This window comes from Actinosynnema sp. CA-299493 (genome assembly GCF_050946825.1).
Lineage (GTDB): Bacteria > Actinomycetota > Actinomycetes > Mycobacteriales > Pseudonocardiaceae > Actinosynnema.
On sequence record NZ_CP191993.1, the window covers coordinates 3657153 to 3714823 of the forward strand.

Below are 57671 nucleotides of genomic sequence, written 5' to 3' on the forward strand. Positions count from 1 at the left end.
ACGTGGCACGCCTGTCCGGTGTGCGCACCGGTCGCACGATCGTCACCGCGCACGTGCTGTGCGCGGTCGCGGCGGGTCTGGCCGGGGTGTTCCTGGCCAGCCGGCTGGGGTCCGGTGCGCCGTACGTGGGCACGGACGCGGGGTATGACCTGGAGTCCATCGCGGCGGTCGTGCTGGGTGGCGCGGCGTTGGCGGGCGGTCGTGGCGGTGTCGTGGGCACGATCGGCGGGGTCCTGATCCTGGCGACCCTGGACACCGTCTTCGACGACCTCGCGGTGGACCCGTTCTTCAAGGACGTGGTGCGCGGGGTCGTCCTCATCGTGGCGGTGGCCCTCTACGCGCGCCGCAAGCTGACTTCCGGGAGGTCCGTGTGACCGCGCCGACCACGTGGCGTCCCCGTTTGGCGGAGGGCACCGCGCCGGTGCTGGCGGTGCTGGCCGTGCTGCTGGTGGCATTGGCCTTCACCGGCCCCGCCTACTCCGAACCGACCGGCTACCTGGCGCTGCTCAAGCGCGCCGCGCCGCTGGTGCTCCTCGCCATCGGTCAGTACTTCGTCATCGTCTCCGGCGGGTTCGACCTGTCGGTCGGCTCACTGGTCACCGCCGAGGTCGTCATCGCCGCGCGGCTGATCGAAGGGGACGACGCGAACACCCCGTGGGTGATCGCCCTGCTGCTCGGGTTCGGTCTGCTGGTCGGCCTGGTCAACGGCCTGATCACGACCAAACTGCTGGTGCCCTCGTTCATCGTGACGTTGGGGATGCTGCTCATCCTCGACGGTGCGGTGTTCCTGTGGACCGGCGGCGCGCCGCGTGGTGCGTTGTCACCGTCGTTCCGCGTGTTCGGCCGCGGTGGGGTGGACCTGCCGGTGCTGGGGCACCTGCCGTGGTCGGTGCTGATCCTGCTGGCCGTGTTGGTGGCGGCGGTGTTGTTCATGCGCGGCGGCACCGGCCGGACGCTGGTCGCGGTGGGCGACAACGAGAACGCCGTGCGCCTGGCGGGTGGTCGGGTGGATCGGCTCAAGGTGCTGGCGTTCGTGTTGTCGGGTCTGCTCGCGGCGCTGGCCGCGATCCTGCTCGGCGGGTTCGCCGGCGTGTCGGCCCAGGTCGGGGAGGGGCTGGAGTTCCGCGCCATCACCGCCGTCGTCCTGGGCGGCGTCCTGCTCGGCGGCGGCAAGGGCTCGGTCGTGGCCGCTGCCGCCGGCGCGCTCACCCTCGAAGCCCTCTTCTCGCTGCTCAACCTGCTCGGCGTGTCCGGTGCGCTGGAGTCCGCCGTGCAGGGCGTGATCATCATCGCCGCCGTCGCCTACGCCGCCCTCGGCGTGAACCAGAAGCTCGGGTTCCGGCGTCGCACCGGCACGCCCGAGTCCGCTGCCCGTCAGTCACCGCCGCTCAAGGAGATTCGATGAACAGGAAGTGGTCCGTCGTGGCCGTCGCGGGCCTGCTGGCGCTGGCCGGTTGCAGTAGCGATCTGCCCGCCGACACCGGCACGCCCGGCACGACGGGCGCGTCCGAGGACGCCGGCGCGAAGTCGGAGTTCTTCGACCAGGCGGAGTACGAACGCCAGTTGGCGTTCCGGTCGGCCACCGCCGAAGGTCCGGCCGACAAGCCGTGGGAGCAGATGCTCGACCCGGAGTTGGTCGACACCACGACGTTCGCCAAGCCGGGCGGTGACTACCACCTGTGCTTCTCCAACGCGGCGGTCAACAACCCGTGGCGGCAGGTCGGCTTCACCACCATGAAGGAGGAGGTGAAGCTGCACCCCGAGATCACCAAGTTCACCGTGCTCGACGCGGAGGGCAAGGACGACAAGCAGATCAGCGACATCCAGTCCTTCGCCTCGCAGGGGTGCAGCGCGCTGATCGTGTCACCGAACACCACCGCCACCCTGACCCCCGCCATCGAGGCGGCGTGCAGGACGAACGTGCCGGTGGTCGTGTTCGACCGCGGCGTCAACACCTCCTGCCCGGTCACCTTCGTCCACCCGATCGGCGGGTTCGCGTTCGGCGCGGACGGCGCGGAGTTCCTCAAGGAGAAGGTCAAGGCGGGCGGCAAGGTCCTCGCCCTGCGCATCCTGCCCGGGGTGGACGTGCTGGAGCAGCGGTGGGCGGCGGCCAACGAGATCTTCGCGGGCAGCGAGCTGAAGATCGTGGGGGTCGAGTTCACCGACGGTGACGCGGCCAAGACCAAGACCATCGTCAACGACTACATCCAGCGCGAGGGCGAGATCGACGGGGTGTGGATGGACGCCGGCGCGACCGCCGTCGCCGCCGTCGAGGCCTTCCAGGACGCGGGCGTCCCGATCCCGGCGTTCGTCGGCGAGGACCAGCAGGACTTCCTGCGGATGTGGGCCGACCAGAAGATGACCGCCGTCGCCCCGACCTACCCGACCTACCAGTGGCGCACTCCGGTCATCGCGGCGCTGAAGGTCCTCACCGGTCAGCAGGTGCCCAAGGAATGGGTGCTGCCGCAGCCGAAGGTCACCCAGGACACCCTCCAGGACTTCCTCCGGCAGGACATGCCGCCGCTGCACTACGCCATGTGCGGGTGCGAGTCGATGGCCGGCTACCCCGCCCCCTGGAAGTAGTCCCACCACACGCCCGAACGGAGCAACAGTGCACGCGATCGGTGTGAGCACGTGGGTCTGGACATCGCCTCTGCGCGACGTGACGCTCGCCGAACTCGCCACCCGGGTGGCCGGTTGGGGGTTCGACGTGCTCGAACTCCCGGTGGAGCAGGTCGGCGACTGGGACCCGGCGCACGCCGCACGGGTCCTGGCCGACCACGGGCTCACCGCCACCGTGTGCCTGGTGATGCCACCGGGCCGGGAACTGGTCGCGGCCGACCCCGCGACCGTCACCACCACCCAGGACTACCTCCGACACGTCGTCGACATCGCCGCGGAGGTCGGTTCGCCGGTCATCGCCGGCCCCGCCTACGCGTCGGTGGGCCGCACGTGGCGCATGTCGGAACAGGAGCGGCGCGACGCGGTGGCCGAACTGCGCGACAACCTGGCACCGGTGGTCGAGCACGCCCGCGCCGCGGGCGTGCGGGTCGCGGTCGAACCGCTCAACCGCTACGAAACCAGCCTGCTCAACACCATCGGGCAGACCCTGGAGGCGTTGGACGGCCTACCGGTCGACGGCTGCGGCGTCGCGGTCGACGTCTACCACCAGAACATCGAGGAGCGGCACGTCGGTGACGCGATCCGGTCGGCCGCCGGCCGGATCGCGCACGTCCAGGTCTGCGGCAACGACCGCGGCACACCCGGTGCCGACCACCTCGACTGGCCCGACGTCGTCGCCGCGCTCGCCCAGGCCGACTACACCGGGCCGCTGTGCATCGAGTCCTTCACCGGTGAGAACGCCAGCATCGCCACCGCCGCGTCCATCTGGCGACCCCTCGCACCCACTCAGGACGCACTCGCCGTCGACGGACTGAAATTCCTCCGGGAGGTGACAGGCACCAGTTGATCGGCGTCATCCTTGAATCGTGAGCGAGTTGGTGGAGGAGGGTGGCCAATGACGGACGAACCCACCGGGCTGTGGCTGATCGGGGCCCGCGGATCGGTCGCGACGACGGCGATCGGGGGTCTGCTGGCGCTGCGCGCGGGCCTGGCGCCGCCGACGGGCTGCGTCACCGAACGGCCCGAGTTCGCCGGCGTCCCGCTGCCGGGCTGGCACGACCTGGTCGTCGGCGGGCACGACGTGGTGGACACGCCGCTGGTCAAGCGCGCGGAGCAGTTGGTGGACGGTGGCGTGCTGCCGCACCGCCTGCTCGGCGCGATCACCGACGGTCTGCACGCGGCCGACGCCGAGATCCGGCCGGGCTACCACCCGGTGACGCACCGGGGCGGTCAGGCGGAGGCGGCTGACCGGTTGGCCGCGGACATCGCCGACTTCCGGGAGCGGCACGGTGTGGCGCGGGTGGTGGTGGTCAACGTGTCCTCGACCGAACCGCCCGTGCCCGCCGCGCCCGAGCACGACGACCTGGCCGCGTTGGAGGCGGCGTTGGCCGATCCGGGACGTGCGGTGCTGCCGCCCAGTTCGGTGGCCGCCTACGCGGCGTTGCGCGCGGGGTGCCCGTTCGTGGACTTCACCCCGTCCACCGGTATCGCGCTGCCCGCGCTGGACGAGCTGGCCCGCCGGGAGCGGTTGCCGTACGCGGGGCGGGACGGGAAGACGGGGGAGACGTTGTTGCGCACGGTGCTGGCGCCGATGTTCACCGCGCGGGCGTTGCGGGTGCGGTCGTGGGCGGGCACGAACCTGCTCGGCGGCGGCGACGGGGCGACCCTGGAGGACCCCGCGCACGCGAACAGCAAGCTGGAGTCGAAAGCGCGCGGGTTGGCGGCGTTGCTGGGCGAGGGCGTCACCGCGCCGCTGCACATCGACAACGTGCCCGACCTGGGCGAGCAGAAGACGGCGTGGGACCACGTGTCGTTCGAGGGTTTCCTCGGCGCACGCATGTCGCTGCAACTGACCTGGACCGGGTTGGACTCCGCGCTGGCCGCGCCGCTCGTGCTGGACCTGACCCGGCTGGTCGCGGCGGCCCACGCGAACGGCCGGGTCGGTGCGCTGGGCGCGCTCGGGTTCTTCTTCAAGGACCCGCTGGGCAGCGACGAGCACCGGTTCGCCGAGCAGACCCGGGAGCTGTACCGGTGGGCGGGGGAGCTGGCGTGAGGGCTTACGCGGAACTGGTCCGCGCACCGGCCGCGTTGACCGTGCTGGGTGACACCCTGGCCGGTGCGGCGGCGGCCGGTGTGCCGTTGCGGGGCAGGCGCTTGTTGCTGCCGCTGTCGTCGGTGGCGTTGTACTGGTCCGGGATGGCGCTCAACGACTGGGCCGACCGCGAGCTGGACGCGGTGGAGCGCCCCGAGCGTCCGATCCCGTCCGGCCGGGTCAGCCCCCGTGCCGCGTTGTCCGTCGCGGTCGCCCTCAGCGCGACCGGGCTCGGCCTCGCCGCGTTGGCCGGTGGCCGGGACGCGGTGTCGGTCGCGGTGCCGGTGGCGGCGGCGGTGTGGGCCTACGACACCTTGCTGAAGGACACGGCGGCCGGACCGTTGGCGATGGCCGCGTGCCGAGGGCTGGACGTGGTCCTCGGCGCGGGCCGCGAACGGGCGGTGAGCGCGCTGCCCGCCGCCGCGGTCCTGGCCGGTCACACGCTCGGTGTGACGGTGTTGTCGCGTGGGGAGGTGCGGGGCGCGTCCTCCGGCGCGGCGAGGGCGGTGCTCGGCGGCACGGTGGTGACGACGTTGGCCACGATCGCCCGACCGGGGCGGACCTGGCGGCACCGACTGGGCGCGGTCGCCGGCGCGGCCGCGTACGCCGCCACGGTGGGCCGTGCGCAGCTGGCGGCGGTGCGCGACCCGGGCGCGGGCACGGTCCGCTCGGCCACGAAGTCCGGCATCCACGGCATGGTGCCGTTGCAGTGCGCCCTCGTGGCGCGAGGCGGGTCGCCCGCCGTCGCGGCCGGTCTCGCGCTGGTGCTGCCGCTGGCGCGCAAGCTCAGTCGGAAGGTAGGGCCGACATGACGTTCCACCTGGGTTACGGCACCAACGGGTTCGCCAACCACCGGCTGGACGACGCGCTCGCCGTGATCGCCGACCTCGGCTACACCGGGGTGGCGCTCACGCTCGACCACCACCACCTCGACCCGTTCGCCCGGGACCTGCCGCAGCAGGTCGAGAAGGTGGCCGCGCGGCTGGACCGGCTCGGGCTCGGCGTCGTGGTGGAGACCGGCGCGCGGTTCCTGCTCGACCCGTGGCACAAGCACCACCCGACGCTGGTCAGCGACGCGCAGGAGGTCCGGGTGGACTTCCTGCTGCGCGCCGTGGACATCGCGGCCGACCTCGGTGCCGACTGCGTGTCGTTCTGGTCCGGCATCGTGCCCGCCGGCGTGGACGACGACGAGGCGTGGCGGCGGATGCGGTCCGGCGTCACGGCGGTGCTGGCCGGCGCGGTCCGGCGCGGCGTGCCCCTCGCGCTGGAACCCGAACCCGGGATGCTGGTCGAACGGCTCGACCAGGCCCTGCGGCTGCACGCCGACCTCGGCTCGCCCGAGCTGCTCGGGATCACCCTGGACGTGGGGCACTGCGTCGCGGTCGAACCCGAGGACGCCGCCGCCTGCATCCGCCGGGCCGGGGACCTCCTGCTCAACGTGCAGCTGGACGACATGCTGCCCGGCGTGCACGAGCACCTGGAGTTCGGCGAGGGCGACCTGGACCTACCCGCCACCCTCGCCGCACTGGACGACATCGGCTACACCGGCCTGGCGGGGGTCGAACTACCCCGCCACAGCCACGCCGCGCCGGACGTGGCGCGCAGGGCGATGAGCGCCCTGCGCGAGGCATCACCCAGACGGGAGGCGCCATCCGAGCCGGTGGCCCCGCCCAGCCGGGAGGTGTTGCCCGGCCCGGAGGCGGTGCACCCGTGGTTGGCGGAGGCCGAGCGTTCGGTGCGGGCCGATCCCACGGCGATCCGGTCGTTGTTCCCGGCGGTCGGTCGAGCGGTGGGCAAGCAGGCGCTGCGCGGCGAGGCCGACCCGCTCGGCGTCGTGCACGGGACCGTGGACGACGCGGCCCGCACCAGGCTGCTGGCCGTGCTCGCCTCGGTGACCGGCCCGGAGGAGTTGGCGGCGGAGCTGGCCTCGCTCTACCGCTTCGGTGACGACGCGGAACGCCGTGGCGTCCTGCGCGCGCTCACCGACATCGGCGACCAAGCGGCCACGGCCGGTGTCGACATCGTCAAGGACGCGTTGCGCACCAACGACACCCGACTGGTCGCGGCGGCGCTCGGGCCGTTCGCGGCCGACCACCTCGACGCCCACACCTGGCGGCACGGGGTGCTCAAGTGCCTGTTCCTGGGCATCCCCCTCGTCGCCGTGGCCGGGCTGGACCGGCGCGCGGACGCGGAGCTGCGGCGCATGGTCGGCGCGTTCGCCGACGAACGCCGCGCCGCCGGCCGCGCCGTGCCCGACGACGCGCTCGACCTGCTGAGGAGCCAGACCTGATGCGCATCTTCGACCCGCACGTCCACATGACCTCCCGGACGACGGACGACTACGAGGCGATGCACGCCGCCGGTGTGCGGGCGGTGGTCGAGCCCGCGTTCTGGTTGGGCCAGCCCCGCACGAGCGTCGGCTCCTTCACCGACTACTTCGACGCCCTGATCGGCTGGGAGAGGTTCCGGGCGGCGCAGTTCGGCATCGCACACCACTGCACCATCGCGCTCAACCCCAAGGAGGCCAACGACCCGCGCTGCGTCGAGGTGCTCGACGTGCTGCCGCGCTACCTCGCGAAGGACGGCGTGGTCGCGGTCGGCGAGATCGGCTACGACTCGATGACGCCGGAGGAGGACGAGGTGTTCGCCCGGCAGCTGGAACTCGCCGTGCGGCACGACCTGCCCGCGCTGGTGCACACGCCGCACCGGGACAAGGCGGCCGGCACGGCGCGCACGCTCGACCTGGTCCGGGAATCGGGGCTGCCTCCCGAACGGGTGGTCGTGGATCACCTGAACGAGATGACGGTGCGCGCGGTGGCCGACTCGGGGTGCTGGATGGGCTTCTCGATCTACCCGGACACGAAGATGGACGAGACCAGGATGGTGGCGCTGCTGACCGAGTACGGCACGGACCGGGTCCTGGTGAACTCCGCCGCCGACTGGGGCCGGTCCGACCCGCTCAAGACGCACAAGACCGGTCTGGCGATGCTGGCGGCCGGCTTCGAGGAGTCCGACGTGGACAAGGTGCTGTGGCGCAACCCGGTCGAGTTCTACGGCCAGAGCGGCAGGCTGGCGCTGGACGAGCCGGACGCGTCGCCGACGTTCGCGGGCAACTCGATCCTGCGGGGTGGCTCGTGATCCCGGCGTACTGCACCAACGTCCACCCGGCCGAGGACCTGGCCGGTGTCGTCGCCCAGCTGGACCGCTACGCCGTCCCGGTGCGGGAGGCGCTCGGCGTCGACACCCTCGGCCTCGGGCTGTGGCTGGCCGAACCGGTCGCGCGCGGCCTCGCGGAGGACGTGACGGCCAGGCGGCGCCTGGCGGCGGACCTGCGGGCCAGGGGACTGGAGGTGAGCACGCTCAACGCCTTCCCGTACGGCGGGTTCCACCACGAGGTCGTCAAGCACTCCGTCTACCACCCGACGTGGACCGACCCGCGACGCACCTCCTACACCCTCGCGTGCGCCACCGTGCTCGCGGACCTGCTGCCCGACTCCGCGTCCTACGGCAGCATCTCGACGTTGCCGCTGGCCTGGCGGGAGCCGTGGAGCGCGGACGACGACGCGCGGGCGCAGGCGGCGCTGGACACCGTCGCCCGTTCCCTGCGCGAGGAGGCGGCACGGCACGGCAGGCCGATCAGGCTGGCCGTCGAGCCGGAGCCGGGCTGCGTGCTCGACACCGCGGCCGACGCCGTCGCGTGGCTGGCCGACCGCGTCGACCACGACCACATCGGGATCTGCCTGGACACCTGCCACCTCGCCGTGTCCTTCGCCGACCCGGCCGAGACGGTCAAGGCGATCCGGCACAGCGGGCTCTCGGTGGTCAAGGTGCAGGCGTCGGCGGCCCTCGAGGTCGCCGAACCGGGCACGGAGGAAGGCAGGCGGGCCATCGCGGAGTTCGTCGAGCCGCGCTACCTGCACCAGGTCCGGGAGAACACTCCCGCCGGTGTGCTCGCGGCCGACGACCTGCCCGAGGCGTTGACCGACCTGCCCGCCGAACACCCGTGGCGGGTCCACTTCCACGTTCCCCTGCACGCCCGACCCGCCACCCCGCTCACCTCCACCACCGACGTGCTGCTGACCGCGGTCGAGGCGGTCCGCTCCACCACGGACGCCATGCCGCACGTCGAGGTCGAGACCTACACCTGGACCGTGCTGCCCGGCGCGGGCGACGACCTGGCCGCCGGCATCGCCGCCGAACTGCGCTGGGCATCGGAGAACCTCGGAGGCACGGCATGAAGCCACTGGTGGTCATCGACGTCGTGGGCCTGACCCCGCGTCTGCTGCCGCACATGCCCAACCTGACCCGCCTCGGCCGCCGGGGCTGGCAGGCCGAGCTGGGCACGGTGCTGCCCGCGGTGACGTGCAGCGCCCAGTCCACGCTGCTGACCGGGCTCACCCCGGCCGAGCACGGCATCGTCGGCAACGGCTGGTACTTCCGCGACCTCGGCGAAGTGCACCTGTGGCGGCAGCACAACCGGCTCGTGCAGGGCGAGAAGCTCTGGGAGACCGCCCGCCGCGCCCACCCCGGCTACACCGCCGCGAACGTCTGCTGGTGGTACGCCATGGGCGCCTCGACCGACATCACCATCACCCCGCGCCCGATCTACCACGCCGACGGCCGCAAGTCGCCCGACGCCTACGTCCGCCCACCCGCGCTGCACGACGAGCTGGTCGGCGAACTGGGGGAGTTCCCGCTGTTCCAGTACTGGGGACCGACCGCGACCCTGAAGTCCAGCGAGTGGATCGTCGGCGCGGCCCGCCGCGTGCTCGCCGCGCAACGCCCCGACCTGCTGCTGGTCTACGTCCCCCACCTGGACTACGACCTCCAGCGGTTCGGACCCGACAGCCCGCAGGCCGCCCGCGCGGCGGCCGACGTCGACGCCGCACTCGCACCGCTGCTCACCGACGCCGACGCGGCCGGCGCCACGGTCGTGGCGCTCTCGGAGTACGGCATCACGGAGGCGCACCGCCCCGTCGACGTCAACCGGGCGCTGCGCCGGGCCGGGCTGCTGGAGGTCCACACCCAGGCCGGCATGGAACTGCTCGACCCGTGGACCTCCCGCGCGTTCGCCGTCGCCGACCACCAGATCGCCCACGTCTACGTCGCCGACCCGGCCGACCTCCCCCGCGCGCGGGCGGTCCTGGAGGAACTGCCCGGCGTGGACGTGGTGCTCGACCGGGAAGCGCAGGCAGGCGTCCACCTCGACCACGAACGCTCGGGCGAACTGGTCGTCGTGGCCGAACCCGACGCCTGGTTCACCTACTACTACTGGACCGACGACGACCGCGCCCCCGACTTCGCGCGCGGGGTGGAGATCCACCGCAAACCGGGCTACGACCCGGCCGAGCTGTTCTTCAACCCCCACGACCCGCTCGTCAAGGCCAAGGCCGGGCTGAACCTGGCGCGCAAGAAGCTCGGCCTGCGCTACACGATGAACGTCGTGCCACTGGACCCGTCCTGCGTGCGCGGCACCCACGGCAGGCTGCCCGACCGCCCCGAGGACGGCCCGGTGCTGCTGTGCTCCGACCCCGCCGCACCGGCCGCGGTCGAGCGCACCGGCCGCATCGCCGCCACCGACGTCCGCGACCTCCTGCTGGACCTGCAAGGCCTGTCCGCGCCGGTCGCCGGAACCGGGCGGTGAGCCGATCAGGGCCAGGGCACCCGTGACCCGAAGCGGCGCTGCCGCCGACCAGCCTCCTGCCGGCGCCGTACGCGCGACCCACCCGCCCCGAAGGGCGGGTGGCGCGCTATCCCCCCTGCACGAGTGGCCCCGGCTCCCCACCGGAACCTCCCGACACCAGGGAAGAGCGGCGTGGGCGGCGCTGGATACACCCGGCTGAAGAATTTCACCGGGCAGGCTCGACGGCGCGCACCCGCTCGCGGCCCGGCGTCCACCAGGTGAGGTCGCCGAGCATCGCCATCGTGGCCGGGACGAGCAGGCAGCGGACGACGGTCGCGTCCACCACGATCGCGACCGCCATGCCGAGGCCGAACATCTTGATCGTCGGGTCGTCGTTGGGCACGAACGCGAGGAAGACCCCGACCATGATCGCCGCCGCCGCCGTGATCACGCCGCCGGTGCCGATCAGCCCCTCGCGGACCGAGCTCAGGTTGTCCCCGGTCAGCCGCCGGCGCCGGCGGATGTCGCTGAGCAGGAACACCTCGTAGTCCATCGACAGGCCGAACAGCAGGGCGAAGAGCATGAGCGGCACGAAGCTGGGGATGGGCACCGGACCGGAGAGCCCGATCCACGTGACACCCCACCCCCAGGTGAACACCGCCGTCAGGACGCCGTAGGCCGCCCCGATGGAGATCAGGTCCACCACGGCGGCCTTGAGGGCGAGCAGCGGCGCGCGGAAGGCGAGCAGCAGCACCGCGACCGACAGCAGCAGCACGACCCCGATGACGAGCGGCAGCTTGTCGGTGACCCGGTCGGCGAGATCCGCCCGGGCGGCGGCGCCACCGCCGACGTGCACGGTCATGCCCGGCACGGTCTGGGCCCGCAGGCGGTGGACGAGGTCCGCCGTCGCCGGGTCGCCGCCCGAGGTCGACGGGACCAGCTGGACCGTGACGACCCGCCCGTCCGCGGTGGGCGTCGCCGGCCCGACGGAGGCCACCCCGGGCTGGGCCCGCACCACCGCCACGAGCTGGGACAGCCGGGGGTCCCGGGCGTCGACGGCCGGCGTCGACAGCCGGCCCAGCACGGTGAGCGGCGTGCCCGCGCCCGGCCCGAAGGCCGCCGAGACGGCGTCGTCCGCCTGGCGGACGGCGGTGGACGTGGGCGAGGACCCGGCGTCGAGCTGGCCGAGTCGCAGGTCGGTCGCCGGTGCGGCGAGCAGGGCCAGCAGCACCAGCGCGGACCCGCCGGCAGGCCAGGGACTGCGGGTCACCCGGTCCGCCTGACGTGCCCAGTAGCCACCGGAGCCGGCCCGGCGGCCCCACCGGCGGTGCAACGCCCCGCCGCGCGCGAGCCGACGGCCGGCGAGCGACGTCAGCGCGGGGAGCAGGGTGAGCGCGGCGAGCACGGCGAACAGGACCGCGATCCCGCACGTCCAGGCGAGCGTCCGCAGCAGCGGCACGTCGGTCAGCACCAGCCCGGCGAGCGCGAGGGCGACCGTCACACCGGCGACGACCACCGCCGTGCCCGAGTCGGCGGCGGCGCGTTCGACGGCCTCCGGCACCGTCAGGCCCGACCGCGCCAGCGAGCGGAAGCGGTTGAGCAGGAACAGCGAGTAGTCGATGCCGACGCCGAGGCCGACCATGAGCGCCAGGGTCGTCGCCACCGCCGGCATCGAGGTCAGGTTCCCGGCGAGTCCCACCACCTGCAGCGTCGCGAGCACCGAGAGCGCCGAGGTCAGCAGCGGCAGCACCGCGCCGACCAGGCCGCCGAGGGCCAGGAAGAGGATGACGGCGGCCAGGACCAGGCCGAAGTACTCGCCGCCGGTGCTGCTCGAGCCGTCGACGGCCTGGGCGAGCGCCCCGCCGGGCAGCACCCGCAGGCCGGCGTCGGCGGCGGGTCGGGCGGCGTCGACGACGGCGTGCGCCACGTCCTCGGTGAGCTCCGCCCGGCGGACGTCCAGGCCCACCGCGAACCAGCCGGTCCGCCCGTCCTCGGACAGCGACCCGTCCCGCGTCGAGGGAGGTCTCACGGTGGTCACGTGCTCGGCTCGGCGCAGCGAGGCCGCCGCGTCCGCCAGCACACCGGAGCGGGCCTCGTCGTCCAGCCGCCCGTCCTCGGCCACCAGGATCACCGTGCCGGACGTGAGCGGGGCCTCCGGTGACGCGATCAGGTCCCGCACGAGCTGGGCGTCGGTGCCGGGCAGGCTCACGTCGTTGTCCGTCGGCGTGCCGATCACCCTCGACGCCGTCACCAGCGCCAGCACCAGCAGCACCCACGCGCCGATCACGGTGAACCGCCGCCGGACGCACACCCGGCTCACCAGTGCGACGGCTCGGGCCGCCCGACCGTCGGGTGGCGCAGTGCTCATCGATCCCCCAGACCTCACCGGCGCCCTCGCGGACCGGGCACGCCACCGAGATCATCCCGACAGCCGGTGAAATGCGCGTGCGGTCTCGGGTACGGTCGCTCACCGTGTCCGGGCAGGCGGCGTCCCGGACCGGACGACCTCCTGACCCGCCGGTCACGGGGTTGACCCTGACACGGTGACAAGGTGTCCACTGGGCGCAGGAGGTGGTCCCGATCCCCACGACAAGAGGAACCCCGCAGCACAGCCCGGTGGCCGACGCCCTCGGCGCCGAGGACTCGTCGGTCCGGCTCCAAGCGGCCCTGGCGGTCGGCACGAACCCGGACCCCGGTCTCCTGGAGGCGCTCGTCGAGCGGTGCGCGGTCGAGCCGGACTTCTTCGTCCGGGACATGCTGTCCTGGGCGCTGACCCGCCTCGCGCCGGAGATCACCCTGCCCCGGATCCGCCGGGAACTCGACTCCGGGCGCACCCGGGCCCGCAGCCAGGCGTTGCACACGCTCTCCAAGATCGGTGACAGGAGCGCGTGGGCCTGGATCACGCGCGACGTGCTGCGTGACGCCGACGAGGAGGTCGCGCGGACCGCGTGGCGCGTCGCGGTGGCCTTCGTGCCCGAGGACGAGAAGCCGGGCCTGGTCGAGGAGCTGGTCACGCAGCTCGCCCGCGGCGACCGCGAGGTGCGGCTGAGCCTGAGCCGGGCACTGGTCGACCTCGGCGACGTGATCACGCCCGCCCTGGAGCGGGCGGCGGCCGACCCGGACCCGGAGGTGGCCGCGCACGCCCGTGCCACCGAGGTGCTCCTGGGTGACCCGGACGCCGGTTTCGACCTGGCCGTCGCCGAGGCGACCCGGGTCGTCGCCCTCGGCCCGGCACGAGCCGCCGCAGCGGCAGGGAACGTCGAGCCGGAGGCCGCCCCGGAGGCCACGGCTTGCTGATCGGCGACGTGGCCCGTCATTCCGGGGTGAGCACGCGGATGCTCCGGCACTACGACGCGCTCGGGCTGGTCCGGCCGAGCGGTCGCACCGTCGGCGGCTACCGCGAGTACTCCGCCGAGGACGTCCGCAGGATCTTCCACGTGGAGGGCCTGCGGTCCCTCGGGCTCTCGCTCAAGCAGGTCGGGCGCGCGCTGGACGACCGGGCGTTCACGCCGTCCGCCCTGGTCGGCGACCTCATCAAGTGGACGGAAGACCGGGTGGCGCGGGACCGGGAGCTGCTCGAACGGCTCCGCGCGATCGACGCGTCGGCGCCCACCGGCTGGCAGGACGTCCTGCGCGTCGTCGGCCTCATGCAGGGGCTCGACTCGACCAGCGCCGCGCGCCGGCAGCAGGCCGTCCTGTCCCGGCCGGACGACGTGCCGGTGGCCGCCGAGCTGCTGGCCGGCGCGGTGCTGACCGAAGCCGACACCAACGTCGCGGGCGCGTTGCGCTGGGCGCTCGCCCGTTCGGGTGGCGACGGCATGGCGACGCTGGCCGCCGGGGCGCGTTCGGTGGATGCCGAAGTCCGGCGGCGCGCCGTGCTGACGATCGCCGAGATGCCGGAGGCGCCGGGTGCGGGCGCGGTGCTCGCGGACGCGCTCGGCGACCCGGACCCGGCGGTGCGCGGGCCCGCCGCCCTGGCGTTGGGCAGGCGTGGCGCGACCGAGGCCGTGCCGACGCTCGTCGCCATGGTGGTCGAGGGCGTCAACGACGTCGACGCGGCGGAGGTCCTCGGCACGCTGTCCCGGGATCCGGGGCACGCGGACCGGATCACGACCGCGCTGGTCGGCGAGCTCGCCGAACCCACCGCGGGCTCCGCGATCCGGATCCGCCTGACCCAGGCGCTGGTCGAGCTGTCAGGGGCCGCCGCGCGGGAGGTCCTGCGCCGACTCGCCCACGACGACGACCACGCGGTGGCCCTCGTCGCGACGGCCCTCGTCGGGGTTCTCGAGGAGCGGTCCGCCGACCCCCGGGACGGACCCGGTCAGCGGAAGTAGCCGTCGAACATGATCCGGCTGATCCCGGTGGTGGTTTCCAGGCCCACGTCGTACCCGTTCTCGACCACCCTGGTGTTGTTCATGATGGCGAGGGTGTAGCGCTCGTCGGGGCCGACGAAGCCGACGGAGTTCATCAGCCACGAACCGTCGTCGTTGTCGTCGGACCAGCCGTTCTTGTTCCCCGGGCGAGCGGCGGCGCCGGCGCCCCAGACACCCCACCGCTGGTTGGCGTCGACCGAGCGCATCTCGTTGACGATGTAGTCGCGGTGGGCGACCGGGAGCTTGGTCAGCACGTAGTTGATCAGGCGGTCGAGGTCGTCGGCCGTGGTGAGGATCCAGCCCCAGTGGTGCGGGTGCTCGTCGGTGAACCGCATGTCGGTCATCCCGTAGGACGGGAAGCGGGACGCGAACTCCCGCTCGCCGCCGTAGCGGGTCCACAGCGCGTGCGCCGCGTTGTCGTCGCTGGAGTTCAGCATCCGGTGCATCAGGTCGCGGTCTTCCGCCGTCAGGCTCACGGTGCCGGCGTCGTCGCGCAGCAGCAGGTCGACGACCATGGCGAGCTTGGGCGTGGAGCAGGCCCAGACGAGCGCGTCCGAGTGGCCGTTGCGCCAGACCGCGCCGGTCTTCCGGTCCCGCACCACGATTCCGGCGAAACCGGGGCGGCTTTCCGCGTAGGCGTTCGCCCGCCGGATTCTGTTCAGCAACGTCCAGTCGAAGTGCGTCTTAGTGGCCACCTGATTGGCGTAGGCCGTGCTGGACGCGGTGGCGGGAGCGGCGACAGGAACGACGTCGGGAGCCGCGGTGCTGATCGCCGGAGCCACCAACGGGGTGAAGCCCGCGACCACGACCAGCGCGGTCACGGTCATGCGTTTGTCGAGTGCCCTCATGTCGACGGAAGGTAGCAGGGTGGGGGCCGACCCAGTGGGGAAGTCGGGTGACCATGGTCATCATAACGGAACAATCACGAGGACAACCCGAGAGCGGGCACTCCGGTTATCAGCGGAAATGTCGGATTCACGGCACGTTATCGGGATGCGCGGGTGGTGCGGGCCTGTCCCGCCGGCAGGAAATCAACTGATCGGATGCCGCGGAAATGGACGACCCGGCCCGCGCCCCGGTCAGCGCGGCAGTCGGGCCGGCACCCGGACATCGGCGACGGCGGCGGTCAGGAACAGCGCGGTGACGGCGGCCAGGGCGAGCATCAGGCCGTCCGGCGGGAGGAGGTTCAGCGCGGCGCTGCCGATCAGCGGGCCGATCAGGCTGCCCAGGGCCCACAGCACGGTGGCGCCGGCGTTCGCGTCGACGAGCTCGTCCTCGGTGAAGTCCTGGCCGATGCGCACCAACCCGAGCGTGTAGACGCCACCCGCCGCGGCGCCCAGCACCACCAGGGCGGGCCACACCAGCACCGGCACGTCCAGCAGCAGCGGCATGCCCAGGGCCGGCAGCAGCACGAGCACCGCGCACCCGATGTGCAGCCGACGGCGGTCGACGTGGTCGGCCCACCAGCCCAGCGGCACCTGGAGCAGGGCGTCGCCGGCGAAGACCGCGCCCACCATGAGGACCGCGACCGCCTCGGTGTGCCCGTGCGCCATGCCGTACAACGGCAGCAGCGCCAGCACCGCGCTGTCGAAGAAGGAGAACATCAGCACCGCGAGCGCGACGGTCGGCGCGGACCGCGCGAAGGCGAGGGCAGCGGCCGGCTTCCCGGCCTTGAACCCGTCGATCCGGCACGAGCTGACCGCCAGCAGGGCGATCCCGGGCAGGTGCGTGAGCACGGCGACCAGCAGCGACCACTGGGCGGCCGAGCCGAACAGGGCCAGCAACCCCGGGCCCGACACCTGGCACAGCGTGAACACCGAGGTGTAGAGGGCGATCCAACGTCCCCGCGTGGCCTCCGCCGTGACGGCGTTGATCCAGGTCTCGCCCAGCACCAGCAGCAGCCCGGCGAACACGCCGACGGCGAACCGGAGCACCAGCCACACCGGGACGGCGTCGGTCACCGCGAGCAGCCCCGTGCTCACCGCCGAACCGAGCATCCCGGTGATCAACAACGGCTTGACCCGCCACCGCCACGTCAGCGGGCCCAGGCACATCACCGCGGCGAGGATGCCCACCGCGGGCAGCGCGGCGGTCGTCCCGATCAACGCCGACGACGCGCCGCCGCCGCTGAGCCGCAACGACATCAGCGGCACGGTCAGCCCGGTGACGAGCCCGACCACCGCGACGGTGCAGATCGCGGCGACGGGCTCCCAGCGCCCGCTCAGCACGTGCTGCCCCGCCGCGCGACCGGGGCCGGGCGGGCTGCGGATCGGGGCACGGCGAACCACCTTCGCGACGGTCGGAGGGGGAACGGGGGAGGGACAGCGCGTCCCGGGGAAGCGAGCGCGGGGTTCCGGTGATCCAGCCGCGCGGACCGCGTGCTCACACCTGCCTTCGCGTGCTGCCCAGACCGGCCCGGGAGCGGTCTTGTCCGTCCTGGTCGCCGGTCTCGGTGGCGATCCGCGCGTCGACCGGTTCGGCCCGGGTCACCGGCTTGCCGTGCGCGAGGGCCGGCAAGACGAGCACGGCCTTGCGCCCGGCGGACCGAGGGCGGGCGCGGTCCCGTCACGCCAGGCCCTGATGGGACCGAGCACCTGGACGGCCAGCACCCGCCGCTCCCCACCTGCCCGACCCGACACGATCCGTGACCCCATCGTGGCACGGCGTGCGAAGCGGCTCCACCGGCCATCCAGCCGATTCCTCCCGGCGAGCGAGGAGCGTGGCAGTCCGCAGGGAACGGCCGCGTGCGGGCCGGCCGTACCGCAGCGTTCCCGTTGCGGGCACGGGTGTTGCGGGGTAGCCGCCTGTAGTCTGCGACGGTTGCGAACCGGTCCGCCCACTGCCACCGAACGACCGCGTGACCGGTTCGGCACCTGGGGCACGGACGAACAACGCGGCGCATGGGGGAACATTGCGTGTGGTGACGTTACGGCGGAGCGACGTGGGTCCATCGCGAGCCGGGCGGAGGGCCGGGACATGACGTCCACGAGGACCGCGACGGGGTGGTCGCTGCTCGGCGGGTTACCCGAGCGGGTCGTGTCCGGTTGCCTGTACGACTCGGCCGGTTGGCTGCGCATGTGGGAGACGACCGACATCGAGCGCCGGACCCGGCACGGCTACGTGAGCGCCGAAGGGCAGGTGCTCCCGCTGTACGCGCTGAGCGGCTCGCCCTTCTGGCACGGGTACATCACCCAGGCCGGGCAGGAGCACCTCGGCAGCCGCCACGTCTTCGCTGGCTCCACCTATTCCATGTACACCAAGCGCGACGCCTTCCCGGCGGACCTGGCACGCGGCGCCCACGCCACGGCGATGGAGTGGATCGCCGCCGGCGAGGCGGACCTGCTGATCGCGCCGAACCTCACCGACGCCGCCGCCGCCATGTGGGAGGACGCGGTCGGACCGCCGGCCGGTCGGGTCCTGCTCGACCGCACGTACAGCTCCGACCTGTCCGGCGGCTTCGACGACCACCTCGGCCGGTTGCCCAGGAAGCTCCGCATGGACGTGCAGCGGCGGTTGCGGCGCGCGGAGGAGCGCGGACTGCGGATCGACGTGGTCGACGGGCCGGAGGCGCACGGGTTCGTGCCCTCGGTCCTGCCGCTGGTCGTCGGCACCACCGACGAGCACGGCTGGCCCGCGCTGTACGACGAGGACACCCTCCACGCGCTGCTGCGGACGCCGGGCGCCCTGCTCGTCGTCGCCCGGGTGGACGACCGGATCGCCGGTGTGTTCTTCGGCTTCCGGCAGGACGACGAGGTCACGTTCCTGTGCGGCGGCGTCGACTACTCGGGCCTCACCGAGCTGAGCACGTACGTGGCGATGATGTACCGCTGCACCGAGTGGGCCTACGCCGGCGGGTTCCGGCGGATCGAGTGGGGTCGGGACAACTACCGGTTCAAGGAGCGGCACGGGCTCGTCGGCGCCGACCTGTGGGCGCTGGTGTACTCGCCGGACCCCGGGCCGGCGCTGGCCGAGGCCCTGACCGAGATGCACCGCGTGCTGGCGGCCTACGTCGAGGGCAGTGGATGAGCCCCGGTCGGAGCCGCGTCGCGCTGTTGTTCGGCGCGCTGCTGAGCGTCAACGCCTCCTACACGCTGCTCATCCCGTTCGTGCCGGACCTGGAGGAGCGGGCGGGTGCGAACCCGACCGTCGTCGCGTTGACCTTCGCCGTGTTCGCGGGCGCGAAAGCGGCGGCCCAGCCGTTCGGCGGGATGTGGGTCGACCGGTGGCGGCCCGGTGACGTCGGGTGCGTCGCGCTGCTCGTCGCGGCGGCGGGCATCGTGGTCACGGCGATCGCCCGCGACCCGGCGACGTTGCTGGCCGGGCGCGCCCTCTGGGGTGTCGGCGAAGGTCTGGTGACCCCGGCCCTGTACGCGGGCATGGCCGCGCTGTGCCGCCGCTACGACCTGCCGACCAGCCGGATGATGGGCAACTTCGGGACCTTCGCGGTGGCGGGCTTCCTGCTCGGCCCGTTGGCGGCCGGCATCGCGGCGCCGTTCGGTCTGGACGCGTTGTTCCTGTTCGGCGCGGCGGTGACCGTGGTGACCGCGTTCGGGCTGCGGTGGGCCGTGCCGCGCGACGTGCCGGCGCCGGTCGACGAGGAGCAGGCGGACGACACCGCGACCGGCCAGGGGGCGACCGGCGGCCGGTGGTGGACCTGGGTGCTGGCGCTCGGCGCGCTCGACCTGTTCACCAACCTCACCTACTCGGCGCTGGAACCCGTGCTGCCGCTGTACTTGAGCGCCGACGGCACGGAGTCGGCGCGCGGCGCCATCTCGCTGGTGTTCGCCATCGGCCTGGCCGCGTTCGGGGTCGTGAGCTGGCTGCTCGGCCGCTACGCGGGCAAGCTCGGGCTGGTGGCGATGGCCGTGCTCGGCCTGGCGTTCGCGGCCGTCGGCACGGCCGGGCTGTACGCCAGCGCCGAGGTGTGGCCGGTGGCGGCGTGCTTCGTCGTGCTGATGGTCGGCCAGGCCGCGCTGTACCTGACCGCGCGGCGGGGCGTCGTCGAGCTGCGGTCGGCCATGACGAGGCAGGGCAAGGCGTTCGGGCTGTTCGGCCTGGTGTCCGACATCGGCAACATCCTCGGCCCGCTGCTGGGCGTGGCGCTGTACCAGCTGACGGGCCGGGTGTCGTTCCTGGTCATCGGCGCGCTCAGCGGACTGCTCCTCACCGCCCTGCTGGTGGGCGCGCGGAGGTCCCGCGCCGTGCCGGGCACGTCCGGTGCCGTGTCGGGTCCGGGCGTCGCGGACGGCCACGTGCGGACGGTGGTGCTGTTCGACCACGCCAACCCGCTGGAACTGGAGTCCGGCCGGACGCTCGCGCCCGTCACGGTGGCGTACGAGACCTACGGCGAGCTGAACGAGGACCGGTCGAACGCGATCTTCGTCTGCCACGCGCTGACCGGCGACTCGCACCCGGCCGCCCACCACCCCGACGACCGGCCCGGCTGGTGGCGGGACATGGTCGGACCCGGCCGCCCCGTCGACACCGACCGGCACTTCGTGGTGTGCGCCAACGTGCTCGCCGGCTGCTCCGGCACCACCGGCCCGACCTCGCCGGGTCCGGACGGCGGGCCGTGGGGACCGGACTTCCCGCTGATCGGCATCACCGACATGGTCACGGTGCACCGCGCGCTCGTGGCCGAGCTCGGCGTCGGACGGCTGCGCGCCGTCATCGGCGGTTCGCTGGGCGGGATGCAGGTCCTCGAATGGCTGCTGCGCGCGCCGGACGACGCCGACGACTTCCTGATCGTCGCCGGCACGGCCAGGCACACCGCGGAGAACCTCGCCTGGAACGCGGTCGCCAGGACCGCGATCCGGTCCGACCCGGCGTTCCGGGAGGGCCGGTACCCGCCGGGCGGCGGACCGGCGGCGGGCCTCGGCACGGCGCGGATGATCGGCCACCTCACGTACGTCTCCGAAGACATGCTGGCCCGCAAGTTCGGCCGCGAACCGCGCGCCGCGAACGGCACGGGCACTTCGGTGACCACGGGCCCTTCGGCGACCACCGGGCCGTTCGCCGTCGAGGGCTACCTGGAGCACCAGGCCGCGAGCCTGGTCGACCGGTTCGACGCGAACAGCTACCTGTGCCTGATGAACGCGATGGACAGCTTCGACGCGTTCGCCGACGACCGCCCGGTCGCGCCGTTCCGGCGCAGGCCGCGGGTGCACCTGTTCAGCTTCGACTCCGACCGCCTGTACGGGCCGGACCACGCGCGCTACATCCAGGCGAACCTCGCCGCCCGCGGCCTGCCCGCCGAGCACCACCAGGACCACACGACCGACCGCGGCCACGACGCGTTCCTGCTGCACGTGCCGTCGTACCTGCGCCAGGTCGCGGAGGTGCTGGCCCGGGAGTCGGTCGTGCGCGGCGCGGACGACGCGGGCTGACGCGCCGTGGCGAGCTGGTGGGCGACGGCGTTCGACAGCGATCACGGCCTCCGCCGCCTGCACGAGCAGGCGGCGGAGAGCACGGACGGCCAGGTGGCGCTGATCGAGCGGGAGCTGGGCCTGGCGGCCGGCTCCCGCGTCCTCGACGTCCCGTGCGGCACCGGGCGGCACGCCGTGTCGCTGGCGGCACGTGGGCACCGGGTCACGTGCGTCGACCTGAGCGAGGACTACCTGGACGCCACCCGGCGGCGGGCGGCGGAGCGCGGCGTGACCGTGGACGCGGTGCGGGCCGACATGCGCGAGCTCACCGCCCTGCCGGCGGCGTCGTTCGACGCGGCCGTGAACATGTACACCAGCTTCGGCTACTTCGACCGCGACGAGGACAACGTCCGCTCGGTGGCCGCGGTCGCGCGCGTGCTGCGGCCCGGCGGGCGGCTGCTCGTCGACGTCGTCAACCGGGACTGGTTCGTCCGCAACCTCTTCCCGTCGGAGTTCGCGCCGGGTGCCGGGTTCGTCGTCCGGGACTACGAGGAGGTCGACGGCGAGCTCGTCCTGCACCAGAACGTGTTCGACCCGCGCACGAGCCGCCTGCGGTGGACGTGCCGACCGGTCGGGGTGGAGCGGGAGCGCGTGGTGGTGGACTACCGGATGTACAGCTTGCACGAACTGCTCGCCGTGCTGCGGGCCGGCGGGCTGACCCCGGTGCGCACGCTGGGCGGCTACGACGGCAGGCCGTACGAGCTGTTCTCACCGCGACTGCTGTGCGTGGCCGAGGCCGGAGGCGGCCTGCCCGGGGCCTGACGCCACCGCCTCCGGCGACCAGGTGCTCGACGACGGACTCGTGCTCGCGGACACCGGCCCGTCAGATGACCGCGCGCCGCTCCGCACGGGCCGCGACCGCGGCGCCGAACCCGGTGAACAGCGCCACCGACACGAGGTCCGTGGCCGCGTACCACTCGGGGTGCCACTGCACGGCGAGGCAGAACGTCGCCCCCTCGGCCGACGCCGCCTCCACCACCCCGTCCGGCGCCACCGCTTCGACCCGCAGGCCGGGCGCGAGCCGGTCGATCGCCTGGTAGTGCAGCGAGTTGACCTCGACGCTCGGTTCGCCGAGCAGCCTCCGCAGGACGCCGCCCTCGGTCAGGCGCACCGGGTGCGCGGGCAGGTACTGCTCGTCCCGGGGCAGCGAGAGGTCCTCGGTGTGCCCCGGGACGTCGCGCAGCGTCCCGCCCAGCGCGACGTTGAGCTCCTGCAAGCCCCGGCAGATGCCGAGCACCGGGACGTCCGCGCGCAGTGCGGCGGGGATCACGCTGAGCGCCAGCTCGTCCCGGTCGGGGTCGGAAAACCCCGAGCCCGGCTCGCCGCCGTACCACCGGGGCAGCACGTTGCTCTGGTGGCCGCCGAACACCACGCCGTCGAACCGGTCGACCAGGTGCGCCAGGTCCGGGGCGGGTCCGCCGATCACCACGACGTGGCAACCGGACACCTGCTCCAACGCCCGCACGTACACCTCGCGCACCGCCAGGTGCGGCACGCCGTCCACCTGTTCCGCGGCTGCCGCGAGCGCGACGAGTGGCTTGCCCGTCACCCGGTCACCGCCGGGCGGGGCACGTCCGCCTGTTCCGCCGCCGCGACCGGCGGTCTGCCCGTCACCCGGCCACCGCCAGCGCGCCCGCCAGGTCGGCGAGCAGGTCGTCCACGTGCTCCAAGCCGATGGCCAGCCGGATCGACCCCGGTGTCACCCCGGCGGCGAGCCGGTCCGCCTCGGGGAGCTGGGCGTGCGTGGTGGACGCGGGGTGGGTGGCCATCGAGCGCACGTCACCGATGTTGGTCACGTGCGAGATCATCCGCAGCGCCTCGATGAACCGCGTGCCCGCGGTCAGCCCGCCCGCCAGCTCGAACTGCACCAGTGGACCGCCGTTGCCGCCCGTGTACCGCCGCAGCCGCTCGACCTCCTCGGCGTCGCCGAGGCCCGGGTGCCGGACGGAGACCACCGACGGCTGGTCGGCCAGGTACCGCGCCACCACCTCGGCGTTCTCGCCGTGCGCCCGCATCCGCAGCGGGAGCGTCTCGATGCCCTGGATCAGCAGGAACGCGTTGAACGGGCTGAGGCACGGCCCGAGGTCGCGCATCAGCGTCTCGCGGGCCTTGAGCAGGAACGGGCTGCGGCCCAGCGAGCTGTCCAGGTTGGCGCCCGCCTCGGTCCACACGATGTTGCCGTGCGCCGGGTCCGGCGCGGTGAGCAGCGGGTGCCGGTCGGCGTGCCGCGCCCAGTCGAACCGGTCGGAGTCGACGATCAGGCCGCCGAGCGCGCTGCCGTGGCCGCCGATGTACTTCGTCGCCGAGTAGACCAGGATGTGCGCGCCGAACTCCAGCGGGCGGCACACCAGCGGCAGCATGGTGTTGTCCAGCACCAGCGGCACGCCGACGTCCTCGGCGATCGCCGCGACCTCCTCGATCGGGAACAGCCGCAGCTTCGGGTTGGGCAGGGTCTCGCCGAAGTAGCACCGGGTCCGCGAGTCGGTGGCGTCGGCGAAGTTCTGCGGCTTGTCCGGGCTGACGAACCGGGTCTCGATGCCGAACCGGGCGAACGTGTTGGCCAGCAGGTTCCACGTGCCGCCGTACAGCTCGTTGGAGCTGACCAGGTTGTCGCCCGCCTGGCACAGGTTGAGCAGCGCCAGGGTGATCGCCGCCTGGCCGGAGGAGACGGCCAGGGCCGCCGGTGCGTCGTCCACCGCGGCGATCCTGGCCTCCAGCACGTCGCACGTCGGGTTGTTCAGCCGCGTGTAGGCGTGGCCGTCGACGCGCAGGTCGAAGATGTCGGCGGCGGTGGCCGCGTCGGGCAGTTCGTACGCCGCGGTCTGGAAGATGGGCGTCACCACCGGGTCGGTGATGCCCAGGCGCAACTCGGCGCCGCCGTGCACGACGCCCGACTCCACCCGCCGGTAGACCTTCCCCGACGACCTCGGCCGCTCAGGCTGCGACATGCGGCTGCTCCGGCTTGTAGGTCATCGACTCCACGATGGCGCTGATGGCGCTCTGCTGCCCTTCCGGCCCCTTGGTGAACAGCCCGCCCAACTGGCGGTCCACCTCCGCGTAGTTCGGGTCGGCCAGCCGCACCTGCCGCGCCTTGCCGAGGTTCCAGAACGGCGTGCGCGGGTCCAGGTGGTGCTCCAGGTGGTAGTTGTCGTTGTGGATGCCGGTGAGGAACTTCTCCCACGTGCGGCTCTTGCGGTTGCGCGTCATGTAGAGGTCCACGTTGGAGTCCCGCACCAGGGGGGTGTGCTCGGACAGCTCGATGTACCAGCCCAGGATCTGGAAGCTGGTCAGGTAGGGCACCACCCAGAACAGCAGCAGTTCGAGCAGCCAGCCCTGCGACGCGCACACCGCGACGACGGTCGCCCAGAACGCCCAGAAGCCGACGCGGTCGAGCACCCGCTTGCGCTTGCCGATCGGGGTCTGCGGCGTGTCCGCCGACCGCACGCGGCCCTGCTTGAGCAGTCGGTAGCGGTTGCGCACCAGGTACTTCAGGTAGGCCCACGTCTGCGTGCCGAACAGCGGCATGATGACCGTGCGGAGCACGTACGCGCGCGGCGAGGACATCTCGTAGGCCCGCTGCTCGATGAAGAACCTCAGGTCCGGGTCGCCCTCGGGGTTGCCCAGCTTGGGGTGGTGCGTGAAGACGTGCGAGATCTTGTACGCGTAGTGCTGCTGGAAGATCGGGTAGGCGGTGAGCACGGTGCCGACGAACATCTGCACCTTGCGGTTCGACGCGCCGATGCCGTGCGCGCAGTCGTGCAGGATGGTCGACAGCCCCCGCTGACGGGCGCCGATCACGAGCACCGCCACCGGGTAGAACCAGTAGGACACACCGACGCACAGCCAGGTGCAGAAGGCCATCCACACGAGGTCTTCCAGCCAGGCCAGCGCGGCGTGCCAGTTGTCGCTGCGGTTGAGCTCCTTGAGGCCGCTCTCGACTTCCTTCGGGAAGCGGTACATCCGGTAGCGCTTCCCGTCGAACGCCCAGGTGTACTCGTCGGACATCAGCGGCTCCTCTTCAACACCAGGCTCGTTGCGGCGCACCGGTCTCAGCGGTCGGTGGCGCGGAAGCAGTGACTGGGCAACGGCGGGAAGCCGTTGAACCCGACGGACGCGTACGGCGTCGTGTAGGCGCCGGTCGCGAGGATGTCGATGTGGTCGCCTGGTCGCAGGTCGACCGGCAAGGACACCGGTGTGCGCTCGTACAGGACGTCGGTGCTGTCGCACGTCGGCCCCGCGAGCACGACGGGGACCGCCTCGTCGGCGAACCCGCCGTCCGCGCGGACGGCGACGACGGGGAACGCGATGGCCTCGTCGTCGGTCTCGACCAGGCCGTTGTACCGGCCGACGTCGAGGTAGACCCAGCGCAGGCCGTTCTCCCGCTCGGTCACCAGCACGACCTCGGAGCGGATCATCCCGGCGTCACCGGGCAGGTACCTGCCCGGCTCGACGATCAGCGTCGGCCGGGTCGGGAAGGACGCCGTGACGGCGCGGTCGATCGCCGCGAAGTACGTCTCCAGCGACGGCACGGTCGCCTCGTAGCGGACGGGCAGCCCGCCGCCGAGGTTGAGCAGGTCCAGTTCGACGCCCTCGGCGGCCAGCTTGGCCGCGACGCGCGCGGCGGTGGCGACACCGGTCGCCCAGCTGTCCGGCTCGCGCTGCTGGGACCCGACGTGGAAGGTGGTGCCGCGTGGCGTGAGCCCGAGTGACACCGCGTCGCGCAGCAGCACGACCGCGTCCTCCTCGGTGCAGCCGAACTTGCGGCTGATCGGCCACTGCGCGCCGGTCGTGTGGACGATGAAGCGGCAGCAGACCTCCGCGCCGGGCGCGGCCCGCGCCACCTTCTCCAGCTCCGCCGCCGAGTCGACCGAGTAGAGCCGGATGCCGCGCTCGTGCGCGTAGCGGATCGCCGACTCCTTCTTCACCGTGTTGCCGAACGAGATCGACACCGGGTCGGCGCCCGCGGCGAGGCAGGAGTCGACCTCGCCGACGCTGGCGACGTCGAAGCCGCAGCCGAGTTCCACCAGGTGCCGCAACAGGTCCGGGTCGGCGTTGGCCTTCACGGCGTAGTAGACGGCGGCATCCGGCAGGCCGGCGCGCAGTTCCCGGTACCGGGCGGCGACGATGTCGAGGTCGAGGAGCAGGCACGGCGTCTCGGGCCGGGTGGCGTCGAAGAAGTCTCGGTGCGCCGCGTAGAGCGCATGGTCCACCGGTCGGTCGTCGATCAATGTGAAGCCTTCCACCCCAGGCGGCGACGTGTGGTCCGACCTCGGCAACGTGGCTGCTGACACCGCCGTCGTGACTGGCGGTCATCATGCCGACGCGCCGGACGCGGTGTCAACGAATGCCGACGCCGTGACTTCGGAATACCCCTCGGGTGGAATTTCCCCGTGTCGGCACGGGTGTCGGCCCGCTCGACGGCGGGCCGGCCGGACCGGCGGTCAGCCCTCGGGCAGCACACCGCGCACGAAGGCGGCCTGGCCGACGTGCTGGAGGTCGTCCTCGATCACGCTGAGCAGCCTCACGGCGAGCGTCACGGGCGGGTCCCACGACTCGTCCACGACCCTGGTCAGGTCCTGGCCGGTCAAGCCCCGCAGGTAGGCCTCGGTGCGCTCGTGCACCGCCCGGTGGTAGTCGCGGAGCAGGTCGGCGGGCGCGTCGACGGCGGCGACCTGCTCGCCGCCGTGACCGTAACCGGTGTCGTCGGCGGGCAGCGGCAGGTCGAAGCGCTCCACCCAGCCCTCGGCGGTCCAGACCTGGTCGGTGCCCGCGACCTCCGCCACGTGGTCGTCCTGCACCCGGGTCAGGTGCCAGACCAGCCAGGCGATCGAGTTGGCCGAGCCGCCCACCCGGTGGGTCAGCCGCGGTCCGGTGAGGCCGTCCAGCACGCGTTCCACGGACTCCCGGACCCGCTCGAACCCGTCCACCAACACGTCCACCGCGGTGACCTCGGCCATGAACGCCGCCTCCCGTCCGTCGTCGTCCTCCACCGCGGCACGCTACCGCCCGGCCGTGATCCGCGCGGGCCGGGCGGTGGCGCCGGAGGGAGGCCGACGAACGGTCACTCGAAGAACTTCAGGCTCCAGCCGGTGTCCGCGGTCGCGCCCGGGACGTTGGCGCGTCGATAGGTCGTATTGCCCCACCAGGCGAACGTGCCGGTGTACCAGTACCGGTTGTCCCAGTGGTACGCCGTTCCCTTGGGCACCGCGTGGTACACCAGCGGGAACCTCGGGCCGGCCGGCGGACTGGTGGCGATGTCGCCGTCGAGCAGGACGAACGAGTGGTGACCGGGTCCGTTGACGTGCAGGGTCGGGTCCCAGCCGGCCATCATGGTCGCCCGGTTCGAGCCGAACAGGCACCCGTTGGACTTGTACCAGTCCCACACGTGCGTGGGGTCGCCGCCGACGCGCAGCCGCAGGTCCGCCAGGCAGTACTGCTCGCTCCAACTGCCGTTGGCCGAGTACACCACGTGCAACTGGCCGTTGGGGTCCTTGATGACCTCGGGCGCCTCGTTGACGAACGGGTTGCCGACCACCCGTTCCCACGGCTCGCGCGGCTGCGAGATGACGTAGCGGTCGCCGACCGGTGTCAGCGGGTCGGCCATGCGGGCGAGGTAGAGGTTCTGCTCGACGTTGGTGGCGCACTCCCAGCCCGACCAGATGAAGTAGCGCCGACCCTCGAACGTCACCGGCACGCCGTCGATGGCCCACCGGCCACCCGGCAGGGCGAGTTCGACCTCGCCGGTGTAGCCGGCGTCCGGCGAGGTCGAGCTGATCGCGTACATCCGGTGCGCCGCGTCGTCGCCCGCCGTGAAGTAGATGTAGTACCGACCGCTGTCGCGGACGATCTCGGGCGCCCACACCGAACCCAGGTTGCGCGCGTCGCGCCAGACGAGGCGGGCGGGTGCGGCGGCCAGGCCGTCCGGGGACGACGCCTGGCGCACCTGGATACCGCCACCGCCGACCTGCGCCGAGATGTAGGTGGCGCCGACGCGGATCACGCTCGGGTCGGCCGCGCGCAGGCCTGTCCGCCCGAGCGTCGACATCCGGCAATCTTCGGCCGCGGCCGGTTCTGCGGCGGAGGCCGGCTGCCCGGCGAGGGCGAGCGCGAGGGCGGTGACGACGGTGGTCGCGGCTGCCGTGAGCCGCCTGATCGGGGTCGGGGGTGTTCCTTCGGTGCCGGAGGAGAAGCGCATGGGGGCTCCTTAGCGGTGCCTCGGACGCCGGTGGGGCGGTAGGGCTCGTCCCACCGGCGTCCGAGGGCGGTGCGTCAGGTCACGGGTAGTTCACCAGGTTGCTGGGCACGGTGCCCGGCTGCGTCACGCCTCCCGCGTCGTTGATCACGCGGGTGATGAGGCCCTGGTAGTTGAGCGAGACGGTCGCCATGTTGTGGAACTTCACGCCGGCCGACCGGGGCGCCTCGAACGCGTGGTACGAGCTCACCGAGGGGTTGACGTTGAAGAAGCAGTAGCTGCCCAGCCCCCACGCCTCGTGCGTGGTGACGTTGTCGCCCACCTTGTAGGCCGCGTACCCGTTGACCCCCGGCGCGCTCATCCAGGACGCCTGGTTCGGCACGTCGTAGGGCATCTCGTTCTGGTAGAAGATCGTCCGCCCGCCCTGGCCGTTCCAGATCACCTGGTGCTTCTGGTAGTGCTCGACGAACAGACCGGTCGCCAGGACGTTGTTCCCGTTGACGACGAGCCCCGTGTCGCCCGTCGCCTCCGTCCACCCCCACGTGCCCGCGTTGCCGTGGTCGGCGCGCCAGGCCCAGATGTGGTCGATGATCACGTCGTGGCTGTTGACGACCAGGCTCGTGGTCGCCTTGCCCGCGATCGCGCCGCCGATGCGGAAGAACACGTCCTGCAACGTCGTCGGATCGGCCGCATGACCGGCGTTCGAACCCGCCGGGCCGACGGTCAGCAGCGCCGCCGAGTTGGTGGTGCCCGCGTCGAACAGGATGCCCTTGATCCGGACGCCGTCGACGTCGGCGACCCGCATGGCGTCGACACCGTTGTCCGGGATCAGGGTCGGGTAGCCGATGCCCAGCACGACGGTGCCGGCCCGAGTCACGTTCAAGGTCTGGTCGAGGTGGTAGACGCCGGGGGTGAAGAACAGGTGGCAGCCGGCGGCCAGCGCGGAGTTGATGGACGACGCGGTGTCGCCCGACTTCACCACGTAGAACCGGCTCATCGGCAGCGACGTGCCGGGGGTGCTGCCGTTCGCCCAGCTCGCGCCGGAGGCGTTGGTGCGCAGCGCGGGCTGGAACACCCGGTACCTGCCCGAGCCGTCGAGGTAGAGGTAGGGCACGTCGCGGGAGACGGGCGTGGTGGCCAGGGTGGTGTGCGGCGGGTTCGGGAACGCGGTCGGCGGTGCGCCGGGCGTGCCGGAGAACACCATGTTCCACACGCCGCCGGCCCAGCTGCCCAGGTTGCTGTCCCTGGTGTACCACTGCTGCTGCGAGACCGACGAGGCCTGGCCGGAGACCTTGGTGTCCGCGATGTACCCGCCGCTGGCGAAGCCGTAGCTCGCCGGGTAGAGCTGGAGGTTGCCGCGGATGTCCATCCGGCGGAACGGGGCCGCCTGCGCCACCGCCCACCGGTTGGCGCCGCTGCTCGGGTTGACGGCCATGTTCTCCGCCGACCGCCAGAAGTTCTGCAGCGCCACGCCCTTGTCGGACTCGTTGAACGCGTCCACCGTGATGTCACCGTTGATCACCACGTCGCCCGGGTTCTGCCCCAGGCCCGCGACCGAGGTGTAGTAGCCGACGTCGTCGTGCACGCGGTAGCTGCCCGGCTTGAACAGGTGCGCCACCCGCCGGCCGGCCATCTGGGCGGTGATGGTGTCCTTCTGCGCGGCGAAGTCCGCGTCGAGCTGCGCCTGGATGGTCGTCGCGGGCATGCTCGGGTCGAAGATCCGGGTGTTGGGGCCGAAGTCCGGTGTGTCGGACTGGGTGGGGCACCCCGTCGAGGTCCCGATCGTGTAGGTGGCGCCGGCCACCGCCGAGTTCGCCAGACCGGACTTCAGCGCGATCGCGTTCACCGTCCTGGTGGTGGGCACGCTGATCGGTCCGCTGTACGGCGTGGAGGACGCGGTGGGGGTCGAACCGTCCACTGTGTACCGGATGGTGGCGCCCGCCGTGGCGGTGGAGATCGTCACCACCTGCGCCGTCGGGTAGGTGCCCGTCCCGGGGCTGAACGTCGGCGTGGCGACCTGGGAGCCGGTGCCGCCACCGTGGGTGTAGGTGAAGTGCGGCGTGTCGTACTGCGGACCGCTCTTCTCGTAGGTGAACCAGTAGTCCAGCACGGTGCCGGTTACCAGGGAGCCGACCGTCCGCTGCCACGTCCCGGCGTTGTTCGTCATCCGGAAGTTCTGCTGGCCCGCGCCGGTGGCGATGTAGTGGACGTCCACGTAGAGCGCGGCGGTCGTCGGCGTGAAGTCGATGCGCGCCTGCGTGGCGTCGACCCGCGTGACGCTCTGGGTGTAGTCGGCCTCGGCCTCGGCGGCGCCCGTCAGGGACAGGAGGGCTGTGAGGACGGCGAGGAGGAGCGCGGCCGGGCGGGAACGCCGGCGGGTGGGGTGGTGAGGGCTCCGGATCACGTTGGTGCCACCTCCGTGCAGGGGGGAACAGCCGATGACGTGCGTGAGAGCGCTCTCACGGATGAGCGTAGTACGGCGACCGCCCCTCGGGAAGGGGTGTCGGGGGACCGGGCCGGAAAGTCGGCCGGAACACGACGCGGGGGCGGCGCCGCAGCACCGCCCCCGCGTCATCGCTCCCGCTACGCCCGCGGCGACTCCAGGGCCTGGATGATCCGGGGCCGGAGCTCGACGGCCGGGACCACGGCGTCGACCGAGCCGACTTCGACCGCACGCCCGATGCTGTGGATCCGGTCGAACTCGCGCGCGATCTCGCTCTGCTTCTCCGCGCGGATCGCGGCGCGCAGCTCGTCCAGCTCCGCCGTCAGGGCGGCCCGGTCGGCGCCGGTCGCGGCGGCGCTCCTGGCCTCCAGGTCGCGGACCCGGGGGTCGGCCGCGGCACGGGCCGTGACCTCACGCGTGAACACCACGGCGGCGGCCGGCGCGCCACCGAGCACGGAGGCGAACGAGCCCTCCACCGCGAGCACGGTCATGTTCGGGTTCAACGCCTTGGAGAACACCACGAACGCGCCGCCGTGGTACCGGGAGATCACGCAGAACACGATCGGGCCCCGGAAGTTCACCACGGCCCGGCCGATCTCCGCGCCGTACTCCAGCTGGAGCTTGCGCATCGACTCGGGTGAGCCGTCGAACCCGGACAGGTTCGCCAGCACCACGACCGGCCGGTTGCCGCTGGCCGCGTTGATCGCCCGCGCCACCTTCTTGGACGACCTCGGGAACAACGTGCCCGCGGTGTAGGTGTCCGGGCCGTCGGTGGGCGGGAAGCCGCGCCGCTCCACCGGACGGGACTCGATCCCCACCAGGCTGACCGGGATGCCGCCCAGGTGCACGTCCTGCACGACCGCGGTCTCGGCGTCGGCCATGCCCGCCCACCGCTCCAGCACCGGTCGGTCCTGGTCGGACAGCGCGCGCATGACGACCCGGATGTCGAACGGCTTCTTGCGGTCCGGGTTGTCCTGGGCGGAGAAGATCTGCCCGACCGTGGTGAAGTCGCTGCCCGCCGCCTCGTGCGGGTAGCCGGTGACGTCGCGGTCGTGCGGGTCGGTCGTCGCCACCCGGCGCGGCCCGTCCTCGCCGGGCTCGACGTAGGTGTGGTCGTAGTAGGCCATCAGCAGGTCCCGGGCCGAGGGCAGGTCCGGCGCCCAGTACTGCGCCTGACCGTTGGGGCCCATGACCCGGTCGTAGCCGCCGATGCCGAAGTTGTCCTCGGCGGACACGCCGCCGGAGTAGTCCAGCGACTGCTTGCCGGTGAGCACCATGGCCGAGTCGGGCGTCATGACCAGGACGCCCTTGGTGTGCATGAGCATCGTGGCCTCGGCGTTCCAGTACGGCTGGGCGCCGACGTTGATGCCCGCCACCACCACGTTGATCTCGCCGCCGCCCTGGGTGAACTCGACGATCCGCTTGAGCGCGGCGGCCACCCAGTCCATGTTCTCGGTGCCGGACTCCATGGAGATCCGGGCGCCGGCGGACAACGCGTACCACTCCACGGGCACCCGGAGCCGCTCGGCCAGGTCCAGCGCGGCGATCACCCGGCGGCACTCCGGCTCGGACAGCGCGCCGAGGGAGTCGGTCGGGTCGCCGAGCAGCACGACGCGCGTGACGCCCTGCGGGTGCCGCGCGGTCGGGGTGCGGACCACGCCCGCGACCACGGCCGCGGTGTTGCGCCCCTTGGGTCGGTCCACCGGCGCCAGCGCGTGGGTCTCGTCCAGGTCGTACTCGGTGAACTCGCCGATCATGCCGGTGATCTCGTACGGGTACACCGTGTTGCGGCTGCTCGCCCGCAGCACCTTCTGCCGGTAGCCGTCCAGCGGCGGGATCGGCTCGTCGGAGGGCTCGCCGATGGTGAGCGCCGGGGTGCCGGTGGCGTCGAAGGAGATCCGCAGCGCGACCCGCGCCAGCTCGCCGGACTCGCGCCGCTGCCGCAGGATGAACTCGATCTCCTCCAGGCCCGCGCCCGCCGTGGTGGGCAGGATCCGCTTCGCCAGCATCTCCAGCTCGTCGCGGGTGATGTCGCTGGCCGGCCAGACGTAGACCACGATGCGGTTGGTGTTGAACCGCGCGGACGACGACCGCAGCGACTGGGCCCGCCGGATCGAGTCCAGGCAGGTGGCCAGCGTGTTCTCCGCGGTCGGCAGCGCCGCGAGGCGTCCGTCCTGGTCGCGCAGGGCCACCAGGTCCCGGATCTGGCTGAAGGCGACGATCCGCTCGTCGGCGCGGTTGCCGCGGGCGACGCAGTGGAACAGGTAGACGTCCTCGTCGGAGGACGGCTGCCGCGTGAGGTCGAACTCGCGCAGCCGTTCCAGGTGCATCCGCTGGGCGATGTAGGGGTGCAGGCCCCGGATCAGCCGGTCCTCGACCATGCCGGCCCCGACCACCCCGGTCCCGACCACCCCGGTCCCGGCCGTGCCGGACTCGGGCGTCGCGGCCTCGACCGGGCGGAACGTGACGTGCTGGTGCACGACCGCGCCGCCGCGCCCCGCGACGGTGAGCGTGAGCCTGCGGACCTGCTCGGGCAGCGGGTGCGCGCCGACCACGGCCGCCAGCGCGGCGGCCAGTTCGGTGGCGTCCTCCGGCTGGTCGCGCCACGCCAGGTAGACGTCCGCCTCCAGCGTGCCGGTCCTGGACGCCAGGGCGCCGAGGCTGCGCAGCGCCTCGCCGAGGTCGTCGTGGCCGGTCGCCGTGGACACCACGGTGAAGTCGGTGCGCTCGGCGATCACGAAGGTGCGGTCGGCGATCGTCTCGGTCCGGATGCCGACCAGGCGGTTGTTGCCGTAGTACCGCCGGGTCAGCACCTCCAGCATCAGCGCGTCGTCGAGCGGGCTGCGCTCCAGGTACTGGCTGAACAGCCGCACGAGCGGCTCGGTGGTCCGCACCATCCGGGCGACCCGCTCGTCGCGGTCCGCCGCGTCCGGGTGCTCGGTCAGGTACCGCACGTGCTTGCGGACCTCGGCGTAGGCGCGGGCCCGGTTGCGGCGCAGCAGCGGCTGGCCGAGCCAGGCGAACACGACACCGCGCGCGAGGTCGGCGACGGCGGGGAACCGCACCTGGGTGGCCGAGACCAGGTGCTCCAGGGCGAGCCCGACCGTGTCGCGCAGCGCGTCGTCCGGCGGCGCCTCGCTCAGCCAGGACCGCAGGATCGCCGCGACGACCCCCGCGTCGGCGGTGGCCCGCTGGAGCGCGAGGAAGATCCGGAACACGGCGGCTTCCAGCTCCGGGGTGCGGTCCAGGCTGGTGACGCCGTAGTGGGCGAGCGCCTTGGCGAGCCTGCGCTGGAACCGCTCCGGCAGGCCGGAGCGCTCCACGTCCAGGCTTTGAAGATAGGTGTGGAAGAACTCGCGGGCGCTGTGCACGTGGCCACCGCCGCCGGCGTCCTCGCCGGCGGGGCGGTTGCGGCTCAGCTCGGCCAGGTCGGCGAAGGCCGTGAGCAGGGCGACTTCCCCGGTCAACGGTCGCCGACCCGCGTCGGTGGCCTCCCGCCGCGCGTCGAGGTAGTCCCGCAGCACCTTCGCGTCGTCGTGCGGGTCCACGTCGAAGCCGAGCAGCTGCCCGCGCAGCTCCTGCAGGCCGCGGTCGACGCGGTCGGCGGGGGAGGCGTCCGGGAGCGGGGCCAGGTCGAGCTCGACCGGCTGGTCGGCCGCGGTGTCGGCGACGTCGTCCTCGGCCAGGGGTTCCAGCCGCAGCAGCGGGGCGCCGCTGGCCACCTGGCTGTTGACGGCCACCGCGCATTCCTTCACCCGGGCGCGGAACGGCGCGCGCAGCACCGTCTCCATCTTCATGCTCTCCAGCACGAGCACCGGCGCACCGGCCTCCACCTCGTCGCCGACCCCGACCGGGGTGGCCACGACGAGCGCGGGCGCGGGGGAGCGGAGCACGCCGCCCTCGTCCCGGCTGACCCGGTGCGCGACGCCGTCCACCTCGATCAGCACGACCGGCCCCGTGGTGCCGATGAGCAGGCGGTGACGGGTCCCGTTGACCCGGACCTGCCCGGAGTGCAGGTCGAACCGGTCCAGCTCGACGTCGGCGGTGCGGACCTGCGAGCCCGCCTCGATGCCCACCCGGAACCGCTGCGCGCCGACCCTGGTCACCCGGACCCGGTAGGTGACGCCCCGCAGCTTGAAGTCCAGGCTGCGGCCGTACTCGTGCCGCACCTGCGGCCTGCCGCCGAACGCGGTGGACAGCAGGCGCTGCTGCTCGGCGCCCTCTTCCTCCTCGTAGGCCTGGATCGCGGCGGTGGCGACGGCCACCGCGGCGTGGCGGTGCGCGACGAGCCTGCCCTCGCCCCGGACCCGGTCGATCCAGCCGGTGTCCGCGCTGCCGTCGAGGACCTCGGGCTGGTCGAGCAGGTCGAGCACGAAGCTCTTGTTGGTCGCGCCGCCGTCGATGACCACCGTCGTGTCGGCCATGGCCCGGCGCAGCCTGCCCAGCGCCTCGGTCCGGTCGCGACCGTGGGCGATGATCTTGGCGATCATGGAGTCGAAGTCGGCCGGGATGGTGTCGCCCTCCCGGACCCCGGTGTCCACCCGGATGCCGGGCCCGGAGGGCAGGGCGAGCCGGGCGATGCGCCCCGGCGACGGCGCGAAGTCGCGGTCGGGGTCCTCGGCGTTGAGCCGGGCCTCGACGGCGTGGCCGCGCTCGACCGGCGCCGCGCCTTGCAGCCGGTTGCCGGCCGCCACCCACAACTGGGCCTTGACCAGGTCGAACCCGGTGGTGGACTCGGTGATCGGGTGCTCGACCTGGAGCCGGGTGTTGACCTCCAGGAAGGCGAACGCCCGGTCGCCGGGGTGGTAGAGGAACTCCACGGTGGCCGCGCCCCGGTAACCGACCGCGTTGGCCAGCCGCTCGGCGGAGGCCTTGAGGTCGGCGGCCTGGTCGGCGTCGAGCACCGGGGACGCCGACTCCTCGATGATCTTCTGGTTGCGCCGCTGGACGGAGCAGTCGCGGACCCCCAGCGCCCACGCCGTGCCCTGGCCGTCCGCGATGACCTGCACCTCGACGTGCCGGGCGCCGGTGACCAGGCGTTCGAGGAAGACGATGCCGCTGCCGAACGCCCGCGCGGCCTCCTGGCTGGTGCGCTCGTAGGCGTCGGACAGGTCGGCCTCGTTGGTGACCACCCGGATGCCCCGCCCGCCGCCGCCGGCCGTGGCCTTCAGCATCAGCGGGTAACCGATCCGCTCGGCGGCGGCGAGGGCCGCGTCCAGCGACTCCACCGGACCCCGGCTCCACGGCGCGACCGGGACGCCGACCTCCTCGGCGAGCAGCTTGGCGCCGATCTTGTCACCGAGCCTGCGCATGGCGTCCGCGCTCGGGCCGACGAAGGCGACCCCGATCTCGTCGCAGAGCGCGGCGAACGCCGGGTCCTCGGCGACGAAGCCCCAGCCCGGCCAGGCCGCGTCGGCGCCGGTTTCCACCAGCGCCGCCTTGAGCACCTTCAGGTCGAGGTAGGGGCGGTTGGACGCGGGCCCGAGGTCGTAGGCGACGTCGGCCTCGTGGACGAACGCGGCGCCGCGGTCCACGTCGGTGTGCAGGGCGATCGTCTCGATCACCGCGCCTGTCTCCTCGGCCAACTCCCGGGCCGCGTGGATGAGCCGCATCGCGGCCTCTCCTCGGTTGACGATCGCGATACGGCGGAACATCCGACCGGTCATTCCCTTCTGTACGTGCCCTCGAGCCCTGTGGTGCTGGTTCAGGTCGCGTCCATGCTCTCCTGAACCGACCCGCGCGGTGCCGGGTCGGCCTGGGAAGACTACGGCCAACGGGCCGGTCCCACCGCGACGGGGAAGGCCGTCGTCGCGGTCACAGGTGCCTCTAGCAGCGCGTTCGCCACGACCGCGGTCAGAAGCCGCGCCGCACCCACCGCGAAAACCATACCCGGAGAAGTCTCGGGCTTTCGTGGTGACCACGTGGTGAGCAGCGGTCGTCAAAGTCGCGGGCCAATGGAATTCGGTGGGCCCGGAGGTGGTCGCCGCGTTTCTTTCCGGAACACCACCCGGTCCATTTTCCGGAGGGCCGCCTCAGCGCTCGAAGTCGAACCGCATGACGACCCGGCGCAGGGTCGGGTGGCTGACCTGCGTGAACCCGGCCTCCTCGAACACCTGGCGCGCGCCGACGCGCAACTCGCCCCAGATCACGTCCCGGCCCGGCTCGGTGATCATCGGGTAGGCCTCCAGCGCACGGGCGCCGCGGTCACGGGCGAAGTCGACCGCCGCGCGGGCCAGCAGGTAGGTCAGACCGCGGCCCCGGAAGCCCTTGCGGACCACGAAGCAGGTCACCGCCCACGTCGTGCCGTCGTCCTTGTCCTCCTCGCGCCCCTTCCAGGGGATGCGGGACGTGCGCAGCTTCGGGTACGCCGTGCGCGGCTCCACCGCGACCCAGCCCGCCGGATCGCCGTCGACGTAGGCCACCAGACCGCTGGTGACCCGCGCGTCCGGGGCGCCGCACCCGGTCTGCTCGCGCAGCATCGCGTCGCGCTCGCCCTGGGTGGTGTCGCGCCAGAACCAGCCGACGACCTTCAACCGCTGGCACCGGCACTGCCCGGGTTCGGAGGCGCCGAAGACGTCCCGCAGGTCGTCCCACGACGCCTCGTTGGCGGGGACGACCCGGACCTGCCCGTCGGTGATCGGGCCGGGCGTCCCGACGCCCGGTGCGCGGAGTGGGGTGTCGTCGGTCATGCGCGGCACGCTAGCGGCGAATCCGGACGATCTGCTTCCGCAACCGGGCAAACCTGGGACCGGTAGGGCCTCCGGCCGCCGCACGATGTGATCACCACGTCAGCGTCTCGGGAGGCAGGGCACCGTGTTCAAGAAGATCCGCGACAAGATCGACAACGCCACGCGGCAGGCGACGGCGGCGGCCGAGCAGGACTTCCAGCGGCACGCGGCGCGGTTCCAGCGGGAAGCCGCCGCGCAGGGCCACGACATCCGGCCGCAGCTGCCGACGCCCGGCATGGTGTCGCACGCGTTCGGGACGATGACCGACGACCCGGCGATGGCCGAGTTCCTCGCGCTGCCTGCCGAGGAGCAGCTGCGCCAGCAGCGCGAGGTCACCACCTACGGCCTGAACCTGCGGTGGCTGCACGAGTCCGGCGTGCCCGCCACCGCCGTCGTCCGCACCCTCGACCCGACCGGCCGGGCGGTCGCCGGCCAGCTCCAGTACACCTCGACGATCGACGTCACCCGGGTGGACGGCACGACCTACCAGACCACGATCACCCACCTGGTGCCGACCACGGCGTTCTCGCAGTACACCCCGGGCACCAAGCACGACGCCCGGATCGACCCCGCCGACCCGGCCAACGTCGCGGTGTTCGGGCTCGTCGACTGAGCCACCGGCCGTTCGACGACACCGGACGAGGAGGTCTCGTGTTCCCCTACGGGAAGCTGTGGTGGGGCGGCTGGGGTCTGCCGGACGACCCGGACCGGGACCGCGAGGTCCGCCGCAAGGCGTGGCTGCTCAGCGTGCCGACCGCGCTGAGCTGGGCCGTCGTCGGGTGGTCCGGCGCGCTCGGGCTCCTCGACGAGCTCCGGCTGATGTCCCTCAACCGGGCGGGCTCCTGGGAGCAGGCCCCCTCGGCGATCTCGCTGATCGTGATCTTCAGCGTCTCCGTCACGATCGCGTCCATGCTCGGGTTCGCCATGAGGTGGGCCGACTGGAGCGCCTCCGGGTGGCCGGGCACGGGGTTCGGCGTCGGCGGTTTCGCCACGTGCCTCGGCCTGGCGATCGGCACGGCCCTCGCGGCGACGTCCTGGACGGCCCCCGAGTCGGTCGGCGAGCGGTTGCCGCTCGTCGCCGGCCGGCCGGCGGAACCGTGGACCTCCGTGGACTGGGTCGTCTACTACGAGCCGTACCTCCTGCCCGGCGTGTTCGGCGAGCTCGCGGTGGTGGCCGGCGCGCTGCTGGCGCACAAGGCGCGCCAGGCGCGGAAGACCGCGAAGCGGCAGGACGCACCGCCCGACCTCGAACAGCGGGGATGGCGGGTCACCGGGCGGATCGAGCACGTCGAGTTCACCCGGGACTGGGGGATGGGCAACCCGCGGTTCGCGGTGCACGTCTCCTACCAGGGCACCTCCGGTCCGCGCACCGCGGCGGCCACCATGGTCACCTCGATGTTCGCCGCGCCGGTGGTCGGCGCCGCGGTCGACGTCTTCTACGACCCGGACGACGACGAGTCGATCGTCGTGCGGGCACGGCACGACCAGTCCTGGCGTTTCCCGTACTGACGCGGTCCCGCGTTTCCCGGGCCGACATCCGACATGATGTCCCGATGACCGCACTCACCTTCAGCCACGAGGACGCGCTGATCATCGTCGAGGGCCAGGTGCTGGAGGTCTTCCGGCGTGGCAGCGAGGGATCCCTGCGCGTGCCGCTCGCGTGGCTCGGCGTCTGGCTCGACGCGGGCGAGCCCGGCCGGACGCGGATCGCGATCGGCGCCCGGACCTCCCCGGGAGGGCCGGTCCGCACCGAGCGGCCACAGGAGCTCTACCCGTTCTGGCGGCTCTCGGTGCCCGCGCAGGACGTGACGCGGTACCGGGACTTCTTCACCGAGGTCGCCGCTCTCGCGGGCCGTCCACCAGTCTGACGCCGCCGGTGGGCGGACTGATCGGATCGGTCCGCCGCGATCGGGCGCGACCCCGCCGCCGTCGGTCAGGGTTGAGGTCGAAGGGAGGCCACGTGATCTCGGCACTCAACCGGCTCGTCGACCTGGTCGAGGAGCGCCTCGGCGAGGAGGCGGACGTCGACGGGTTGGCCAGGGCGCTCGGCACGACCGGGTACCACCTGCGCCGGATGTTCTCGTCGCTGGCGGGCATGCCGCTGTCGGAGTACGTGCGGCGGCGTCGCATGACCGTCGCCGCCGCCGACGTCGTCCGGGGCGAGGACGACCTGCTGGGCATCGCCGTCCGGCACGGGTACGGCTCGACCGAGGCGTTCGGACGGGCGTTCCGGGCGGTCCACGGCGCCAACCCCGGTGACGTCCGCCGTGACGGAGGCCCCCTTCGCGCACAACCGCAGCTCAGGTTCCGCCTGACCGTCGAAGGGAGCACCCCCATGGACACCCGCATCGTCGACCGGCCCGCGTTCCGGCTCGTCGGGCACGCGACCCGCGTGCCGCTCATCCACCACGGCGTCAACCCGCACATCCAGGAGCACATCACCGCACTGCCGCCGGAGGAGCACGTGCGGCTCAAGGCCCTCGGTGACACCGAGCCCCGGGGCCTGTTGCAGGTCAGCGACGACCTCGACCCCGACGCCACCGAGGGCAGCGAGCTGACCTACCTGCACGGGGTCGCCGTCACCCGGGACACCCCGACCCCCGACGACCTCGACGGCATCGAGGTGCCGGCGGGCAGGTGGGCGGTCTTCCGCACCACCGGGGCGTACCCGCGGGCCTTGCAGACGACGTGGGCCGCGACCGCGACGGAGTGGTTCCCGTCCAACCCGTGGCGCCTGCGGCCGGGACCCTCGATCGTCACGGTCCTCGACCGCGCGGACGACTTCAGCACCGCGACCTGCGAGCTGTGGCTGCCCGTCGAACCGAACTGACCGGCACGCGGACACAACCGTCCACTGTGGAGAAGCCGGCCGGGCGTCCGCCCGGTCGGCTTCTCCGGCGTGCGCGCACCGAAGCGCCGGAGTGGCCGCGGCAATCCCCGGATACCGGTGCCGGAAAAGGCGATGCGGTAGGTCCGTCGAATATTCGACGGGTCGCCCATTCGAGATGCGGCCGTTGACCGCGGCGCGAATCCGGCGCGACCATCGGACCGGAGAACGTCCTCCCGTCCGGCGGCTCCGCCGCTGTGCAAACTACAGGTGAAAGGCACGTACATGACATTGTCGTCATGCGGTGCGGTCGCGCGATCGGCGCTGGTGGGCGTGGTCGCGGCCCTCGCCCTCGCCCTCGCGCTCGCGCCGACCGCGCCGTCCGCCCAGGCCGCGACCGTCGACACCACGGCCACGTACGTGGTGGTGGCTCGGCACAGTGGTAAGGCGATGCAGGTGGGGTCGATGGTGGATGGTGGTGCGGTGGTGCAGGCGACGAGGTCGGATTCGTCTGCTCAGCAGTTCCGGTTCGTGGACTCGGGTGGTGGGTTCTACCGGTTGATGTCGCGTCACAGCGGCAAGGTGGTGGACATCGCGTCGGCTTCTACGGCCAATGGTGCGGAGGTGGTGCAGTGGACCGATCGTGATGCGGTCAACCAGCAGTTCGGTCTGGTCGACGTGGACAGTGGTTATGTCCGGTTCGTGAATCGGAACAGTGGTAAGGCGTTGGACGTGTGGGAGCGCTCGACCGCGGACGGCGCGCGGATTTCCCAGTACGACGTGAACTCGGGCGCGAACCAGCAGTGGCAGCTCGTCCGGCTCGGCACCACCACGCCGGGCGGCGACGGCTCGCCGACCGACCCGAACGTCAAGTACTTCGGCCGGTGGAACACCGCCGACCCCACCGCGTACGTCTCGGAGTGGGCGGGCGCCTACGTGACCGTCGGGTTCACCGGGCGGACGGTGCAGCTCAAGCAGCGCAACGCGATCGACTTCTTCGTCAGCGTCGACGGCGGCCCGGACGTCTCCTACGTCAACCGCAGCGGCACGGTGAACCTCACCCCCACGCCGCTGGCGGCGGGCAACCACACGCTGCGCGTGTCCTACCGGCCGATCGCCGGCTCCTACCGGGGTGACGCGGTCTTCCGGGGCGTCCAGCTGGACGCGGGCGCGACGACCTTCGCCCCGCCCGTCCCGGCGAAGCTGATCGAGTTCGTGGGCGACTCCATCACCGTGGGCCAGCAGTCGTCCAAGCAGGCGCTGACCGCCTACGGCTGGCTGGTCGGCGAGCGCCTCGGCGCGGCGCACACCCAGATCGCGGTGGGCGGCGCGTGCCTGGTCTCGGCGGCCGACGGGTGCATCGGCATGAGCGACCGGTTCCTGCGCACCGGGTTGCAGGCCACCGCGACGAACTGGGACTTCTCCCGGTACCGCGCCGACGCAGTGGTGATCAACCTGGGCACCAACGACGTCGGCCACAGCGTGACCGGGGCGCAGTTCCAGAGCGCCTACGTCACCCTGGTGCAGCGGGCCCGGCAGAAGTACCCGAACGCCACGATCCTGGCGATGCAGACCTTCCGCAAGCGCTTCATCCCGGAGACGCAGGCCGCGGTGAGGATCGTCAACGACCCGAAGGTGCGGTTCGTGGACACCACGGGCTGGATCGTGGAGTCCACCGACACCACGGACAACGTGCACCCGAACGACCAGGGCCACCGCAAGATCGCCGACCGGCTGGCGCCGATCCTGTCCTCGGCCCTCTCCACCGGCTGAGCCGGCGTCTCCGGGCACCCCTGCCCGTTCCGCGTCCGGGCCTGCCTCCTGGCCCGGACGCGGAACGGCCTCCGGGCCGTGATCGGCGAGTTCGCCCGGTGGCGCGGCGCGGTGGTCATGGGATGCTGGGTCCGGGAACGCATCCGGGGGTGTGCATGGCGTCGAAGCGCAGGGGTGGTGTCGCCCCGTACGTGGCGCTGCTGGTGGCGGTGGTCATCTTCGTGCCCGCGGTCCGGGAGGTCGTCGTCGACCTCTTCGGCCCGCTGGTCGACCTGATCAAGGACGTCAACCCGTTCCGCGGCTGACCGGACGTGCCGGGGTCCCGCCGGTGGTGGCTTGACGGGCCGAGTCAGGGCAGGATGGCTTCTTGACCGATACACCTGGTGTGAGGAGCGACATGACCGCGATTGTGCGCGTCGTGGGACGACAGGTCCTGGACAGCCGCGGCAACCCGACCGTCGAGGTCGACGTGGAACTGGCGGACGGGTCCGTCGGCCGCGCGGCCGTGCCCTCGGGCGCGTCGACCGGCACGAACGAGGCCGTCGAACTGCGCGACGGCGACAAGTCCAGGTACCACGGCAAGGGCGTGCTCAAGGCCGTCGCCGCGGTGAACGGCGAGATCGCCGACGCGGTCAAGGGCTTGGCGGCCGAGGAGCAGTCCGTCGTCGACCGGACGATGATCGAGCTGGACGGCACCCCGAACAAGGCCAGGCTCGGCGCCAACGCCACCCTCGGCGTCTCGCTCGCGGTCGCCAAGGCGGCCGCGGCGGCGCACCGCCAGCCCCTGTACCGCTACGTCGGCGGCGCGTTCGCGCACGTGCTGCCGCTGCCGATGATGAACATCATCAACGGCGGCGCGCACGCCGACAACGCCATCGACTTCCAGGAGTTCATGATCGCGCCGATCGGCGCGGAGAACTTCGAGGAGGCCGTCCGGGTGGGCTCTGAGGTGTTCCACACGCTGCGGGCGAGCCTGCGCAAGGCCGGCCACAACACCAACGTCGGCGACGAGGGCGGGTTCGCGCCGGACCTGAACTCCGCGGACGAGGCGCTGGAGTTCGTGGTCGGCGCGATCGAGAAGGCCGGTTACACCCCCGGCGAGGAGGTCGCGCTGCTGCTCGACCCCGCGGCTTCGGAGTTCTACGCCGACGGCGTGTACGACTACCGGGGCGAGGGCCGCAAGCGGTCGGTCGAGGAGCACGTCGCCTACCTGACCGAGCTGGTCGACAAGTTCCCGATCGTCTCGATCGAGGACGCGATGGCGCAGGACGACTTCGACGGCTGGAAGCAGCTCACCGACACCATCGGCGACCGCTGCCAGCTGGTCGGCGACGACCTGTACTGCACCAACGTCGACCTGCTGCGCAAGGGCATCGAGCTGGGCCTCGCCAACTCCATCCTGGTCAAGGTCAACCAGATCGGCACGCTCACCGAGACGCTGCTGACCTCGAACACGGCGTTGCGCGCCGGCTACTCGGTGGTCATGTCGCACCGCTCCGGCGAGACCGAGGACGCCACCATCGCCGACCTCGCGGTGGCGCTGAACTGCGGGCAGATCAAAACCGGCTCGCTGTCCCGCTCCGACCGCACCGCCAAGTACAACCAGCTGATCCGCATCGAGCAGGAGTTGGGCGCGCAGGCCGAGTACGCCGGCGGCCGCACGCTCAGCGGTCGTCGCTGACAGTCGATCCCGCCCCGGGTCCGGACGCGCGCAAGCCGCAATAATTCGGAACGGGCGCGATGTGCGCGCTGCTCGCCATTACGCCGACGGTGTGACCGGGCGATGCCACTCGGCACGGATGTCGTGCCGGTGCGCATCCGCCCGGTCCACCGGCGGTTCCAGGGCGGCTCAAAGGTTGTGCGAACGTTTGGTAAAACACATTTTGATTCGATTGTCCGGTGCTGTAAAAATACCGTAAAAATCGCCGTTCGCGACTCGACGGAAATGCCCGGCGGTCCGACCATTCCGGAGCGGGCATCGTTGACGAGGAGGCGCGGTGGAGGCCAATCGGATCGTGGTCGGATTGGACAACTCGGCGGCCAGTGCCGCGGCCCTGAGATGGGCGGTGCGCCACACGCGGGACGGCGGGGTGGTGGTCGCGGTGTCGGTGTGCGGCATGCGCACGCCCAAAGGCGGCATGGACCTCTTCCACACCGTCCGGCTGCGCCTGGTGGACGACGCCGTCACGCGGATGGGGCCGAACCCGAGCGTGCGCGTCGAGCGGTCGGTGCTCGACGGCGAACCCGGCCCGACGCTGGTGGAGCTGGCCGGGGAGGCCGACAGCCTGGTGCTCGGCCGCCACGGGTACAGCCGTGGCGGGATGACGATCCTCGGGTCGGTGATCAGGCACTGCCTCGAGCACGCGACGTGTCCGGTCGTCGTGGTGCCGGTCGGGGAATAAGAGCCCCGCTTGGAATCAACTGTTTCGAAACAGCACTCTTTTGCCGATTGACGCGCGTGGTCGCCGCGCAGCAGGTTCACCGGGAGTTCATCGGCGGCCTATTTCAGATCAGGCGGAATGAAGGCGGCTGGGATCGGACGATCGATGCGGATCCTGTGGGTGTGCGCGCTCGTCGGTTCCGCGCTCCCGGGTGGCGCCGGACTCGGGAACGCGGGCGCCGAGACCGCCGCGCGCCAGGTGGTGTTCGAGAACTCCGGGTCCGACGAGCGCCGCCTCGACGTCACCTCGTACGCCGGCGGCACCATCAGCAACCTCGGGTCGGGGCGCACCACGTGCCTGGACGTGAGTTCCTACGTCGACTACTCGCCCGCGCTGATCTTCCCGTAACCCGCTGACCGCGCCACGGCTCACCGTAGGATCCGGACCGGGATCCGGACGGTGGCGGGGGACGCGGTGAGCGGTATCAGGGTGTTGGTGGCGGGGGCGAGCATCGCGGGGCCCGCGCTGGCCCACTGGTTGCGTCGGCGGGGGGCCGAGGTGACCGTGGTGGAACGGGCGCCCGAGCTGCGTCCCGGCGGGCAGGCGGTGGACGCGCGCGGGGTGGCCAAGGAGGTCATCGGGCGCATGGGGCTGGACGCGGCGGTGCGCGCGGCGTGCACCGACACCGCCGGCGCGTACACCGTGGATGCGGACGGGCGAGTGCTGGAGACCTTCCGCGCCGAGGACGACGGTGGCGACGGGTTCATCGCGGACATCGAAATCCTGCGCGGGGACCTGTCCAGGGTGCTCTACGACGACACCCGCGACGGCGTCGAGTACGTGTTCGGCGACCGGATCGCCGGACTCACCCAGGACGAGTCCGGGGTCGACGTGGTCTTCGCGGGCGGGGACCGGCGGCGCTTCGACCTGGTGGTCGGGGCCGACGGTCTGCACTCGGCGCTGCGCGCGACGGTCTTCGGGCCGCACGAGCGGTTCGTGCGCCACCTCGGGCACGTGCTGGCCTTCTACAGCGTGCCCAACGAGTTCGGGCTGGACCGCTGGCTGTTCGAGCACCAGGATCGGGAGTCCGGGCGCTCGGCCCTCCTGCGCCCCGTCCAGGACGCCACCCGGGCGATGGCGATGTTCTCCTTCCCCTCGGCCGACTTCGACGTCGACCACCGCGATGTCGCGGCCCAGAAGGTCCTGCTGCGTGAGCGGGTGGCGGGCCTGGGCTGGCTGGCGCCGGACATCCTCGCGCACCTGGACGACACCCCGGACTTCTACCTCGACCAGGTCGCCCAGGTGGTGATGGACCGCTGGTCGAGCGGACGGGTGGGGCTGCTCGGGGACGCGGCGTTCAGCTCGTCCCCGATGTCCGGGCAGGGCACCGGTCTGGCCCTGGTCGGCGCCTACCTGCTGGCCGGCGAACTGGCCGCCGTCGGCTGGGACCCCGCCGCCGGGTTCGCCCGCTACGAGGCGCGGATGCGCCCGTTCGTCGAGGCCAACCAGGAGATCGGCCGGCTGAACGCCCGCAGCCGCGCCGTCCCCGGTCCGGACACCGACCCGAGCCCCGACTTCACCGGCGAGTGGTTCACCGAGCTGATCGGCCGCGCGATCAACGGCGTCGAGCTGCCCGACTACGCCGGGGCACAGGACTCCGCCACCCCGACCGAACCACCGGCCACCTCCTCGACCACCCCGTAAGCCACTGCCTCGGCCCGGCGAACCGGCGATCCCCGTCGAAGCCGACGGTGACCTGCTCCACCGACTGCCGGTGCGCTCGGCGGTCTGGCTCGGCCGTGCGTCGCGAGCACCCTGTACTCGGCATGAGCGCGCGTAAGCCACTCACGACGAGCTGTCGGGAGCTTGCCTTGGTGAGCCACGCCGCTGGCACGATAGGCCTGACCGGGCTTGAACAGGACCGCCTCTGGAGGGTGCCGTCGTGGAACGCGGACCGGATCATGACGGCGGGGTCGGCAAAGAGCGCGTCGTCAACCACCTGGAGTCGGCCTATGGCCACGTCGTGCAGGCAGGGGCTGTCCACGGCGGCGTCCATTTCCACACCACGACGGTGTTCCCGGAGTCGTCTACCATGCGCCCCACTTCGGGTGGTGTACCACTGGTGCCGAGAAACCTGCCGCGGGACCTCGCAGACTTCACCGGCCGCGAACACGAACTCCGCCAACTGCTCGTCGCCGTCGAACAAGCCGCCGACGATGGGGCCACTGCCGTCGCCATTCACGCCATCGACGGCATGCCCGGCGTGGGCAAGACCACCCTGGGCATCCACGCCGCCCACACACTCGCTTCGAGGTACCCCGACGGCGCGCTGTTCCTCAACCTCTGGGGCCACACCTCTGGGCAGAAACCCCGCGATCCCTTCGACGCCCTGCACGCGCTGATGGTGGACATGGCGGTGCGAAGCGATGTCCTCGCCCGACACCGCACCCTCGATGATCGCACGCGACTGTGGCGCAGTGTGGTCGCCGATCGCCGGCTCCTGATCCTGCTCGACGACGCGGCCGACCAGCATCAGGTCGCCCCTCTTCTCCCCGGTACCAAGGGAAGTCTGGTGCTCATCACCAGCCGCAAGCACTTCCCCGGACTCGACGGTGTCCACCCCCTCACCCTCGACATCCTTCCGACCGCCGAGGCCATCCGGATGCTGCTGCGTCTGGCCCACCGGAGACCCGACCCCGCCGAAGCCGAGCAGGTGACCCGACTGGTCGAGTTGTGCGGACGGCTGCCGCTGGCGATCGCCATCACCGCGTCCCAACTCCGCACCCATCCGGCCTGGCCCGTCCGCCACCTCGCGGACACCGTCGCCGCCCAACTCGCCCAAGACGCCGACAAGCTCGAAGAATTCGACTACGGAGACCGTTCCGTCGAAGCCGCCTTCGACACCTCCTTCCACGACCTGTCGGAAGACCTGCGCTCGATGTTCACCCTCCTCGGCGTCCACCACGGTCCCGAGATCGACATCCCCGCCGCCGCGGCCCTCGCGGGGATCATCCCCATCCGCGCACGCCGAACACTCGACGCTCTGCACATCCGCCACCTCGTCCAGGAGACCAGCCCCGGGCGCTACCGCCTGCACGACCTGCTCCGCGCCTACGCCCACACCCATGCCAGCCGGCTGTCCCCCGAGCGCAGTGGGCAAGCCACCACCAGAGCCCTTGACCACTACCTGCACACCGCGCACACCGCCACCCGTCTCCTGCCCGCACGCCGCGCACGCAGCACACCGATCGCTCCCGCTTCTCCGGCACACCCCGTTCCGATCACGACCACCGACCAGGCCTTCGACTGGCTGACCACCGAACTACCCACTCTCGTCACCGCTGTCGAGCACACCCACACCACGCACCCCACCCATACCCTGGGCCTGTCGACCGCCCTCTACCCGTACTTCCGCGCGGTCGGGCACTGGCACCACGCCCGCGTCATGCTGCGCACCGCCCTGACCACCGCCACACGAACCGGCGACCTCCGCGCCCAAGCCGCCGTGTTGAGCGATCTCGGCTACGTGTACCGCAGACAGGGCGACCTGGACGCTGCACTAGCCACTCTGACCCGAACCTTCGAGCTGTACACCCGGAACAGCGACGCGCTTGGACAGGCTGCCACGCTCACCGACCTCGGTTACGTGCACCTGCTCCGGGGCGAGTCGGACGAGGCCCGCGACACTTCCAGTCGCGCGGTGGACCTCTACGCCCGCAGCAACGACCTGCCGGCCTGGGCCAACGCCCTGAACAACCTCGGCTACGTACAACTCCTACGGGGAGAGGCCGACGAGGCGGGCGACACTCTGGCGCAGGCGGTCGACCTGTACCGCCGTAGCGAGGACCCGTTGGCACAAGCCAACGCGCTGAACAACCTCGGCTACGTGCACCTGCTGCGCGGACAGACGGACCAAGCGGTCGACACGCAGACACGGGCACTGGACCTGCACCTCCGCAGAGGGGACCTGCTGGGGCAGGCGAACGCGCACCTCGGCGTCGGCACCGCCCACCACCGACGGCACGAACCCAGTCCCGCCCGCTTCCACCTCACCCGTGCTCTACACCTCTTCACACGAGGCGAGGACATCGACGCCCAAGCCGAAACCCACAACGCCCTGGGTGACCTCGCCCTCGACCACCCGGAGAGTGGATCCGCCCAAAACCACTACACCACCGCACTCGGGCTCGCCCGAACCTGCGGCACCAAACGCCACGAGGCCAACGCCCTCATCGGCCAAGCCCACTGCCTCCACCACGCCGGTGACACCCTCCAAGCAATCTCACGCCTCCACGAAGCACTCGCCATCCAGCGTGCGATGAACACCCCGCAAGCAGTCCGGACCGCCCAATTCCTCGCCAACCTCGACGTTGAACGGCCGAACCCCTGACGACTGTGCTCAAACCAGTCGGACCGTCACGGTGACGTGGTCGGCAGCGGGGTGAGGTCGGGGGTGCTGATCGGGCGGCGCTGGTGCTGGTGCTGGTGGTCGGGGAACAGGGTGATGAAGTACTCGCTCCAGCCGCCCATGCGGACGCGCAGCAGGTCGTGCTGCTCGGGGTCGCGGCGGGCGTCGGCCATGGTCTCGGGGTTGGCGCAGGTGATGGTGAGCAGGTTGGAGCCGGTGCCGCGGGCGAACTTCTCGATGACCTTCACCAAGGCTTCGTGCGGGAAGTCCTCGCGGATGTTGTAGTCGGTGGGTGCGGCGTCCCAGAGGGCTTCCGCGCCCTTGCCGGTGAAGCCCCGCAGCGACGCGATGATCCCCTCCTCCTGGTGGTCGACGGGCTTGTCGACCGGGCTGGGGGTGGGGCTGAGGTCGGAGGCCGGCGTTTCGCCGCGTCGTCGTCCCTCGGGGGAGGCGCCGTTGGCCGCGCCGAACTCCAGGTAGTTCTCGAACGTGCCCACGCCGGGCTGGAACTGGACGCCGAAGGGGCGCTCGCGGGTGCCGATCCGCTCGGCCAGCCGACCAGGGTGCGCGCGGTGGAGGGCGCGGGGTCGGTGAGGACCGAGACCACGGTGTCGGAGACGCGACGCAGGAACCGGTTGCCGAACTCGTCGACCGACTCGTGCCCCCGACCGTAGCGGGGCAGTGCCAGCGCGGCCTTGCGCAGGTCGCGGAAGCGCTCGGCACGGGCGGCGATGCGACCGGCGCCCACCGTCGAGTTGGTGAAGGGCTCGGCCATGGACTCGCCCCAGTCGCACATCAGGGCCTCGACCAGTTCGGACAGTGAGGTGGCGGCGGTGGTGGGGTCGTAGACGAGGTGCCCGATCGCCAGGAGTGAGTTGATGGCGTTGGGCAGGGCGATCGGCCGCCTGCCGTCGTGGCAGGCGGCCGATGGGCCCGGATCAGGCGCGGAAGAACGTCCGCAAGTCCTCGGCGAGGACGTTCGGGCGCTCCATCGCCGCGAAGTGCCCCCCGTCGGGGAACTCCGACCAGTGCACGATGTGCGAGTTGTCCCGCTCGGCGAAGGCCCGGATCGTCTTGAAGTCGTCCGCGAAGACCGCGACTCCGGTGCGCGACGGGTTCACCGCCGGCTCGTGACCGGCCTTCGCCTCTTCGAAGTGGTAGCGGCCGGCCGTGGCCTGGGTGTTGGTGAACCAGTAGAGGGAGACCTGGGTCAGGATCTGGTCCGTCGTGACCAGGCTCGTCCCGTTGCCGAAGTTGTTGAACAGCTCGCTGTACGCGAGCTGCCCGACCGGTGAATCGGCGATGGCGGCCCCGATGGTCTGCGGGCGCGTCGCGTTCATCTGGTTGTAGCCGCCGACGGACTGGAACCACTCGAGGTGCTGGAGCGCGGCGTAGTCCTTCGGTTCGAGCTTCTCGAACTCCGCCGGGTCGCCCGAGGGGAACGAGAAGAGCTGCAGCACGTGCAGGCCGAGGAAGCCCTCCGGCTGCATGAGCCCGAGCTCGCGGGAGATCATCGCGCCGCCGTCGCTGCCGTGCGAGCCGTAGGAGTCGTACCCGAGACGGCGCATCAGCTTGTCGAACGTCTCCGCCGCCTTCCGCATGGTCCAGCCGCGGCCGGTGAGCGGCGTGCTGTAGCCGAAGCCGGGGATCGACGGCACCACGACCGAGAACGCGTCGGTCGCGTCACCGCCGTGCGCGACCGGGTCGGTGAGCGGACCGATCAGCTCGAGGTAGTCGGCGAACGAGCCCGGGTAGGTGTGCAGCAGCAGCAACGGAGTCGCGTTGTCCTCTTTGGACGGGACGTGGATGAAGTGGACGTTCTGCCCGTCGATCTCGGTGATGTGGTGCGGGAACTCGTTCATCCGCGCTTCCTGCGCGCTCCAGTCGAACTTGGTCCGCCAGTAGTCGACCGTCTCGCTGAGGTAGCTGTTCGGGGTGCCGTACTGCCAGTCGTCGGTGGGCGCCGGCCGCGGCAGCCTCGTGCGGGCGAGGCGCTCGTCCAGGTCGTCCAGGTCGGCCTGGGGGACGTCGATGCGGAACGGGCGGATCTCGCTGTTGTTCGTCATGAGACAGACTTTATGACCTGTATAGGAACATTAGGTTCCTATACGATCGGCTCGTGCTCGAAACTTCGTCGCGGTTGCTCGCCCTGCTGGCCCTGCTCCAGTCACGGCCGGCGTGGCCGGGCTCCGAGCTGGCCGAGCGGTTGGCCGTCAGCGGGCGGACGATCCGCAACGACATCGGTCGGCTCCGCGAGCTGGGCTATCCGATCGAGGCCGTGCGCGGACCCACCGGGTACTACCGCATGGGCGCCGGGGCGAAGCTGCCGCCGTTGCTGCTCGACGACGAGGAGGCGGTGGCGGTCGCGATCGGGCTGCGGGCCGGCCGCGGGGTCGCGGGCATCGAAGAAAGCGCCGCGCGGGCGTTGACGAAACTGGAACAGGTGCTGCCCAGCCGGCTGCGGCGGCAGGTGGCCGCGATGCGCGAAGCGGTGTCGGAAGGGCCGGCGAACACCGGCACCAACGTGGCGGATCCGGTGGTGGACGCGGCCGTGCTGGCGACCATCGCGGCGGCGGTCCGGGACTCGGAGCTGCTCCGCTTCGACTACCGCGCCCCGGATCGCGAGGACGACGCGCCGCGGCGCAACGACGCCTCGGCGCCGTTCGGGGACTGGCCGGTGCTGGTGGAGCCGTATCGGCTGGTGAGCTGGGAACGGCACTGGTACCTCGTCGCCCGGGGCCCGGAGACCGGCGAGTGGAACACCTACCGGGTCGACTGGATCTCGCTGCGGATGGCGACCAACCGCCGCTTCACGCCGGCTCCGCTCCCCGGCGGGGACTACACGAGCTTCGTCCTGCGCGATGTGGCCACCGCGGGCTGGAAGGTGCACGTCCGGATCACCGTGCTCGCGCCCGCGCAGGACGTGCTGGCGCGGATCAACCCGGCCGTCGGCGTGGTCGAGGCGGTGGACGAATCGACCTCGGTGCTCGTGACCGGCGGAGACAGCCTGGAGATCATCGCGGTCTACGTCGGAATGCTCGGTCTCGACTTCCGGGTCACCGAGCCGCCCGGCCTCGTCGAGCACGTCCGGACCCTCGGCGAGCGCTACCTCCGCGCCACCGGGTAGAGCCGATGACCGTGCCGGCTGAAGAGCAGGTACTCGGCGGTCATCGGGCGCATCGCCAGGAGCAGGCTCGACGCCGCCGCGGCGGCGACCAGGACGGGGGTGACGACGAAGACCACGGCCGCGGCCGGCGGTTCGCCGGCGTCAGCCGCCACCACGGTCAGGGCGTGGAGCAGGTAGCCCCCGCACACCCAGAACTCCAGCGCGGCACCGGTGACCAGCGCGCCGCGCCCGCCACCGATCGCCAGCCGCACCCCGCCCACGATCAGCAGCACCGCCGCCACGACCTGGGTGAGGACCACCGACCACGCGAGGAGTGCGAACCAGTCCGTCCCGACCGGCTCGGCCAGGACCACTCCGGCGAGCACGCTGCCGATGAGCGTCCCGACCCCGACGATCACGCCGAGGATCGCGGCGCAGGTCGCCGATCCCGGCCGCAGCCCCGCCTCGTCCAGCAACGCGTCCAGTCCCGTCACGGCGCTCCTCCGGCTCGACCACTCCACCTCCGTATCGTCGCGTCCTCCCCGACCGTTGCGCGTCGGCATGATCCGCGGTCGAGGTTCCCGCGGGCGCAACCGGATGTCGATGTGCCCGTGATCGAGTCGGGTTCGGTGGACTCGTCGTAGCGGCTGTACGCCTGGGGTTGCAGACTCAGCCGTGGCACGTGCCACGGCCGAGTCTGCCCGTTGTCGGAGTTTGTGGTGTCAGCAGGGTTTGCGGAGGATGGCGCCGGACGTGCCGGCCAGTGAGACCTCGGTGACGGAGGTGCCGCGTTCGTTGACGTGGCCGCCGTCCAGCGGCACGGTGACGGACCGGCTGTCGGTGCGGTTGGCGTTGACCACGACCGTGCCGCAGGTGAAGTCGCGGACGAAGACGTTCGTGCCGACGGACTTGTAGGGGCCGGTCGGTGTGCCGAGGGTCCAGTCGTACTCGGCGCGCCACGGCGAGGCGTCGCCGTAGCCGTCAGTCTGGTCGATGCTCGCGATCGCGGCCTGGTCGCCGGCGGCCATCAGGTAGCTGGCCAGGGCGAACCGGTAGGGCCGGTCCGCGCCCTGGGTGTGGTGCGGCTGCACCCAGGTGATCTTGCCGCGGGCTTCGTTGGAGGCGATCTCGGCGACCTGCCTGCTCCACCCCTCGGGGTACTCCGAGAGCAGGTTGGTGTCGTCGAAGGTCAGCCACCACTCGTCGAAGCCGCCGTCGAGGTGCTCGGTGTAGGCGTCCCACGCGCCGGCGTGCAGCCGGGCGTTGGACAGGTTGGCGACCGTCTTCAGGCCGGCGGCGACGAAGTCGTCACGGGTGTTGGCCAGCATCGACTTGTACGCGTCCTGCAACGCCGCGTCGGTCGGGTACTTCGCCGGGCACACGCCCTTGTGGTAGGCGTCACACGGGAACAGCGCGTTGTCCATGAACACGCCGTCGAATCCGGACGCGGTGCTGCTCTTGATCACGTTCGCGGCCCATGCGTTCTGGTAGCCGGTGTCGCCGACGTCCATCTGCCAGTGCCCGGAATAGCCGTCGTACTCGAACCTGCGGCCGTCCGGGTCGAGCAGGAACCACTCCGGGTGGTCCTTCTCGGCCTGGCAATACCCGACACCGGTCGGCAACTGCGCGTCGTCCACCCCGTTGCGGCACGCGTACGACCGCGTGGACGACAGGTCCTTGTAGACGAAGACCTGCACGGCCGGGTTCGCCGCCTTGAGCTTGGGGACCAGCCCGCCTTCCCACGCGTTCAGCACGACGTAGGCACGCCGACGTGCCTCGGTGGCCAGCACCTCGTCGGAGACGGACGTGCTGTTCATGTGCAGCCAGAAGGACTGGACGGTGCCACCTCCGCTCGCGACGGGTTGTTCGGCGGCGCTGACGGGGCTGGAAGGTGCGATCACCGCCGCCGCCATGGCGCAGACCACGACGGGTAGCAGTATGCGGGCCCGGCCACGACGCGCGAGGCGATGGCGGACGCGGTCATGGCGATTGAGCAGGGACATGCCGGACTCCCGGTTTGTTGCAGGCGTCACCCACCGTCGGGCACGGCTAATAAGTAAGCGCGACAGGAATGGGGCGCGCCCGCCCTCGTATCGGTAGCGCGTAGATCACGTACCGACCGGTAGGTGATTGCGCGATCGAAGTAAAACCGCTGCTCCTCCGGCAAGTCAAGTAACGTGCGCCACACCACGCACGAATCACTCGTCTCTATTGGTCACAGCCTTCGGGTCAACTGTTCATTGATCACGGCCTGCCGGGTTCGCGCTGGGTAGCCCCGGTCTACCCAGCGCCGCACCTCGGCTGCGGACTGTCGGTCCGCAGGCGTTCGAGCGCCGGTGGAAGGTCGAGGTCGGCTGTCCAATGGTCGACCTCGATCAACGCCACCATGGAGAATTTTCCGTCCTGGTGGCGTGGGCTGCGGTGAGTGGTGTTCTCAGGGGTGAATCAGGCGGGGGTCCGGGAAAACCCTGATGGCGAGCTTCCTAGCCGCGGGCATGCTGGAGGCGTCAAGGACCATTCGCAGTTCGAGGAGAGCCATGAGCGAGTTCAAGCCCGAGTACCCCCGTGCCGCCGTCGACGCCGTGGTCGACGCCGTTCGCGGTCTGGTCAGCGAGGGCGTCAACCGCCGTGTGGTCGTGCGTGACAGCAAGGAAGACGTGGTGCTGGAGGTGCCGGTGGCTCTCGGGTTGGTCGCGGTGCTGGCCGCTCCGGTGGCCACGGCGATCGGTACCGGTGTCGCGCTGATCGGCAAGTGTGGAATCACGTTCGAGAACCGCCGGCAGTCCGGCAGCCGGCCCGCGCCAACGACCGACACCGAGCAGGTGTAGTCAGCAGCTGCGGATTGTCGAGCCGCAAGTGTTCGGCCGGGCGCTGCCCGCACCGCCCGTCGATTGCTGACCGGTGGAGCAGAGCGGCTCAGCCGCTCGCCGTCGGTGCCCACACCACGTCCACCCAGTAGTGGGATTCCTCCGAGCTCCGGTCGGGGAACCCGCCGCCGTAGCGGTACAGGCCGTTGGGGCCGTCGACGCCGCTCGGCAGCGCGGTGAGCGGTTCGAGGTAGGTCCGCCGGCGGCTGTAGTGGCTGAAGTACTCGATGTCGGCCGAGTAGCGGCCGGTGGGGGTCAGGTAGGACACGACGTAGGTGGTGTTCGCCGCGACCTGCACCGGGGTCCCGAACAGCAGGGTCTGCCAGCCGCTCGCGGTCTCGTTGGCGAACGTGCCGGTACCCAGGCGCTGACCGGTCGAGGTCCACAGGCTGCCGGTGTGCGTGCCGGTGTTGCCGGAGCTCTTGTAGAACCGCACGCCGCGCACGTAGCCGCTCCGGTCGGCACGCCACTTGACGCCGAGCTCCAGCGTGGAGCCGTCGGAGAGTTCTAGCTCTGCGGGCCGGTCGTCGTTGGTCCACATGCCGCACGGGCAGGTGGCCGCCGACGTGGTGGGCGTGGCCGTGACGGGCGTGGAGAGGTTGAGCGAGTCGTCGACCGCGCGCACGCGCAGGCTCGCCGGGCCGGACCTGGCCGGGGTGTGGGTGTAGCTCCACGCACCGACTCCCGGCTGCCACACCGCCGGGTGCCAGGACTGACCGTCGGTGGAGACCTCGACGCCGGCGACCTGGCCGGCCGCGTCGGTGACCGTGCCGGAGAAGGTGTGGGCGACGCCGACGGTGGGGGTGGTGGGCACGGTGGTGATCGCCACGACGGGCGGCACGGTGTCGGTGCTCGCGGTGGCCGCGCTGAGGGTGGGTTGGAGCGTGGAGGGCCGCACACCCATGTCGGCCAGGAAGTTGACCGTGGCCTGCTGCATCCGCACGTCGGAGGTCGGCGTGTTGGTCAGGTAGGCGTGCTCGTCGTCCACGCCCCACGCCCACTGGACCGTGCCCGCGCCGAACACCAGCGCCCCGCTCGGGTGCCGGTAGTAGGTGACGGAGTGGGTCGCCGTCCCCGAGGTGTAGAGGTCACCGTGGTTCTTCAGGAGGTACTCGCCGTCCAGGGCCACCGTCGTCGACGACATCTTCGCCACGCCGTCGGGCTGGAAGCCGTTGTCCGGCACCGTGTTCCACTCGTAGCCGAGGGTGCCGGGCTTGAAGGTGTAGGTGCTGTCGGCGGCCATGCCCTGGAGATCGGTGTGCCGCCACAACCGCATCCTGCCGTACGCGGCGGGCACCTGGAGGTGGTCGTCGCGGCGACCGTTGACCGCGAACAGGTTGCCCAGCAAGGCGTTCTCGGGTCGTCCGCCGTCCTGGGGCGGGCTGCGGCGCGGGTCGCGCCAAGTGCCGGTCCAGTCGGCCAGGCCGTCGCTCTGCGTGCCCTTGGTCTCCTTGTAGCAGGCCAGGGTGCGCCAGTCGGCGCGCGAGGAGTCGATGGACTTCTCCCACCGCGTCTTCCAGAAGATCTCGTTGCCGGTCAGGAAAGCCAGGTGCACACCCGCGTCCCGGGCGGCCTCGACGTTGGCGCGCTGCTCCTCCGACCAGTACTCGTCGTGACCGACCGCCATGAACACCCGGTGGTTCCTGATCAACTGCCCGCGGCGGGCCGAGTCGACGTCGGTGGTGTAGCTGAGGTCGTAGCCGTTGCGCTCCAGGAAGCGCAGCATCGGGTACTCGGCGTTGAAGATGAAGTTCTCCTCGCCGTCACCGCCGGTGTACGGCCGGTTGTAGCTGACCTTGTAGGCCTGCCCGCCCTGGCCGGGGCCGTCGCCGAAGTACAGGCTGTTGCCGCCGTAGCGGTTGTAGGCCACCCAGGTCGAGTCGGAGGTCTGGAACAGGACCTTCGACGTGCTGGTGTCGTCGCGCACCACGAACACGACCTCGTTCGTCGCGCCGTTGTCGTTGCGCCGCAGCCGCGCGTAGTAGATGCCCGACACCGCGTCGAGCGGCACGGTCCAGTTGGCCGACACCGCCCAGTTGCCGCAGTCGATCAGCGCGCTGCCGTCCGCGCCGCGCAGGCACGCCGGCTGGGTCAGGCGGCTGCTCCGCGAGGTCGAGCCGATCAGCCGCGCCCCCGCGCCGCCGTACCAGCCGAGCCGGTAGACGTCCACGCGGTAGGACGTCGCGTTGGTCTTCACCTTGAAGTCGACCCGGCTGCCGGGGGTCGCGCTGATGTCCGTGGTGAAGCCGACGATGGACGGGTCGCGGTAGTTCACCTGCCAGTCGGCCGCACCGGCCTTGGTGTTCTCGCACGCCACCTTGTTGACCACCGGCGCGTCGCACACCGCCGCCGCGGCGGGCTGCGCGTGGACGGGCCTCGGCCGGATGTCGCCGACCGCCACGACGGACGCCGCCGCCAGGACGAGCACCACGAGGGCGCGCATCGACAACACCCGGGACCCGAGCGGTCTTTCCTGTCGTGCCGACATGGCTCCCCCAGAGAAGAAGAACAAGCCCCCGAATACCGGCAGATGCGCGACACGTCCGATAACGAACAACACCGAAGTCGACGTCGCCGACCTGAGAATTACGCCAAGTCAACCTATCAGACCGGCTCCTACCTGGGGAAACGTCCTCACTCGTTCGGCCCCTCCCGTCACCGCGCAATGACCGCGCACCGGCATCGGCAATCGACCTCGCGGACGCACCCGGCCAGCCCTGGGCAACTCCGGAATTCGGCCTCTCGAAATGGGCTTTCCGGCCGAACGGCATCCATTCCGCCCGACGACCGACCCCTCAAATGGGGGATTGG

46 protein-coding genes and 1 pseudogene (1 of these 47 only partly in view) are annotated in these 57671 nt (G+C 71.8%); 28 read left to right on the top strand and 19 right to left on the bottom strand.

The genetic code is table 11. From position 1 onward, the window contains the following. The 10 genes in view from ACQPYE_RS16420 to ACQPYE_RS16465 are tightly spaced (at most 48 nt apart) and all read left to right on the top strand, a layout consistent with a single transcriptional unit that may run on beyond the window. Positions 1-374, top strand: the 3' end of a protein-coding gene (locus ACQPYE_RS16420) for an ABC transporter permease (RefSeq protein ID WP_498722927.1). Its footprint begins 514 nt before the window's first position; 374 of the gene's 888 nt are visible here — the last part of the coding sequence; its start codon lies off the left edge, out of view; it ends in the stop codon at positions 372-374. Then, a complete protein-coding gene (locus ACQPYE_RS16425) occupies positions 371-1405 on the top strand; it encodes an ABC transporter permease (protein ID WP_498722161.1) in 1035 nt (344 codons plus the stop codon). The genes ACQPYE_RS16420 and ACQPYE_RS16425 overlap by 4 nt, the downstream gene beginning before the upstream one ends. Beyond that, positions 1402-2583 (top strand): substrate-binding domain-containing protein, encoded by a 1182-nt coding sequence (locus tag ACQPYE_RS16430; protein WP_498722162.1) that lies wholly within the window; start codon positions 1402-1404, stop codon positions 2581-2583. The genes ACQPYE_RS16425 and ACQPYE_RS16430 overlap by 4 nt, the downstream gene beginning before the upstream one ends. Positions 2584-2611: 28 nt before the next feature. Beyond that, positions 2612-3469 carry a sugar phosphate isomerase/epimerase family protein gene (locus ACQPYE_RS16435; protein WP_498722163.1) on the top strand — a complete coding sequence of 286 codons (858 nt, stop codon included), beginning with the start codon at positions 2612-2614 and terminating at the stop codon, positions 3467-3469. Positions 3470-3517: 48 nt separating this feature from the next. After that, positions 3518-4675 (top strand): inositol-3-phosphate synthase, encoded by a 1158-nt coding sequence (locus tag ACQPYE_RS16440; protein ID WP_498722164.1) that lies wholly within the window; start codon positions 3518-3520, stop codon positions 4673-4675. Next, positions 4672-5526 (top strand): SCO3242 family prenyltransferase, encoded by an 855-nt coding sequence (locus tag ACQPYE_RS16445; RefSeq protein WP_498722165.1) that lies wholly within the window; start codon positions 4672-4674, stop codon positions 5524-5526. Before ACQPYE_RS16440 ends, ACQPYE_RS16445 begins: the two co-directional genes overlap by 4 nt. Continuing rightward, positions 5523-7004: an EboA domain-containing protein gene (locus ACQPYE_RS16450; protein WP_498722166.1), complete on the top strand. Its 1482-nt coding sequence runs from the start codon at positions 5523-5525 to the stop codon at positions 7002-7004. Before ACQPYE_RS16445 ends, ACQPYE_RS16450 begins: the two co-directional genes overlap by 4 nt. After that, a complete protein-coding gene (locus tag ACQPYE_RS16455; RefSeq protein ID WP_498722167.1) occupies positions 7004-7852 on the top strand; it encodes a TatD family hydrolase in 849 nt (282 codons plus the stop codon). Before ACQPYE_RS16450 ends, ACQPYE_RS16455 begins: the two co-directional genes overlap by 1 nt. Further along, positions 7852-8952 (top strand): metabolite traffic protein EboE, encoded by a 1101-nt coding sequence (eboE, locus tag ACQPYE_RS16460; RefSeq protein WP_498722928.1) that lies wholly within the window; start codon positions 7852-7854, stop codon positions 8950-8952. Before ACQPYE_RS16455 ends, eboE begins: the two co-directional genes overlap by 1 nt. Then, positions 8949-10358 (top strand): alkaline phosphatase family protein, encoded by a 1410-nt coding sequence (locus ACQPYE_RS16465; RefSeq protein WP_498722168.1) that lies wholly within the window; start codon positions 8949-8951, stop codon positions 10356-10358. The genes eboE and ACQPYE_RS16465 overlap by 4 nt, the downstream gene beginning before the upstream one ends. 205 nt (positions 10359-10563) lie before the next feature. On the opposite strand, the gene ACQPYE_RS16470 is transcribed toward ACQPYE_RS16465, so the two are convergent. Beyond that, positions 10564-12705 carry an MMPL family transporter gene (locus tag ACQPYE_RS16470; protein WP_498722169.1) on the bottom strand — a complete coding sequence of 714 codons (2142 nt, stop codon included), beginning with the start codon at positions 12703-12705 and terminating at the stop codon, positions 10564-10566. A 203-nt stretch (positions 12706-12908) separates the two neighbouring features. On the opposite strand from ACQPYE_RS16470, the gene ACQPYE_RS16475 reads away from it, so the two are divergent. Both ACQPYE_RS16475 and ACQPYE_RS16480 read left to right on the top strand, forming a co-directional pair. Further along, a complete protein-coding gene (locus ACQPYE_RS16475) occupies positions 12909-13634 on the top strand; it encodes a HEAT repeat domain-containing protein (protein WP_498722170.1) in 726 nt (241 codons plus the stop codon). Beyond that, the gene (locus ACQPYE_RS16480; protein WP_498722171.1) at positions 13628-14671 is read left to right on the top strand and encodes a MerR family transcriptional regulator; all 1044 of its coding nucleotides are present in this window, start codon (positions 13628-13630) and stop codon (positions 14669-14671) included. Before ACQPYE_RS16475 ends, ACQPYE_RS16480 begins: the two co-directional genes overlap by 7 nt. Here ACQPYE_RS16480 and ACQPYE_RS16485 read toward each other — a convergent pair. From ACQPYE_RS16485 to ACQPYE_RS16495, 3 genes are all read right to left on the bottom strand, one after another. Then, a complete protein-coding gene (locus tag ACQPYE_RS16485; RefSeq protein WP_498722172.1) occupies positions 14659-15558 on the bottom strand; it encodes a serine hydrolase in 900 nt (299 codons plus the stop codon). The two genes, ACQPYE_RS16480 and ACQPYE_RS16485, sit on opposite strands and share 13 nt — an antisense overlap. A gap of 231 nt (positions 15559-15789) precedes the next feature. Next, on the bottom strand, positions 15790-16998 hold the full coding sequence (locus ACQPYE_RS16490) for an MFS transporter (protein WP_498722173.1): 1209 nt from the start codon (positions 16996-16998) through the stop codon (positions 15790-15792). Positions 16999-17092: 94 nt separating this feature from the next. Beyond that, complete coding sequence (locus tag ACQPYE_RS16495) at positions 17093-17236, bottom strand: hypothetical protein (RefSeq protein WP_498722174.1); 144 nt, start codon at positions 17234-17236, stop codon at positions 17093-17095. A gap of 450 nt (positions 17237-17686) precedes the next feature. On the opposite strand from ACQPYE_RS16495, the gene ACQPYE_RS16500 reads away from it, so the two are divergent. Genes ACQPYE_RS16500 through ACQPYE_RS16510 form a run of 3 tightly spaced genes read left to right on the top strand, consistent with a single transcriptional unit; the run spans position 17687 to position 21897 of the window. Beyond that, entirely contained in the window at positions 17687-18736 is a 1050-nt protein-coding gene (locus tag ACQPYE_RS16500; protein WP_498722175.1) for a GNAT family N-acetyltransferase, read from the top strand. Then, entirely contained in the window at positions 18733-21096 is a 2364-nt protein-coding gene (gene metX / locus ACQPYE_RS16505; RefSeq protein WP_498722176.1) for a homoserine O-acetyltransferase MetX, read from the top strand. The genes ACQPYE_RS16500 and metX overlap by 4 nt, the downstream gene beginning before the upstream one ends. Before the next feature lie 6 nt (positions 21097-21102). After that, positions 21103-21897 carry a class I SAM-dependent methyltransferase gene (locus ACQPYE_RS16510; RefSeq protein ID WP_498722177.1) on the top strand — a complete coding sequence of 265 codons (795 nt, stop codon included), beginning with the start codon at positions 21103-21105 and terminating at the stop codon, positions 21895-21897. 61 nt (positions 21898-21958) lie between these two features. On the opposite strand, the gene ACQPYE_RS16515 is transcribed toward ACQPYE_RS16510, so the two are convergent. The 9 genes from ACQPYE_RS16515 to ACQPYE_RS16555 all read right to left on the bottom strand — a co-directional run bounded on the left by ACQPYE_RS16515 (position 21959) and on the right by ACQPYE_RS16555 (position 37459). Further along, positions 21959-22684 carry a gamma-glutamyl-gamma-aminobutyrate hydrolase family protein gene (locus ACQPYE_RS16515; protein ID WP_498722178.1) on the bottom strand — a complete coding sequence of 242 codons (726 nt, stop codon included), beginning with the start codon at positions 22682-22684 and terminating at the stop codon, positions 21959-21961. A gap of 61 nt (positions 22685-22745) precedes the next feature. Then, entirely contained in the window at positions 22746-24083 is a 1338-nt protein-coding gene (locus tag ACQPYE_RS16520) for an O-acetylhomoserine aminocarboxypropyltransferase/cysteine synthase family protein (RefSeq protein ID WP_498722179.1), read from the bottom strand. After that, positions 24070-25140: a fatty acid desaturase gene (locus ACQPYE_RS16525; protein WP_498722180.1), complete on the bottom strand. Its 1071-nt coding sequence runs from the start codon at positions 25138-25140 to the stop codon at positions 24070-24072. The genes ACQPYE_RS16520 and ACQPYE_RS16525 overlap by 14 nt, the downstream gene beginning before the upstream one ends. Positions 25141-25184: 44 nt before the next feature. Next, entirely contained in the window at positions 25185-26345 is a 1161-nt protein-coding gene (locus ACQPYE_RS16530) for a type III PLP-dependent enzyme (RefSeq protein WP_498722181.1), read from the bottom strand. Positions 26346-26576: 231 nt separating this feature from the next. After that, positions 26577-27092 carry a mycothiol transferase gene (locus ACQPYE_RS16535; protein ID WP_498722929.1) on the bottom strand — a complete coding sequence of 172 codons (516 nt, stop codon included), beginning with the start codon at positions 27090-27092 and terminating at the stop codon, positions 26577-26579. A gap of 104 nt (positions 27093-27196) precedes the next feature. After that, positions 27197-28330: a glycoside hydrolase family 43 protein gene (locus tag ACQPYE_RS16540; protein ID WP_498722182.1), complete on the bottom strand. Its 1134-nt coding sequence runs from the start codon at positions 28328-28330 to the stop codon at positions 27197-27199. A gap of 79 nt (positions 28331-28409) precedes the next feature. Next, entirely contained in the window at positions 28410-30731 is a 2322-nt protein-coding gene (locus ACQPYE_RS16545; protein ID WP_498722183.1) for a pectate lyase-like domain-containing protein, read from the bottom strand. A gap of 179 nt (positions 30732-30910) precedes the next feature. Next, positions 30911-36424: an ATP-binding protein gene (locus tag ACQPYE_RS16550; RefSeq protein WP_498722185.1), complete on the bottom strand. Its 5514-nt coding sequence runs from the start codon at positions 36422-36424 to the stop codon at positions 30911-30913. Between the two features lie 378 nt (positions 36425-36802). Then, positions 36803-37459, bottom strand: coding sequence for a GNAT family N-acetyltransferase (locus tag ACQPYE_RS16555; protein ID WP_498722186.1), 657 nt, complete (start codon positions 37457-37459; stop codon positions 36803-36805). A gap of 124 nt (positions 37460-37583) precedes the next feature. On the opposite strand from ACQPYE_RS16555, the gene ACQPYE_RS16560 reads away from it, so the two are divergent. The 11 genes from ACQPYE_RS16560 to ACQPYE_RS16610 all read left to right on the top strand — a co-directional run bounded on the left by ACQPYE_RS16560 (position 37584) and on the right by ACQPYE_RS16610 (position 48869). Beyond that, positions 37584-38111 (top strand): hypothetical protein, encoded by a 528-nt coding sequence (locus ACQPYE_RS16560; RefSeq protein WP_498722187.1) that lies wholly within the window; start codon positions 37584-37586, stop codon positions 38109-38111. A gap of 38 nt (positions 38112-38149) precedes the next feature. Next, the gene (locus tag ACQPYE_RS16565) at positions 38150-39007 is read left to right on the top strand and encodes a DUF3592 domain-containing protein (protein WP_498722188.1); all 858 of its coding nucleotides are present in this window, start codon (positions 38150-38152) and stop codon (positions 39005-39007) included. Between the two features lie 44 nt (positions 39008-39051). Then, positions 39052-39366: a hypothetical protein gene (locus ACQPYE_RS16570; RefSeq protein ID WP_498722189.1), complete on the top strand. Its 315-nt coding sequence runs from the start codon at positions 39052-39054 to the stop codon at positions 39364-39366. A 92-nt stretch (positions 39367-39458) separates the two neighbouring features. Next, entirely contained in the window at positions 39459-40328 is an 870-nt protein-coding gene (locus tag ACQPYE_RS16575) for an AraC family transcriptional regulator (RefSeq protein ID WP_498722190.1), read from the top strand. Positions 40329-40610: 282 nt separating this feature from the next. Continuing rightward, positions 40611-42098 carry an RICIN domain-containing protein gene (locus ACQPYE_RS16580; RefSeq protein ID WP_498722191.1) on the top strand — a complete coding sequence of 496 codons (1488 nt, stop codon included), beginning with the start codon at positions 40611-40613 and terminating at the stop codon, positions 42096-42098. Positions 42099-42253: 155 nt separating this feature from the next. Beyond that, positions 42254-42403, top strand: coding sequence for a hypothetical protein (locus ACQPYE_RS16585; protein ID WP_498722192.1), 150 nt, complete (start codon positions 42254-42256; stop codon positions 42401-42403). Positions 42404-42495: 92 nt separating this feature from the next. After that, entirely contained in the window at positions 42496-43779 is a 1284-nt protein-coding gene (gene eno / locus ACQPYE_RS16590; RefSeq protein ID WP_498722194.1) for a phosphopyruvate hydratase, read from the top strand. Between the two features lie 316 nt (positions 43780-44095). After that, positions 44096-44500, top strand: coding sequence for a universal stress protein (locus tag ACQPYE_RS16595; protein ID WP_498722195.1), 405 nt, complete (start codon positions 44096-44098; stop codon positions 44498-44500). Between the two features lie 144 nt (positions 44501-44644). Further along, positions 44645-44887 carry a hypothetical protein gene (locus ACQPYE_RS16600; protein WP_498722196.1) on the top strand — a complete coding sequence of 81 codons (243 nt, stop codon included), beginning with the start codon at positions 44645-44647 and terminating at the stop codon, positions 44885-44887. Between the two features lie 66 nt (positions 44888-44953). Next, positions 44954-46183: an FAD-dependent monooxygenase gene (locus tag ACQPYE_RS16605; RefSeq protein WP_498722198.1), complete on the top strand. Its 1230-nt coding sequence runs from the start codon at positions 44954-44956 to the stop codon at positions 46181-46183. 238 nt (positions 46184-46421) lie between these two features. Next, positions 46422-48869 (top strand): ATP-binding protein, encoded by a 2448-nt coding sequence (locus tag ACQPYE_RS16610; RefSeq protein WP_498722199.1) that lies wholly within the window; start codon positions 46422-46424, stop codon positions 48867-48869. A gap of 26 nt (positions 48870-48895) precedes the next feature. Here ACQPYE_RS16610 and ACQPYE_RS16615 read toward each other — a convergent pair whose 3' ends face one another. The 3 genes and pseudogenes from ACQPYE_RS16615 to ACQPYE_RS16625 form a co-directional block, all read right to left on the bottom strand. Then, a complete protein-coding gene (locus ACQPYE_RS16615) occupies positions 48896-49384 on the bottom strand; it encodes a hypothetical protein (protein ID WP_498722200.1) in 489 nt (162 codons plus the stop codon). Between the two features lie 167 nt (positions 49385-49551). Next, positions 49552-49785: pseudogene (locus ACQPYE_RS16620) on the bottom strand (pyruvate formate lyase family protein); the annotation flags it as partial. 40 nt (positions 49786-49825) lie between these two features. Continuing rightward, positions 49826-50953 (bottom strand): epoxide hydrolase family protein, encoded by a 1128-nt coding sequence (locus tag ACQPYE_RS16625; RefSeq protein WP_498722202.1) that lies wholly within the window; start codon positions 50951-50953, stop codon positions 49826-49828. A 53-nt stretch (positions 50954-51006) separates the two neighbouring features. Between ACQPYE_RS16625 and ACQPYE_RS16630 the strand changes: the two genes are divergently transcribed. Next, on the top strand, positions 51007-52014 hold the full coding sequence (locus tag ACQPYE_RS16630) for a helix-turn-helix transcriptional regulator (RefSeq protein WP_498722203.1): 1008 nt from the start codon (positions 51007-51009) through the stop codon (positions 52012-52014). Here the strand turns inward: ACQPYE_RS16630 and ACQPYE_RS16635 are convergent. Beyond that, positions 51993-52487: a hypothetical protein gene (locus tag ACQPYE_RS16635; protein ID WP_498722205.1), complete on the bottom strand. Its 495-nt coding sequence runs from the start codon at positions 52485-52487 to the stop codon at positions 51993-51995. The genes ACQPYE_RS16630 and ACQPYE_RS16635 overlap by 22 nt on opposite strands. A gap of 228 nt (positions 52488-52715) precedes the next feature. Next, entirely contained in the window at positions 52716-53996 is a 1281-nt protein-coding gene (locus tag ACQPYE_RS16640) for a putative glycoside hydrolase family 15 protein (protein WP_498722206.1), read from the bottom strand. A gap of 534 nt (positions 53997-54530) precedes the next feature. On the opposite strand from ACQPYE_RS16640, the gene ACQPYE_RS16645 reads away from it, so the two are divergent. Then, positions 54531-54821: a DUF4342 domain-containing protein gene (locus ACQPYE_RS16645; RefSeq protein WP_498722208.1), complete on the top strand. Its 291-nt coding sequence runs from the start codon at positions 54531-54533 to the stop codon at positions 54819-54821. An 88-nt stretch (positions 54822-54909) separates the two neighbouring features. On the opposite strand, the gene ACQPYE_RS16650 is transcribed toward ACQPYE_RS16645, so the two are convergent. Next, positions 54910-57303 carry a N,N-dimethylformamidase beta subunit family domain-containing protein gene (locus ACQPYE_RS16650; protein ID WP_498722209.1) on the bottom strand — a complete coding sequence of 798 codons (2394 nt, stop codon included), beginning with the start codon at positions 57301-57303 and terminating at the stop codon, positions 54910-54912. Between the last annotated feature and the right edge of the window lie 368 nt (positions 57304-57671).

Bases quoted from the DNA above. Each gene is read 5' to 3' on its own strand.
- ACQPYE_RS16525 (WP_498722180.1), bottom strand. From the start codon at position 25,140: ATGTCCGACGAGTACACCTGGGCGTTCGACGGGAAGCGCTACCGGATG.
- ACQPYE_RS16440 (WP_498722164.1), top strand. From the start codon at position 3,518: ATGACGGACGAACCCACCGGGCTGTGGCTGATCGGGGCCCGCGGATCG.
- ACQPYE_RS16650 (WP_498722209.1), bottom strand. From the start codon at position 57,303: ATGCGCGCCCTCGTGGTGCTCGTCCTGGCGGCGGCGTCCGTCGTGGCG.
- ACQPYE_RS16455 (WP_498722167.1), top strand. From the start codon at position 7,004: ATGCGCATCTTCGACCCGCACGTCCACATGACCTCCCGGACGACGGAC.
- ACQPYE_RS16540 (WP_498722182.1), bottom strand. From the start codon at position 28,330: ATGCGCTTCTCCTCCGGCACCGAAGGAACACCCCCGACCCCGATCAGG.
- metX (WP_498722176.1), top strand. From the start codon at position 18,733: ATGAGCCCCGGTCGGAGCCGCGTCGCGCTGTTGTTCGGCGCGCTGCTG.
- ACQPYE_RS16625 (WP_498722202.1), bottom strand. From the start codon at position 50,953: ATGACGAACAACAGCGAGATCCGCCCGTTCCGCATCGACGTCCCCCAG.
- ACQPYE_RS16535 (WP_498722929.1), bottom strand. From the start codon at position 27,092: ATGGCCGAGGTCACCGCGGTGGACGTGTTGGTGGACGGGTTCGAGCGG.
- ACQPYE_RS16485 (WP_498722172.1), bottom strand. From the start codon at position 15,558: ATGAGGGCACTCGACAAACGCATGACCGTGACCGCGCTGGTCGTGGTC.
- ACQPYE_RS16555 (WP_498722186.1), bottom strand. From the start codon at position 37,459: ATGACCGACGACACCCCACTCCGCGCACCGGGCGTCGGGACGCCCGGC.
- ACQPYE_RS16580 (WP_498722191.1), top strand. From the start codon at position 40,611: ATGACATTGTCGTCATGCGGTGCGGTCGCGCGATCGGCGCTGGTGGGC.
- ACQPYE_RS16430 (WP_498722162.1), top strand. From the start codon at position 1,402: ATGAACAGGAAGTGGTCCGTCGTGGCCGTCGCGGGCCTGCTGGCGCTG.
- ACQPYE_RS16520 (WP_498722179.1), bottom strand. From the start codon at position 24,083: ATGTCGCAGCCTGAGCGGCCGAGGTCGTCGGGGAAGGTCTACCGGCGG.
- ACQPYE_RS16570 (WP_498722189.1), top strand. From the start codon at position 39,052: ATGACCGCACTCACCTTCAGCCACGAGGACGCGCTGATCATCGTCGAG.
- ACQPYE_RS16450 (WP_498722166.1), top strand. From the start codon at position 5,523: ATGACGTTCCACCTGGGTTACGGCACCAACGGGTTCGCCAACCACCGG.
- ACQPYE_RS16465 (WP_498722168.1), top strand. From the start codon at position 8,949: ATGAAGCCACTGGTGGTCATCGACGTCGTGGGCCTGACCCCGCGTCTG.
- ACQPYE_RS16550 (WP_498722185.1), bottom strand. From the start codon at position 36,424: ATGTTCCGCCGTATCGCGATCGTCAACCGAGGAGAGGCCGCGATGCGG.
- ACQPYE_RS16500 (WP_498722175.1), top strand. From the start codon at position 17,687: ATGACGTCCACGAGGACCGCGACGGGGTGGTCGCTGCTCGGCGGGTTA.
- ACQPYE_RS16600 (WP_498722196.1), top strand. From the start codon at position 44,645: ATGCGGATCCTGTGGGTGTGCGCGCTCGTCGGTTCCGCGCTCCCGGGT.
- ACQPYE_RS16640 (WP_498722206.1), bottom strand. From the start codon at position 53,996: ATGTCCCTGCTCAATCGCCATGACCGCGTCCGCCATCGCCTCGCGCGT.
- ACQPYE_RS16645 (WP_498722208.1), top strand. From the start codon at position 54,531: ATGAGCGAGTTCAAGCCCGAGTACCCCCGTGCCGCCGTCGACGCCGTG.
- ACQPYE_RS16585 (WP_498722192.1), top strand. From the start codon at position 42,254: ATGGCGTCGAAGCGCAGGGGTGGTGTCGCCCCGTACGTGGCGCTGCTG.
- eno (WP_498722194.1), top strand. From the start codon at position 42,496: ATGACCGCGATTGTGCGCGTCGTGGGACGACAGGTCCTGGACAGCCGC.
- ACQPYE_RS16470 (WP_498722169.1), bottom strand. From the start codon at position 12,705: ATGAGCACTGCGCCACCCGACGGTCGGGCGGCCCGAGCCGTCGCACTG.